Annotated in this window: 53 protein-coding genes and 1 pseudogene (1 of these 54 cut by a window edge); 27 read left to right on the forward strand and 27 right to left on the reverse strand. The window is 71.3% G+C overall.

Features of this window, described 5'->3' with window-relative positions; all coding sequences use genetic code 11:
• From OG580_RS24795 to OG580_RS24820, 6 genes are all read left to right on the forward strand, one after another.
• Positions 1–666, forward strand: partial view of a F0F1 ATP synthase subunit delta gene (locus tag OG580_RS24795; protein WP_267045868.1) — the 3' portion only. The gene continues 150 nt to the left of window position 1, outside the view; only the last 666 of its 816 coding nucleotides appear in the window; its start codon lies beyond the left edge, outside the window; the stop codon is at positions 664–666.
• Between the two features lie 142 nt (positions 667–808).
• Entirely contained in the window at positions 809–2,407 is a 1,599-nt protein-coding gene (gene atpA, locus OG580_RS24800; protein ID WP_267045869.1) for a F0F1 ATP synthase subunit alpha, read from the forward strand.
• A gap of 20 nt (positions 2,408–2,427) precedes the next feature.
• Complete coding sequence (locus OG580_RS24805; protein ID WP_267045870.1) at positions 2,428–3,345, forward strand: F0F1 ATP synthase subunit gamma; 918 nt, start codon at positions 2,428–2,430, stop codon at positions 3,343–3,345.
• Positions 3,345–4,787, forward strand: a complete 1,443-nt coding sequence (gene atpD, locus OG580_RS24810) for a F0F1 ATP synthase subunit beta (protein WP_267045871.1) — start codon at positions 3,345–3,347, stop codon at positions 4,785–4,787. Before OG580_RS24805 ends, atpD begins: the two co-directional genes overlap by 1 nt.
• Positions 4,788–4,898: 111 nt before the next feature.
• On the forward strand, positions 4,899–5,273 hold the full coding sequence (locus tag OG580_RS24815) for a F0F1 ATP synthase subunit epsilon (RefSeq protein WP_024761909.1): 375 nt from the start codon (positions 4,899–4,901) through the stop codon (positions 5,271–5,273).
• A 145-nt stretch (positions 5,274–5,418) separates the two neighbouring features.
• Positions 5,419–5,865 carry a DUF2550 domain-containing protein gene (locus OG580_RS24820; RefSeq protein ID WP_267045872.1) on the forward strand — a complete coding sequence of 149 codons (447 nt, stop codon included), beginning with the start codon at positions 5,419–5,421 and terminating at the stop codon, positions 5,863–5,865.
• 58 nt (positions 5,866–5,923) lie between these two features.
• Here OG580_RS24820 and OG580_RS24825 read toward each other — a convergent pair whose 3' ends face one another.
• The 3 genes from OG580_RS24825 to OG580_RS24835 all read right to left on the reverse strand — a co-directional run bounded on the left by OG580_RS24825 (position 5,924) and on the right by OG580_RS24835 (position 9,739).
• The gene (locus OG580_RS24825; protein WP_267048113.1) at positions 5,924–7,681 is read right to left on the reverse strand and encodes a glycoside hydrolase family 18 chitinase; all 1,758 of its coding nucleotides are present in this window, start codon (positions 7,679–7,681) and stop codon (positions 5,924–5,926) included.
• 211 nt (positions 7,682–7,892) lie between these two features.
• A complete protein-coding gene (locus OG580_RS24830; protein ID WP_267045873.1) occupies positions 7,893–8,546 on the reverse strand; it encodes a response regulator transcription factor in 654 nt (217 codons plus the stop codon).
• Positions 8,543–9,739 carry a sensor histidine kinase gene (locus tag OG580_RS24835; protein WP_267045874.1) on the reverse strand — a complete coding sequence of 399 codons (1,197 nt, stop codon included), beginning with the start codon at positions 9,737–9,739 and terminating at the stop codon, positions 8,543–8,545. Before OG580_RS24835 ends, OG580_RS24830 begins: the two co-directional genes overlap by 4 nt.
• 152 nt (positions 9,740–9,891) lie before the next feature.
• Between OG580_RS24835 and OG580_RS24840 the strand changes: the two genes are divergently transcribed.
• Positions 9,892–10,560 (forward strand): hypothetical protein, encoded by a 669-nt coding sequence (locus OG580_RS24840; protein ID WP_267045875.1) that lies wholly within the window; start codon positions 9,892–9,894, stop codon positions 10,558–10,560.
• Here OG580_RS24840 and OG580_RS24845 read toward each other — a convergent pair.
• Genes OG580_RS24845 through OG580_RS24860 form a run of 4 tightly spaced genes read right to left on the reverse strand, consistent with a single transcriptional unit; the run spans position 10,557 to position 13,989 of the window.
• Entirely contained in the window at positions 10,557–11,129 is a 573-nt protein-coding gene (locus OG580_RS24845; protein ID WP_267045876.1) for a cob(I)yrinic acid a,c-diamide adenosyltransferase, read from the reverse strand. The genes OG580_RS24840 and OG580_RS24845 overlap by 4 nt on opposite strands.
• A 24-nt stretch (positions 11,130–11,153) precedes the next feature.
• Positions 11,154–12,302 (reverse strand): cysteine desulfurase family protein, encoded by a 1,149-nt coding sequence (locus OG580_RS24850; protein ID WP_267045877.1) that lies wholly within the window; start codon positions 12,300–12,302, stop codon positions 11,154–11,156.
• Positions 12,303–12,316: 14 nt separating this feature from the next.
• Positions 12,317–13,081, reverse strand: coding sequence for a hypothetical protein (locus OG580_RS24855; protein ID WP_267045878.1), 765 nt, complete (start codon positions 13,079–13,081; stop codon positions 12,317–12,319).
• A complete protein-coding gene (locus OG580_RS24860; RefSeq protein WP_267045879.1) occupies positions 13,078–13,989 on the reverse strand; it encodes a DMT family transporter in 912 nt (303 codons plus the stop codon). Before OG580_RS24860 ends, OG580_RS24855 begins: the two co-directional genes overlap by 4 nt.
• A 235-nt stretch (positions 13,990–14,224) precedes the next feature.
• On the opposite strand from OG580_RS24860, the gene OG580_RS24865 reads away from it, so the two are divergent.
• The 3 genes from OG580_RS24865 to OG580_RS24875 all read left to right on the forward strand — a co-directional run bounded on the left by OG580_RS24865 (position 14,225) and on the right by OG580_RS24875 (position 18,460).
• Positions 14,225–15,073, forward strand: coding sequence for a 3-hydroxyacyl-CoA dehydrogenase family protein (locus OG580_RS24865; protein ID WP_267045880.1), 849 nt, complete (start codon positions 14,225–14,227; stop codon positions 15,071–15,073).
• 127 nt (positions 15,074–15,200) lie between these two features.
• On the forward strand, positions 15,201–15,524 hold the full coding sequence (locus OG580_RS24870; protein WP_024761898.1) for an STAS domain-containing protein: 324 nt from the start codon (positions 15,201–15,203) through the stop codon (positions 15,522–15,524).
• Positions 15,525–15,739: 215 nt separating this feature from the next.
• A complete protein-coding gene (locus tag OG580_RS24875) occupies positions 15,740–18,460 on the forward strand; it encodes an ATP-binding protein (protein WP_267045881.1) in 2,721 nt (906 codons plus the stop codon).
• A gap of 89 nt (positions 18,461–18,549) precedes the next feature.
• Here OG580_RS24875 and nucS read toward each other — a convergent pair whose 3' ends face one another.
• Positions 18,550–19,221 carry an endonuclease NucS gene (gene nucS / locus OG580_RS24880; RefSeq protein WP_267045882.1) on the reverse strand — a complete coding sequence of 224 codons (672 nt, stop codon included), beginning with the start codon at positions 19,219–19,221 and terminating at the stop codon, positions 18,550–18,552.
• 228 nt (positions 19,222–19,449) lie between these two features.
• On the opposite strand from nucS, the gene OG580_RS24885 reads away from it, so the two are divergent.
• A complete protein-coding gene (locus OG580_RS24885; protein ID WP_267045883.1) occupies positions 19,450–19,842 on the forward strand; it encodes an SCO5389 family protein in 393 nt (130 codons plus the stop codon).
• 106 nt (positions 19,843–19,948) lie between these two features.
• Here the strand turns inward: OG580_RS24885 and OG580_RS24890 are convergent, their stop codons facing one another.
• Positions 19,949–20,983: an LLM class flavin-dependent oxidoreductase gene (locus OG580_RS24890; RefSeq protein WP_267045884.1), complete on the reverse strand. Its 1,035-nt coding sequence runs from the start codon at positions 20,981–20,983 to the stop codon at positions 19,949–19,951.
• Positions 20,984–21,181: 198 nt separating this feature from the next.
• On the opposite strand from OG580_RS24890, the gene OG580_RS24895 reads away from it, so the two are divergent.
• The gene (locus OG580_RS24895; protein WP_267045885.1) at positions 21,182–21,514 is read left to right on the forward strand and encodes an ATP/GTP-binding protein; all 333 of its coding nucleotides are present in this window, start codon (positions 21,182–21,184) and stop codon (positions 21,512–21,514) included.
• A gap of 45 nt (positions 21,515–21,559) precedes the next feature.
• On the opposite strand, the gene OG580_RS24900 is transcribed toward OG580_RS24895, so the two are convergent.
• The 7 genes from OG580_RS24900 to mce all read right to left on the reverse strand — a co-directional run bounded on the left by OG580_RS24900 (position 21,560) and on the right by mce (position 31,979).
• Positions 21,560–22,393, reverse strand: coding sequence for an ABC transporter permease (locus OG580_RS24900; RefSeq protein WP_267045886.1), 834 nt, complete (start codon positions 22,391–22,393; stop codon positions 21,560–21,562).
• Positions 22,390–23,598, reverse strand: coding sequence for an ABC transporter ATP-binding protein (locus tag OG580_RS24905; protein WP_267045887.1), 1,209 nt, complete (start codon positions 23,596–23,598; stop codon positions 22,390–22,392). Before OG580_RS24905 ends, OG580_RS24900 begins: the two co-directional genes overlap by 4 nt.
• A 236-nt stretch (positions 23,599–23,834) precedes the next feature.
• Positions 23,835–24,614, reverse strand: coding sequence for an ABC transporter permease (locus tag OG580_RS24910; protein ID WP_267045888.1), 780 nt, complete (start codon positions 24,612–24,614; stop codon positions 23,835–23,837).
• Positions 24,615–24,616: 2 nt separating this feature from the next.
• Positions 24,617–25,585, reverse strand: coding sequence for an ABC transporter ATP-binding protein (locus OG580_RS24915; protein WP_267045889.1), 969 nt, complete (start codon positions 25,583–25,585; stop codon positions 24,617–24,619).
• Between the two features lie 145 nt (positions 25,586–25,730).
• Complete coding sequence (locus OG580_RS24920) at positions 25,731–26,666, reverse strand: cellulose-binding protein (protein ID WP_267045890.1); 936 nt, start codon at positions 26,664–26,666, stop codon at positions 25,731–25,733.
• A gap of 114 nt (positions 26,667–26,780) precedes the next feature.
• On the reverse strand, positions 26,781–31,325 hold the full coding sequence (scy, locus tag OG580_RS24925) for a polarized growth protein Scy (protein WP_267045891.1): 4,545 nt from the start codon (positions 31,323–31,325) through the stop codon (positions 26,781–26,783).
• 201 nt (positions 31,326–31,526) lie between these two features.
• Positions 31,527–31,979 carry a methylmalonyl-CoA epimerase gene (gene mce / locus OG580_RS24930; RefSeq protein WP_267045892.1) on the reverse strand — a complete coding sequence of 151 codons (453 nt, stop codon included), beginning with the start codon at positions 31,977–31,979 and terminating at the stop codon, positions 31,527–31,529.
• Between the two features lie 137 nt (positions 31,980–32,116).
• Here mce and OG580_RS24935 point away from each other — a divergent pair, with 137 nt between their 5' ends.
• Positions 32,117–33,319 carry an acetyl-CoA C-acetyltransferase gene (locus OG580_RS24935; protein WP_267045893.1) on the forward strand — a complete coding sequence of 401 codons (1,203 nt, stop codon included), beginning with the start codon at positions 32,117–32,119 and terminating at the stop codon, positions 33,317–33,319.
• A gap of 60 nt (positions 33,320–33,379) precedes the next feature.
• Positions 33,380–34,336, forward strand: a complete 957-nt coding sequence (meaB, locus tag OG580_RS24940) for a methylmalonyl Co-A mutase-associated GTPase MeaB (protein WP_267045894.1) — start codon at positions 33,380–33,382, stop codon at positions 34,334–34,336.
• A gap of 66 nt (positions 34,337–34,402) precedes the next feature.
• Here the strand turns inward: meaB and OG580_RS24945 are convergent, their stop codons facing one another.
• From OG580_RS24945 to OG580_RS24960, 4 genes are all read right to left on the reverse strand, one after another.
• A complete protein-coding gene (locus tag OG580_RS24945; RefSeq protein ID WP_267045895.1) occupies positions 34,403–34,879 on the reverse strand; it encodes a MarR family winged helix-turn-helix transcriptional regulator in 477 nt (158 codons plus the stop codon).
• 153 nt (positions 34,880–35,032) lie between these two features.
• Complete coding sequence (locus tag OG580_RS24950; protein WP_267045896.1) at positions 35,033–35,818, reverse strand: AIM24 family protein; 786 nt, start codon at positions 35,816–35,818, stop codon at positions 35,033–35,035.
• On the reverse strand, positions 35,815–36,465 hold the full coding sequence (locus OG580_RS24955; protein WP_267045897.1) for an AIM24 family protein: 651 nt from the start codon (positions 36,463–36,465) through the stop codon (positions 35,815–35,817). Before OG580_RS24955 ends, OG580_RS24950 begins: the two co-directional genes overlap by 4 nt.
• The gene (locus OG580_RS24960; protein WP_267045898.1) at positions 36,465–37,103 is read right to left on the reverse strand and encodes an AIM24 family protein; all 639 of its coding nucleotides are present in this window, start codon (positions 37,101–37,103) and stop codon (positions 36,465–36,467) included. The genes OG580_RS24955 and OG580_RS24960 overlap by 1 nt, the downstream gene beginning before the upstream one ends.
• Before the next feature lie 107 nt (positions 37,104–37,210).
• Here OG580_RS24960 and OG580_RS24965 point away from each other — a divergent pair, with 107 nt between their 5' ends.
• Positions 37,211–37,558 carry a DUF3817 domain-containing protein gene (locus OG580_RS24965; RefSeq protein WP_267045899.1) on the forward strand — a complete coding sequence of 116 codons (348 nt, stop codon included), beginning with the start codon at positions 37,211–37,213 and terminating at the stop codon, positions 37,556–37,558.
• A gap of 182 nt (positions 37,559–37,740) precedes the next feature.
• Here the strand turns inward: OG580_RS24965 and OG580_RS24970 are convergent, their stop codons facing one another.
• Positions 37,741–39,126 (reverse strand): recombinase family protein, encoded by a 1,386-nt coding sequence (locus OG580_RS24970; RefSeq protein WP_267045900.1) that lies wholly within the window; start codon positions 39,124–39,126, stop codon positions 37,741–37,743.
• Positions 39,127–39,158: 32 nt separating this feature from the next.
• On the opposite strand from OG580_RS24970, the pseudogene OG580_RS24975 reads away from it, so the two are divergent.
• Positions 39,159–39,311 (forward strand): annotated as a pseudogene (locus OG580_RS24975) (thiamine-binding protein); the annotation flags it as partial.
• A 9-nt stretch (positions 39,312–39,320) separates the two neighbouring features.
• Here OG580_RS24975 and OG580_RS24980 read toward each other — a convergent pair.
• Both OG580_RS24980 and OG580_RS24985 read right to left on the reverse strand, forming a co-directional pair.
• Complete coding sequence (locus OG580_RS24980) at positions 39,321–39,671, reverse strand: hypothetical protein (protein ID WP_267045901.1); 351 nt, start codon at positions 39,669–39,671, stop codon at positions 39,321–39,323.
• 82 nt (positions 39,672–39,753) lie between these two features.
• Positions 39,754–40,482, reverse strand: coding sequence for a GntR family transcriptional regulator (locus OG580_RS24985; RefSeq protein ID WP_267045902.1), 729 nt, complete (start codon positions 40,480–40,482; stop codon positions 39,754–39,756).
• 88 nt (positions 40,483–40,570) lie between these two features.
• Between OG580_RS24985 and OG580_RS24990 the strand changes: the two genes are divergently transcribed.
• From OG580_RS24990 to OG580_RS25020, 7 genes are all read left to right on the forward strand, one after another.
• Positions 40,571–41,383, forward strand: a complete 813-nt coding sequence (locus OG580_RS24990) for a bifunctional 2-polyprenyl-6-hydroxyphenol methylase/3-demethylubiquinol 3-O-methyltransferase UbiG (protein ID WP_267045903.1) — start codon at positions 40,571–40,573, stop codon at positions 41,381–41,383.
• Positions 41,384–41,535: 152 nt separating this feature from the next.
• Positions 41,536–42,072: a hypothetical protein gene (locus OG580_RS24995; protein ID WP_267045904.1), complete on the forward strand. Its 537-nt coding sequence runs from the start codon at positions 41,536–41,538 to the stop codon at positions 42,070–42,072.
• Positions 42,073–42,234: 162 nt separating this feature from the next.
• Positions 42,235–42,972 carry a hypothetical protein gene (locus tag OG580_RS25000; protein ID WP_267045905.1) on the forward strand — a complete coding sequence of 246 codons (738 nt, stop codon included), beginning with the start codon at positions 42,235–42,237 and terminating at the stop codon, positions 42,970–42,972.
• Between the two features lie 8 nt (positions 42,973–42,980).
• Positions 42,981–43,664 (forward strand): DUF4166 domain-containing protein, encoded by a 684-nt coding sequence (locus OG580_RS25005; RefSeq protein WP_267048114.1) that lies wholly within the window; start codon positions 42,981–42,983, stop codon positions 43,662–43,664.
• A gap of 11 nt (positions 43,665–43,675) precedes the next feature.
• Complete coding sequence (locus tag OG580_RS25010; RefSeq protein ID WP_267048115.1) at positions 43,676–44,359, forward strand: TetR/AcrR family transcriptional regulator; 684 nt, start codon at positions 43,676–43,678, stop codon at positions 44,357–44,359.
• A 90-nt stretch (positions 44,360–44,449) separates the two neighbouring features.
• The gene (locus tag OG580_RS25015; RefSeq protein WP_267045906.1) at positions 44,450–46,264 is read left to right on the forward strand and encodes a cellulose synthase catalytic subunit; all 1,815 of its coding nucleotides are present in this window, start codon (positions 44,450–44,452) and stop codon (positions 46,262–46,264) included.
• 3 nt (positions 46,265–46,267) lie between these two features.
• Complete coding sequence (locus OG580_RS25020) at positions 46,268–48,229, forward strand: kelch motif-containing protein (protein ID WP_267045907.1); 1,962 nt, start codon at positions 46,268–46,270, stop codon at positions 48,227–48,229.
• Positions 48,230–48,268: 39 nt separating this feature from the next.
• Here the strand turns inward: OG580_RS25020 and OG580_RS25025 are convergent, their stop codons facing one another.
• Both OG580_RS25025 and OG580_RS25030 read right to left on the reverse strand, forming a co-directional pair.
• Positions 48,269–49,285, reverse strand: coding sequence for a glycoside hydrolase family 6 protein (locus tag OG580_RS25025; RefSeq protein ID WP_267048116.1), 1,017 nt, complete (start codon positions 49,283–49,285; stop codon positions 48,269–48,271).
• A 91-nt stretch (positions 49,286–49,376) separates the two neighbouring features.
• Positions 49,377–50,369: a DUF5937 family protein gene (locus OG580_RS25030; protein WP_267045908.1), complete on the reverse strand. Its 993-nt coding sequence runs from the start codon at positions 50,367–50,369 to the stop codon at positions 49,377–49,379.
• Between the two features lie 80 nt (positions 50,370–50,449).
• Here OG580_RS25030 and OG580_RS25035 point away from each other — a divergent pair, with 80 nt between their 5' ends.
• The 4 genes from OG580_RS25035 (at position 50,450) to OG580_RS25050 (ending at position 54,598) form a co-directional block, all read left to right on the forward strand.
• Positions 50,450–51,928 carry an MFS transporter gene (locus tag OG580_RS25035; protein ID WP_267045909.1) on the forward strand — a complete coding sequence of 493 codons (1,479 nt, stop codon included), beginning with the start codon at positions 50,450–50,452 and terminating at the stop codon, positions 51,926–51,928.
• Between the two features lie 9 nt (positions 51,929–51,937).
• Positions 51,938–52,447 carry a MarR family winged helix-turn-helix transcriptional regulator gene (locus tag OG580_RS25040; RefSeq protein WP_267045910.1) on the forward strand — a complete coding sequence of 170 codons (510 nt, stop codon included), beginning with the start codon at positions 51,938–51,940 and terminating at the stop codon, positions 52,445–52,447.
• A 43-nt stretch (positions 52,448–52,490) separates the two neighbouring features.
• Positions 52,491–52,823, forward strand: coding sequence for a DUF3817 domain-containing protein (locus OG580_RS25045; RefSeq protein WP_267045911.1), 333 nt, complete (start codon positions 52,491–52,493; stop codon positions 52,821–52,823).
• A gap of 74 nt (positions 52,824–52,897) precedes the next feature.
• The gene (locus tag OG580_RS25050) at positions 52,898–54,598 is read left to right on the forward strand and encodes a methylmalonyl-CoA mutase (protein WP_267045912.1); all 1,701 of its coding nucleotides are present in this window, start codon (positions 52,898–52,900) and stop codon (positions 54,596–54,598) included.
• Between the two features lie 92 nt (positions 54,599–54,690).
• Here OG580_RS25050 and OG580_RS25055 read toward each other — a convergent pair whose 3' ends face one another.
• Both OG580_RS25055 and OG580_RS25060 read right to left on the reverse strand, forming a co-directional pair.
• Positions 54,691–55,179: a PPOX class F420-dependent oxidoreductase gene (locus OG580_RS25055; RefSeq protein ID WP_323182604.1), complete on the reverse strand. Its 489-nt coding sequence runs from the start codon at positions 55,177–55,179 to the stop codon at positions 54,691–54,693.
• A 60-nt stretch (positions 55,180–55,239) separates the two neighbouring features.
• Positions 55,240–55,872 carry a TetR/AcrR family transcriptional regulator gene (locus tag OG580_RS25060; protein ID WP_267045913.1) on the reverse strand — a complete coding sequence of 211 codons (633 nt, stop codon included), beginning with the start codon at positions 55,870–55,872 and terminating at the stop codon, positions 55,240–55,242.
• Positions 55,873–56,152: the final 280 nt, after the last annotated feature.

Consider the following 56,152-nt stretch of genomic DNA (forward strand, 5'->3'; position numbering starts at 1 on the left):
CTGACCGACCCCTCGCAGTCGGGTGAGGCCAAGGCCGAGCTCGCGCAGCGACTCCTGAGCGGTCAGGTGGGCGGCGAGACCGTCGACCTGGTCTCGGGCATGGTGCGCAACCGCTGGTCGCGTTCGCGCGACCTGGTCGACGTGGCCGAGGAGCTGGCGAACATCGCCGACCTCACCGCGGCGCAGAAGGCGGGCGCGCTCGACGACGTCGAAGACGAGCTGTTCCGGTTCGGCCGGATCGTGTCCTCCAACCCCGAGCTCCGCTCGGCGCTGACGGACAAGGCCGCCACGGCCACCGCCAAGGGTGAGCTGCTCCGCAGCCTGCTCGGCGGCAAGGCCCACGCGACCACCGAGCGTCTGGTCGTCCGTCTGGTGACCCAGCCCCGGGGACGTAGCCTGGAAGCGGGACTCGAGTCCCTCTCCAAGCTCGCCGCGGCGCGCCGGAACCGGATGGTCGCCGTCGTCACCTCGGCGGTGCCGCTGTCCGACCAGCAGAAGCAGCGCCTCGGTGCTGTTCTGGCCAAGCTGTACGGCCGGGAGATGCACCTGAACCTGGACGTGGACCCGGCGGTCCTCGGCGGGATCACGGTGCAGGTCGGCGACGAGGTCATCAACGGGTCGATCGCGGAGCGTCTCGACGAGGCGACCCGTCGACTGGCCGGCTGACAGCACCAGCCACACAGCAACAAGCATCACAGCATCACCAGCGGCCCGGTTGGGCCGTGCAGAGATTGCAGAAGATTCCTGGGGGTCGGCCCCCAGACCCCTTAAGAAACTTCGGGCCCAACAAGGAGAGCAGGGAACCCAGATGGCGGAGCTCACGATCCGGCCGGAGGAGATCCGGGACGCACTGGAGAACTTTGTCCAGTCGTACCAGCCGGACGCGGCCTCGCGCGAGGAGGTCGGCACGGTCAGCCTGGCCGGTGACGGTATCGCGAAGGTCGAGGGTCTTCCCTCGGCCATGGCGAACGAGCTGCTGAAGTTCGAGGACGGGACCCTCGGTCTCGCGCTGAACCTCGAAGAGCGCGAGATCGGTGCGATCGTCCTCGGCGAGTTCAGCGGCATCGAGGAGGGGCAGTCGGTGCAGCGCACCGGCGAGGTCCTCTCCGTCGGCGTCGGTGAGGGATACCTGGGTCGCGTCGTCGACCCGCTCGGCAACCCGATCGACGGTCTCGGCGAGATCGCGACCGAGGGCCGCCGCGCCCTCGAGCTGCAGGCCCCGGGCGTTATGGCCCGTAAGTCGGTGCACGAGCCGATGGAGACCGGCTACAAGGCCGTCGACGCCATGACGCCGGTCGGCCGCGGCCAGCGTCAGCTGATCATCGGCGACCGTCAGACCGGCAAGACCGCGCTGTGTGTCGACACGATCATCAACCAGCGCGACAACTGGCGCTCGGGCGACGTGAACAAGCAGGTTCGCTGCATCTACGTCGCCGTCGGCCAGAAGGGCTCGACCATCGCGTCCGTTCGCGGCGCCCTGGAAGAGGCCGGCGCGCTCGAGTACACGACGATCGTCGCCGCCCCGGCGTCCGACCCGGCCGGCTTCAAGTACCTGGCGCCGTACACCGGTTCCGCCATCGGTCAGCACTGGATGTACCAGGGCAAGCACGTCCTGATCGTCTTCGATGACCTGTCGAAGCAGGCCGACGCCTACCGCGCCGTGTCGCTGCTGCTGCGCCGCCCGCCGGGCCGTGAGGCCTACCCGGGTGACGTCTTCTACCTGCACTCGCGTCTGCTCGAGCGCTGCGCGAAGCTCTCGGACGAGCTCGGTGCCGGTTCGATGACCGGTCTTCCGATCGTCGAGACCAAGGCGAACGACGTGTCGGCGTTCATCCCGACCAACGTCATCTCCATCACCGACGGCCAGTGCTTCCTGGAGTCCGACCTGTTCAACGCCGGCCAGCGCCCGGCCCTGAACGTCGGTATCTCGGTCTCGCGTGTCGGTGGCTCCGCCCAGCACAAGGCGATGAAGCAGATCTCCGGTCGCCTCCGTGTGGACCTCGCCCAGTTCCGTGAGCTGGAGGCGTTCGCCGCCTTCGGTTCGGACCTGGACGCGGCCTCCAAGGCGCAGCTGGAGCGTGGACAGCGCATGGTCGAGCTGCTCAAGCAGGCTCAGTACCAGCCGATGCCCACCGAGAACCAGGTCGTCTCCGTCTGGGCCGGCACCACCGGCAAGATGGACGACGTCCCGGTCGCCGACATCCGTCGCTTCGAGGCCGAGCTCCTGGCGTACCTGCGCCAGAACCACTCGGGTCTCATGACCTCCATCCGTGAGGGCGGCAAGATGTCGGACGACACCCTGCAGTCCGTCGGTGACGCCATCGCGCAGTTCAAGACGCAGTTCGAGACCTCTGACGGCAAGCTGCTGGGCGAGGACGCTCCTGCCGCCGTCAACGTCTCGAAGTGACGACGGAAGGGACCTGACTCATGGGAGCGCAGCTCCGGGTCTACAAGCGTCGCATCAAATCCGTCACCGCGACGAAGAAGATCACCAAGGCGATGGAGATGATCGCCGCCTCGCGTGTCGTCAAGGCGCAGCGCAAGGTGCAGGCGTCGACTCCGTACGCGACCGAGCTGACCCGCGCGGTCACGGCGGTGGCCACGGGTGCCAATGACAGGCACCCGCTGACCACCGAGGCGGAGAACCCGATCCGTGCCGCGGTCCTGCTCCTCTCGAGCGACCGCGGTCTGGCCGGCGCCTTCAACTCCAACGCCATCAAGGCGGCGGAGAAGCTGACGGCGAAGCTGGAGGGCGAGGGCCGCGAGGTCACCGTCTACGTCGTCGGCCGTCGTGGCATCGCGCACTACAACTTCCGTGAGCGGAAGCTGGCCGGAACGTGGACCGGGTTCACGGACCAGCCGTCGTACGGCGACGCCAAGACGATCGCGGCACCGCTGATCGAGGCGATCGAGAAGGACACGGCGGAAGGCGGCGTGGACGAGCTCCACATCGTCTACACCGAGTTCGTCTCGATGATGACGCAGACCGCGGTCGAGGCCCGGCTGCTGCCCCTCAGCCTCGACGAGGTGGCGAAGGAGGCCGGCGAGTCGGACACCCTCCGCCCGCTGTACGACTTCGAGCCGTCGGCGGAGGACGTCCTCGACGCCCTGCTGCCCCGGTACGTCGAGAGCCGTATCTACAACGCGCTGCTCCAGTCGGCTGCCTCCAAGCACGCCGCCACGCGCCGCGCGATGAAGTCGGCGACCGATAACGCGGGAGACTTGATCAACAACCTCTCCCGACTTGCCAACGCGGCCCGCCAGGCCGAAATCACCCAGGAAATCAGCGAGATCGTCGGTGGCACCGCAGCCCTGGCCGACGCGACCGCGGGGAGTGACAAGTAATGACGACCACTGTTGAGACGGCCGCCGCCACGGGCCGCGTCGCCCGGGTCATCGGCCCGGTCGTCGACGTGGAGTTCCCCGTCGACGCGATGCCGGCGATCTACAACGCGCTGCACGTCGAGGTCATGGACCCGACCGAGGAGGGCGCGACCAAGACGCTGACCCTCGAGGTCGCCCAGCACCTCGGTGACGGCGTCGTCCGCGCCATCTCCATGCAGCCCACCGACGGCCTGGTCCGCCAGGCCCCGGTGACCGACACCGGCACGGGCATCACCGTTCCCGTCGGTGACGTCACCAAGGGCCGCGTGTTCAACACGCTGGGTCAGGTGCTGAACGCGGACGAGTCCACCGTGGCCGACGCGCCGCGCTGGACGATCCACCGCAAGGCCCCGGCCTTCGACCAGCTCGAGTCCAAGACCGAGATGTTCGAGACCGGCCTGAAGGTCGTCGACCTTCTCACCCCGTACGTCAAGGGTGGAAAGATCGGTCTGTTCGGTGGTGCCGGTGTCGGCAAGACCGTTCTGATCCAGGAAATGATCGTCCGTGTGGCCAAGCTGCACGACGGTGTTTCGGTCTTCGCGGGCGTCGGCGAGCGCACCCGTGAGGGCAACGACCTCATGGTCGAGATGGAGGAGGCCGGCGTTCTCGACAAGACCGCGCTGGTCTTCGGCCAGATGGACGAGCCCCCGGGCACCCGTCTGCGCGTGGCCCTCGCCGGTCTGACCATGGCGGAGTACTTCCGCGATGTGCAGAAGCAGGACGTGCTGTTCTTCATCGACAACATCTTCCGCTTCACCCAGGCCGGTTCCGAGGTGTCGACCCTGCTCGGCCGTATGCCCTCCGCCGTGGGTTACCAGCCGAACCTGGCCGACGAGATGGGTCTCCTCCAGGAGCGCATCACCTCGACCCGTGGTCACTCGATCACCTCGATGCAGGCGATCTACGTCCCCGCGGACGACCTGACCGACCCGGCTCCGGCCACCACCTTCGCCCACCTCGACGCGACGACGGTTCTCTCCCGTCCGATCTCCGAGAAGGGCATCTACCCGGCCGTGGACCCGCTGGACTCCACGTCCCGGATCCTGGACCCGCGCTACATCGCGCAGGACCACTACGACGCCGCCACGCGCGTCAAGGGAATCCTGCAGAAGTACAAGGACCTCCAGGACATCATCGCGATTCTCGGTATCGACGAGCTGAGCGAGGAGGACAAGCTCGTTGTCCACCGCGCCCGCCGTGTCGAGCGATTCCTGTCCCAGAACACCCACGCGGCGAAGCAGTTCACCGGTGTGGACGGTTCGGACGTTCCGCTCGACGAGTCGATCGCCGCGTTCAACGCGATCTGCGACGGTGAGTACGACCACTTCCCCGAGCAGGCCTTCTTCATGTGTGGTGGCATCGAGGACCTCAAGAACAACGCCAAGGAACTCGGCGTCTCCTGAGCCCCGTGCTGCCTGAGGGGGGCGGGATCCGTCCTGCCCCCCTCGCCACGCCCATTAGAATTGACCCCAACACCCGGCACGACCGCCGGGTGGTGACCCGAGGAGCCACCCTTGGCTGCTGAGCTGCACGTCGAGCTGGTCGCCGCGGACCGGAGTGTCTGGTCCGGCGAGGCCACCCTGGTCATCGCGCGTACCACCTCCGGCGACATCGGCGTCATGCCCGGCCACCAGCCGCTGCTCGGTGTGCTGGAGTCGGGCCCGGTGACCATCCGTACCAGCGAGGGCGCGACTGTCGTCGCCGCCGTCCACGGCGGATTCATCTCCTTCGCCGACGACAAGCTGTCTCTGCTCGCGGAGATCTGCGAGCTGGCGGACGAGATCGACGCCCAGCGCGCCGAGCGCGCGCTGGAGCGTGCGAAGTCGGATTCCGACGCCGCCGCCGAGCGGCGCGCCGATGTCCGGCTGCGCGCGGTAGCGGTCCGCTGACGGTCCGCGCCGAGTAGTAGTGCCCTCAGCCGCGGCACGGCTGGAATTATCCAGACCGTGCCGCGGCTGAGGCGATGCAGATGCAGGTTGTATTCGGTTCGGCCGGCTGTGCCGGCTACGGGACGCAGCGAGGAGGTCGGTGAAGATGTTCCTCGCTCTGCTCGTGTGCGGCCTGGTCGTCGCACTGGTGGTGATCGGGCTCTTCGTCTTCGGCTTGCGCCGGAGGCTGATCCAGCGCGCCGGCGGCACCTTCGACTGTTCCCTGCGCTGGGACATTCCCGACGAGCCGGATCCGACCGGCAAGGGCTGGGTGTACGGCGTCGCCCGTTACAGCGGTGACGAGATCGCCTGGTTCCGTGTCTTCTCGTACGCGCCCCGCCCGCGCCGTGTCCTGGAGCGTTCGGTGATCGTGGCCCAGGAGCGCCGGATGCCGGAGGGCGAAGAGGAGCTCGCGCTGCTCTCCGACGCGGTGATCCAGGCCTGTACGTATGACGGGGTCCGCCTGGAGCTCGCGATGAGCGAGGACGCGCGGACCGGCTTCATGGCCTGGCTGGAGGCGGCGCCTCCCGGCCAGAGGGTGAATGTCGCTTAGAACGTGAAGAAGCGGGGGTCGGCGTGCTGCGCCGGCCCCCGCTTCGTCGTGCCGCGTGCTAGTTCAGCCCGGTGTTGATGGCGCCGACGAGCTCGCCGTTGCCGGTGTCACCGCTGAACTCCCAGAAGAACGCGCCACCCAGGCCCTGGTTCTTCGCCCAGCTCATCTTGGACGTGACCGTGGCCGGAGTGTCGTAGCTCCACCAGTTGGTGCCGCAGTGGGCGTACGCCGTGCCCGCGACGGTGCCGTTGGCGGGGCAGGAGTTCTTGAGGACCTTGTAGTCCTCGATGCCCTGCTCGTACGTGCCCGCCGCCGGGCCCGTCGCCGTGCCGCCCGGGGCGGACTGGGTGACGCCGGTCCAGCCGCGGCCGTAGAAGCCGATGCCGAGGAGGAGCTTGGAGGCGGGGACGCCCTTCGCCTTGAACTTGGCGATTGCCTCGGCGGAGTTGAAGCCCGCCTGCGGGATGCCGGCGTAGGAGGTGAGCGGGGAGTGCGGGGCCGTCGGGCCCTTCGCCGCCCAGGCGCCGAAGAAGTCGTACGTCATGACGTTGAACCAGTTCATGTACTGCGCGGCGCCCGCGTAGTCGGCGGCGTCGATCTTGCCGCCGGCGGAGGCGTCGGCCGTGACGGCCGCGGTGACCAGGTTGTTGGCACCGAACTTGGCGCGCATGGCCTGCATCATGTTCTTGAAGGAGGCCGCACCGCTGGTGTCGCAGGAGAGACCGCAGGCGTTCGGGTACTCCCAGTCCAGGTCGATGCCGTCGAAGACGTCGGCCCAGCGCGGGTCCTCGACCAGGTCGTAGCAGGACTGGGCGAAGGCGGTCGGGTTCTGCACGGCCTGGCCGAAGCCGCCGGACCAGGTCCAGCCGCCGAAGGACCAGAGGATCTTGATGTTCGGGTAGGCCTTCTTCAGCTTGCGGAGCTGGTTGAAGTTGCCGCGCAGCGGCTGGTCCCAGGTGTCGGCGACGCCGTCGACGGACTGGTCGGCGGTGTAGGCCTTGTCGTAGTCGGCGTAGGCGTCACCGATGGTGCACTTGCCGCCCGTGACGTTGCCGAAGGCGTAGTTGATGTGGGTGATCTTGGACGCGGAGCCCGAGGTCACGATGTTCTTCACGTGGTAGTTGCGCCCGTAGACGCCCCAGTTGGTGAAGTAGCCCATCTTCACGACGTTGGGCGGCGGGGTGCCGTCTCCGCCGGTGGTGCGGACGGGGACGGGGCCGGCGGCGGGGCCGGTCTGGTCGATGGTGTCGCGGGCGACGACCGTGTAGCTGTAGTCGGTGCCGGCGGTCAGGCCCTGGTCGGTGTAGGTGAGGCCGGTGACCGTGGTGACCTTGGTGCCGTCCCGCAGGACGTCGTAGTTCTTGATGCCCTTGTCGTCGGTGGCCGCGGTCCAGGTGAGCTTCACCGAGGTGTCGGTGATGTTCGAGGCGACCGGGGTGCCGGGGGCGGTGGGCGGGGTGTCGCCCGGCTGGGAGGTGCCGTCACAGGCGGCGCCGTTGATCTTACAGCCGGTGGGCGCGCCCGGTCCGGAGCCGTTGTAGCCGAAGGAGACGGAGGCGCCGGGGGCGAGGGTTCCGTTCCAGCCGACGTTCTTGGCGGTCCAGTGGGTGCCGGAGCTGGTGACGGTGGCGTCCCAGGCGGAGGTGACGGCGGTGCCGGCGGGGTAGTCCCACTCGACGGTCCAGGAGCTGATGGTGGTGGTGCCGGTGTTCTTGACGGTCCAGTTGGCGCCGAAACCGGTGCCCCAGTCGGACGTCTTGGTGTAGGTCGCCGTGGCGGAGGTGGCGGCTTCCGCGGGTGTGGCGAGGCCGACCATGGCGGCCAGCGGCAGGATCAGGGCGGTCAGACCGGCGGCGGCCCGGTGTCTGAACCCTGTTCTGCGCGTCGGTGCTTGAGTGCTCAACGGTGCTCCTCAAGTTGCGGACGGACAAAGGTGGGGGTGGTCCGTGAAGATGCGCGCGCCCCGCGAGCGTAGGAAGGTCTGGACCAATCGTCAAGAGGTCCAGACCAACGTCGCCGTTCTTCGGTTAGACGCCCAACTCCTGTGCCAGTACCGCCGCTTGGACCCTGCTGCGCAGCCCCAGCTTCCCCAGGACCTTGCTGACGTGCGTCTTCACCGTCGCCTCCGCCATGTCGAGCCGTACCGCGATCTCCGCGTTCGACAGTCCGCCGCCCAGCGTCGACAGCACCTCCCGCTCCCGGGGTGTCAGGGCGTCGAGCACCGCCGGGTCCGTCCCCGCGTCCGTACGCGCCGGCCTGCCCGTCGCGGCGAACTCGGCGATCAGCCGCCGGGTCACCGCCGGGGCGATCAGTCCCTCGCCGCGCCCCACGGTCCGTACCGCCTCGATCAGCTCCCGCGCCTCCGCGTTCTTCAGCAGGAAGCCCGCCGCGCCCGCCCGCAGCGCCCCGAACACGTACGCGTCCAGATCGAAGGTCGTCAGGACGAGGACGTCCGCGAGCCCCTCCGCGACGACGATCCCGGTCGCCGTCACCCCGTCCATCCGGGGCATCTGCACGTCCATCAGGACCAGGTCCGGGCGCAGCTCGCGCGCCAGCTCCACCGCCCGCTCCCCGTCCGCCGCCTCCCCGACCACCTCGATGTCCGGGGCGCTGCCCAGGATCAGGACCAGCCCGGCCCGTACCGCGCTCTGGTCCTCGGCGACCACCACCCGCACCGTCATGCCCGCTCCTCGTCGCTCGCGTCCACGGGCAGCTCCGCCCGGACCCGCCACCGTTTCCGTCCCTCGTCGTCCGTGACCGGACCCGCCTCGAAGACCCCGTCGAGCAGTGCCACCCGCTCCCGCATCCCCACGAGACCGGCCCCCGAACCGGGCGCGGTCGGCCCGGGCCGCTCCCCGTACGGACTCGTCACCCGCACCCACAGCGCCCCCGGGTCCTGGCCCAGGGTCACCCGCACCTCCCCGGGCGCCGCGTGCTTGAGCGCGTTCGTCAGGGACTCCTGGACGATCCGGTACGCGGCCAGCTCCACCGGCGCCGGGAGCCCCGCGCCGCTCTCCCGGGTGTCGTCGAGGGCGAGCACCAGACCGCTGGGCTCCGCGTTCGCCGCGGCCTGGGCCACCAGCGCGTCCAGCCCGGCGAGCGTGGGAGCGGCGGCAGGCTCCGTGTCCCCGCTGCCCTCCCGCAGCAGCCCGATGAGGCGCCGCATCTCCGCGAGCCCCGCCACGCTGTTCTCCCGGATCACGGTCAGCGCCTGCCGGGTGGTGGCCGGCTCGTCGAGCGAGAGCGCGGCCGTGGAGTGGATCGCGATCGCCGAGAGGTGGTTCGCCACCATGTCGTGCAGCTCGCGCGCCATCCGCGACCGCTCGGCCACCACCGCCTGCGCCCGGTCCATCTCGGCGAGCAGCGCGGTCTGTTCGGCGCGCAGCCGGGCGGCGTCGGCCGCCTCCCGGTGGTTGCGGACGACCGCGCCCGTGATCGCCGGGAGGAAGGAGATCATGCCGGTGATCACGCCCACGAGGAGCGCGACCGCGTTCTGCCACCAGACGAGGAAGACCACCGTGGCCGTGACGGTGATCAGACCCATGGTGTACGGGATGCGCCGGGCCTGGGCGGGCGTGCCGTACACCACCGCCGCGTAGACCACGTCCGTGAACATCAGGACCGTGGCGAGATTGCCGTTGGTGAACTGGTCGCCGACGATCGCCAGGGTGGCGACGATCAGGGCGGTCCGGGGAGCGGCCCGGCGCAGGGCCTCCATCGCGGCCATCACGGTCAGCGGGATCAGCGTCGCCCAGCGCGGCCCGATGACGTGGTCCCCGGTCACGAAGAGTCCGAACGACCACAGGATCAGGCCGCCGACCAGCCCGGTGGCGGCGATGTACAGGTCGATGCGGTGCGGGCGGGGAAGCGTCACGTACCCATCCAACACGCCCCCGTCCGGGGGGACCTCCTCGTCCGGGCCGATCCGTCCCTCCGTCGAAGGATGTAGACGGACTTCCTCACCGGCGACGACGAAGCGCGTCCGATCGCACGGGACGCTGAGAGGGAACCGAAAGGGGAACCGTCGTGATCGTCGCGCTGATCGTGATCTGCGAGGTCGGCTTCTGGGTCCTGCTGGCCGCCGGCCTCGCCACCCGCTATCTCCTGAAGATGCCCCGGGCGGGCATGGCGCTGCTGCTGTGCGAGCCGCTCCTGGAGGTCCTGCTCCTGGTCGTCACCGCGATCGACCTCAAGAACGGGGCCGAACCGAGCTGGCGGCACGGTCTCGCCGCCGTGTACATCGGCTACACCGTCGGCCACGGCCACCGCACCGTGAAATGGCTCGACGGCCACGCCGCCCACCGCCTCGGCGGTGGCCCGCCGCCGCGGAAGCCGCCGCAGTACGGCATGGCGCGCGCCCGGCACGAGGGCCGGGTCTGGCTCGGCTCGGTGGTCGCCGCGTCCGTCGCCTCCGTCCTGCTGCTCCTGGCGATCGGGTACGTCGGCGGCGACGGGAACACCGAGTCGCTGCGGAGCTGGATCTTCTTCGCCTGGCGGGCGGCGGGCATCCACGGCCTGATCGCGCTCACGTACGCGATCTGGCCGAAGAAGGCCCCGCAAGCCGATTCAGCGGTCGCCGCCCGGGACCCACAGCACGTCCCCGACCTCCTTGTTCGCGGTCCGCGCAAGGATGCTGCATCCCCCGGGGGACAACCCCCGGACCCCCGGCAAGGGCATGCCCGGCGTCCGGTCTAGCGCTCTCCGCCGGGTACCCAGAGCACGTCTCCGACCTCCTTGTTGGCCACCCTGGCCAGGATGAACAGGAGGTCGGAGAGCCGGTTGAGGTACGTGGCGGTCAGGGCGTTCATCGACTCGCCGTGCACCTCGAGGGCCGCCCACGTGGAGCGCTCCGCCCGCCGGACCACCGTGCACGCCTGGTGCAGCAGCGCCGCACCGGGCGTGCCGCCCGGCAGGATGAAGGAGCGCAGCTTCTCCAGCTCCTCAAGGAAGCGGTCGCAGTCGGCCTCCAGCTTGTCGACGTACGACTGCTCGACACGCAGCGGCGGGTACTTCGGGTCCTCCACGACCGGCGTGCACAGGTCCGCGCCCACATCGAACAGGTCGTTCTGGACGCGGACGAGGACCTTCACGACCTCCTCGTCCAGCTGCCCGAGGGCGACGGCCGTGCCGATGACGGCGTTGGCCTCGTTGGCGTCGGCGTAGGCCGAGATCCGCAGATCCGTCTTGGCGGTCCGGCTCATGTCACCGAGGGCGGTGGTGCCCTGGTCGCCGGTACGGGTGTAGATGCGCGTCAGATTGACCATGGGGGCCAGCCTATGCCTTGGCGATCAGGCCGCCCCGACCGCCGGGCGCGAGACCCCGGCCGCCAGTGCGCGGGCAGCGTGGACGACGTCCTCCTCGGTGGTGAAGCGGCCGAAGCCCACCCGGATGCTGCCCCGGATCCGCTCCGGCGTGAGACCGGTCGCCGTGAGGACGTGCGAGGGCTCCTGCGCCGCACTGTTGCAGGCCGAACCCGTCGACACCGCGATGTCCGTGACCTCCAGGAGCAGCTGCTGGGCATCGGTGCCCTCGAAGGACAGGTTCACCGCGTGCGGCAGGAACCCCGGTCCCGTGCCGCTGTTCAGCGCGTACGGGACCAGCTCGGCGAGCGTGGACAGGAACCGCTCCCGCAGTCCGGCCAGCCGGACCGCCTCCTCCTCCCGGCCCGTCGTGAGCACGCCGACGGCCGCGCCCAGACCGATGACGGCGGCGGTGTTGACCGTGCCCGCGCGCAGTCCGCGCTCCTGGCCGCCGCCGTGCAGCAGGGGTGCCAGCGGGGCGCGGTCCGACAGACGGTTGGAGACGTACAGGACGCCGACGCCCTTCGGGCCGTAGATCTTGTGTCCCGAGAAGGTGAGGAGGTCGACGCCGAGCGCTCGGACGTCGACCGGGAGGGAGCCCACGCCCTGCGTCGCGTCGCAGTGCAGCGGCACGCCGACGGCCCGCGTGACCGCGCCGATCTCCGCCACCGGCTGGATCGTGGAGGTCTCGTTGTTCGCCAGCATCACCGAGACCAGCGCGGTGTCCGGCCGGAGCGCCGTCGCCACCTGGCGCGGGGAGACCCTGCCCTCGGTGTCGACGGGCAGCACGGTCACGTCGTGCCCGGCGGCCCGCAGGGCACGGCAGCTGTCGAGGACGGACTTGTGTTCCACGGCCGTGGTCACCACGTGGCGCCGTTCGCCGGGTGTGACGACCCCCTTGATCGCGAGGTTGTTGCCCTCCGTCGCGCCCGAGGTGAAGTAGATCTCGCTGCGCGCCGCCCCGATCAGCCGGGCGACGGCTCCGCGCGCCCGCTCGACCTCGCGGAAGGCGCGGATGCCGGCCGCGTGCGGGCTGGACGGGTTGGCGTAGCAGTGGGTGGCGGCGAAGGTCATCGCCTCGACGACCGCCGGGTCGGTCGGTGTGGTCGCCTGGTGGTCGAGATAGATCGTGGCCATGCCTGTACTCCCTGTCAGAAGTCGTCGGCGGTGTAGGGCAGGGCGATCGGATCGGCGCAGGCCGCGTCGGCGAAGACCAGCACGATCTCCTCGGCGGGGTCCGCCTGGGTGCGGAGGTAGATCTCGGCGCCCTTGGTGACCTTGTCCCGGTCGGCGAGGGAGCTGACGTCGACGACATGGCGGCGGGCGCAGTCGGGGAAGGCGGCCCGCAGCCGGGCGAAGTAGCGCGCGAAGTACTCGGCGACGAGGAGCGGGCAGCGCGGTACGACGTGGTCGTCCCTGACGACCCCGGCGAGCACCTTCTCGTACTGACGGGAGCGGAAGACGATCTCGTCCCCGTCCAGGGAGAACAGCGGGTGCTCGGCCGGGTCGCGCAGCCGCCGCTTCATGGCGCGCGCGGCGCGATTGCGCAGCGTGCGTTCGCGCGTGACGGTGAAGGAGGTCCCGGCTTCGGCGGCCGCGGCGGTGAGCGGGGTGAGGTCGGTCTCCGCGGGGCCGGCGGCCGGCAGCGTACACACGTCGTCGGAACAGGACATCCCGAGGTCGTTGACGATGACGTCGTACACCACCTTGTTGCCCCGGTGGAGGCGGCGGGCGGCGGCGCCGGTCTCCTGGGCCAGGGCGAAGGAGCTCAGCGAGAACTCCCCGATGCCGGCGGTCGCCTCGAAGTAGCCGCCCGCGACGAGGACCGCCGAGCGGACGGCGGGGTCGACGGTCTCCAGGAGGGGCGCGACCCTCGGCGGGAGGGTGTGGGTCCGGGGGGTGGTCAGGGTGTTCACGTGTGCACTCCGTTCTTCCGGGAAGGGGATCGATCGGATGGTGCGGGGGGCTCGTCGGGTGCCGTCGGCCGGCGGGCGGTGCCGACGGCCGCGGTCACCACGCAGAGCACGGCGGCCCATTGGGCGGGTGAGAGCCGTTCGCCGAGGAGGGCCAGGCCCACCAGGGCCGCGATGACCGGCTCCACCGTGGACAGCACGGCGAAGACCCGGGGCGGCAGCCGGCGCAGCGCGGCGAACTCCAGCGAGAAGGGGACGACGGTCGTCAGGACCGCCACCGCCAGTGCGGCCCCGAGTACCCCGGGTTCGAGCAGGACCCCGGGGGAGGGCAGGCCGAGGGCGGGAGCGGTGGGCAGCGCGAGGACGGCGGCCACGGTCAGGCCGAGCGCCAGGCCGGAGCCGCCGGGGACCGCGCGGCCCACCCGGGCGCCGAGGAGGATGTAGCCGGTCAGCGCCGCGCCGGTGAGCAGGCTCGCGGCGAGGCCGACCGGATCGTCCATGCCCCGCGTACCGCCGAGCACGAGCAGGCCGACGGCCGCGACCGCCACCCAGAGCCGGTCGAGCGCGCGCCGCGAGGTGACCGCCGCGAGCAGGAGCGGTCCGCTGAACTCCAGCGTCACGACGACGCCGAGGGGCAGCCGGGAGGTCGCTTCGTAGAAGGCGAACTGCATGACGGCGAAGACGGCCCCGTAGGGGAGCAGCAGTCGCCAGTGGACGCGAAGGAGCCGTGGCGCTGGCCGGGACAGGAGGCAGAGCAGGGCGGCGGCGATGAGGAGGCGCAGCAGGGTCGCGCCGGTCGGGCCGGTCTCCTCGAAGAGCCGCTTCGCGAAGGCGGAGCCGAACTGCAGGCTGACCATGCCGGTCAGGAGCAGCAGGGGCGCGGGGGCGGCTCCCAGGGCGTACGGACGCATGACGGCACCTCCTCTCCGGGTCTCGGCTCGGTGCCTCGATCGGCGGGCGAATGCCGGAGACTCTATACCCCCTAGGGGTATCTGGCGACCGGAATGGGACGCGGAAGGGGTGTCGTGAGTGTGACGTCCGTCAAAGAGGGCGTGACGCGCGTTACTTAGCGGTCACATGGCGCCCCGCGACCGCTAATCTCCGCCGGAGAGCCAGAAGTGAACAGGCGTTAAGGGGTGGAACATCGTGGCCAGGAAGCTCGCCGTCATCGGGGCCGGACTCATGGGGTCCGGCATCGCGCAGGTCTCGGCACAGGCAGGCTGGGACGTCGTCCTGCGTGACGTCACCGACGCCGCCCTGACCCGCGGCACCGACGGAATCAAGGCGTCGTACGACCGGTTCGTCGCCAAGGGCAAGCTGAGCGCCGCCGACGCCGAGGCCGCACTCGGCCGGATCACCGCCACGACCGAGCTCGAGGCCGTCGCCGACGCCGACATCATCGTCGAGGCCGTCTTCGAGAACCTCGACGTCAAGCACGAGATCTTCCGCTCGCTCGACAAGGTCGCCAAGGACGGCGCCGTCCTCGCCTCCAACACCTCCGCGATCCCGATCACCAAGATCGCCGCGGTGACCGAGCGCCCCGAGGCCGTCGTCGGCACCCACTTCTTCTCGCCGGTCCCGATGATGCAGCTCTGCGAGCTCGTCCGCGGCTACAAGACGAGCGACGCCACCCTCGCCACCGCCCGGGAGTTCGCCGAGTCGGTCGGCAAGACCTGCATCGTCGTCAACCGTGACGTGGCCGGCTTCGTCACCACCCGGCTCATCGCCGCCCTCGTCGTCGAGGCCGCCAAGCTCCACGAGTCGGGCGTCGCCACCGCCGAGGACATCGACATCGCCTGCAAGCTCGGCTTCGGCCACGCCATGGGCCCGCTCGCCACCGCCGACCTCACCGGCATCGACATCCTGGTGAACGCGGCCAACAACATCTACACCGAGTCCCAGGACGAGAAGTTCGCGCCCCCGGAGCTGATGCGCCGGATGGTGGACGCGGGTGACATCGGGCGCAAGAGCGGGCAGGGCTTCTACAAGCACTGAGCCCGGCCCACCACCCCGCCCTCACTCCGTGGGGTGAATTTAGGTACCGGTTCGCTGACAGGGCGCAACGCTTCTGCCGGTGCGGCAGTCAGTTGTTGCGAAGACGGAGCACTCTCGGGGAGCGCATATGCACATCAGGGGCGACCACGTCGAGCTGGTCGTCGGGGGCCGCCTCGACGTCCGCAGCGCTGCGGACGCCCGTACGGTCCTGCACTCTGCCGTCGACGACGGTGTCGGCGACCTCGTGCTCGACCTGACCGGCCTCGACTCCTGGGACGCGACCGGACTCGGCGTGATCATGGGTGCCCACCGGCGGGCCGGGCGCTGCGGCCGGCGCCTCGTCCTGCGCGGGGTGCCACCCCAGATGCAGCGGCTGCTCGTGGCCACCCGGCTCCACCGCATCCTCGCCATCGAGGGCGGTCTCGCCGCGGAGTCGCTGCCCCGGGTGTGAGCCGACGGGCGGAAGTGACAGGCGGGACACGGCTCTGTGAAGCCGCTGTGTGAACCAGGCGTCACGCTCAATCCTCACAAGACCGTGACGTCTTGGTCTCGCGGGCACCCCGGCTGTTCCCGACCGCCTGACCACGGTCTAGGGTTCGCTCGCCCGCACAATGACGGACCCACCCGGCGGGCACCCTGACACAGCGCTTCTTGGGGGCTTGCACCATGGACCCGATCAACCCTGGGTCGGAGGAGTACGGTCACGACACCGAGGGCGAGGACGCCCGCCCCGCACTCGGCGCGGCCCTGCCCGAGCGCTCACCCGCGTCCCCCGCCCGCGCCCGCGTCGTCCGCCTCGTCTCCGGCGAGCTGCTCCTCACCGTCAACCCCGTCGACGGCAGCGAGATCGAGCCCTGCCCGCCCGGCCAGGAGCCCGGGGCCCCCCGCCGACGCACCCCCGAGGAGCGCGCCGAGGCCGCCCGCGCCGCCGCACCCTCCGTACCCCCCGGGCCCGCCGCCCCCGAGCTGCCCCTCCTCGAACGCCAGGACCAGCGCGAGCGGCTCGCCGAGATCCTCGCCCGCGGCCGCTCCGCCCGCCTGACCGGCCCCGCCGGCTCCGGCCGCACCGCCCTCCTCGACGCGGTCGCCGCCGACTGCGCGGAGCTCGCCCCCGACGGCGTCGTCCGCCTCTCCGGCCACCACCGGACCCCCGCCGAACTCCTCCACGAGCTCTTCACCGCCGTCCGGTACGCCCCGAACCACCGGCCCGACCGGACCACGCTCCCCGACCGGCTCCGCGACATCGGCGCCGTCGTCGTCGTCGACGACCTGGAGTTCGGCGGCGCCGCCCTCGACGAGCTCCTCGCCGCCGCCCCCGAGTGCGCCTTCCTCCTCGCCGCCGCCCCCGACGCGCCCGCCGCCTCGGCCGACGCCCACGTCGAGGAGGTCGCCCTCGCCGGCCTCGGCCGCGGCGCCGCCCTCACGCTTCTGGAGAGCGCCGTCGGCCGCACCCTCACCGACGAGGAGGCCAACTGGGCCGGCGACCTGTGGTTCGAGTCCGAGGGCCTCCCGCTGCGCTTCGTCCAGGCCGGGGCGCTGCTCCGCCAGCGCGACCGGCTGCGCGTCACCCCGGCGGAGTTCGACGCCTTCGGCGCCCTCGAGGAGGCCTTCGGACCGGCCGACCCGGCGGCGGCCGCAGCCGTCGCCGCCGCGGCCTTCGACGGGATCGACGACCCCGACATCGAACTGCGCGAGATACCCCTGCCCAGCCTCGGCGAGGGCGCCGCGCCCGCGGCCCTCCTCGCCTCCCGCCTCAGCCGCTCCGCCCAGACGGCCCTGCGCTTCGCCGTCGCCCTCGGCGGCGAACTCCCGCACCAGGCCCACCTGCCGGCCCTCGTCGGCGACACCCACGCCGACGCCGCCCTCGGTGAACTCCTCGCCTCCGGCCTGCTCTCCCCGGTCGGCAGCCGCTACCGGCTCGCCACCGGCGTCCTCACCCAGCTCCTCGCCCACGGGTACGGACACGACGCCGCCGACCGCGTCCACAGCGCGGGCCGGCACTATGCCTGGTGGGCCGGCCACCCCTCCGTCACCCCCGACCGCGCCGCCGCCGAGTCCGACGCCCTGCTCGCCGCCCTGGCCGCCCTCGTCCCGAGCGCCGGCACGGGGGCCGGGTCCGACGCCGAAGGCGACGCGGAGCGCCGGGCCACCGCCGTCCTCCTCGCCCGCACCGCCGCACCCGCCTTCGCCGCGGGACTGCACTGGGGCGCCTGGGAACGCGCCCTGCGCGCCGGTCAGGAGGCCGCCCGGCTCACCGGGGACGTCGCCGAGGAGGCGTACTTCCATCACGAGCTCGGCGTCCTCGCGATCTGCGCCGGAAACCTGGAGCGGGCCCGCGCCGAGCTGGAGGCCTCCATCGGCATGAGGGGGGTGCTCGCCGACAAGCGCGGCACCGTCGCCGGACGCCGGGCGCTCGCGCTCGTCGCCGACCTCTCGGGGGACCACGACACCCCGGTCGCCGCCCGCGCCGAGGAGCCCGTCTCCCCGCCGAGGGGGACACCCGCCCTGAGGCGCCGTCCGGACCGCCCCGCGTCCCCGGAGCCGCTCACGGCCCCGCTGCCCGGCGGCCCGGCACAGGCCGTGGCTCTCACGGCTCCCACGGCTTCCGCGGCTCCCGCGTTCCCCGCGTTCCCCGACTTCGCCGACGAGGGCCCGACGCTCATCACGCGCCCCGACACCGTCCGGGACGGCGGCCGCCCGGGCCTCGCGGGGGGCATCCTCACCGGCGCCCGCCGCAACCTCGCCGCCGTCGGCGCGGGCGCGCTCCTGGTGGTCGTCCTCGGCACCGTCGTCACCCTCGGCGCGACCTCCGGCAGCGGCGACGACCCCGCCACCAACCGCGTCACCTCCGACAGCACGGCGACCGAGGGCGGCACCGGCGACGGCCTCGACGGCGACGAGCCGCCGGCCGAGGGCGAGGCGGGGGAGGGCGGCGAGTCGGGCGAGCCCACGCACTCCGGCTCCCCGAGCGCCTCCGGCTCCGACGGCACCTCGCCGTCGGCCTCGTCGACGGACTCGCCGACGAGCCCCGGCGCCTCCGGCTCCCCGAGTGCGTCGGGCTCGTCCTCGGCCCCGTCCTCCTCGGCGCCGTCTCCTTCGGGCAGCCCGACGGGCACCACGGCTCCCGCCACGACCCAGCCGCCGGCGAGCCCGTCGACCACTACGCGCCCGCCGCGCCCGTCGACCACGCCTCCGACGACCACGACGCCGCCGCCCCCGACCACCACCCCGCCGACCACCCCGCCCCAGACGACCACGCCGCCTCCGACGACGACCAGCCCTCCGGCGACGGGGGAGAACTCCCCCAGCAACTCCGCCTCGGCGACCCTCGGCGGCGGCCCCTCCGTCTCCGACAGCCCCGCCGCCTCGGAGACGACGACCGTCTGACCCGCGTACGGAGACGGGGACGGCCCCGGGCGCGCTCACCGCACCCGGGGCCGTCCCCGTACTCGTACCGCTTCGTACCGACCGCCGGACTAGAAGAGCCGGAGCTTGTCGTCCTCGATGCCGCGCATGGCGTTGTAGTCGAGGACCACACAGCCGATCCCGCGGTCCGTCGCGAGCACCTTCGCCTGCGGCTTGATCTCCTGCGCCGCGAAGACGCCCCGCACGGGCGCCAGGTGCGGGTCGCGGTTGAGCAGCTCCAGGTAGCGGGTCAGCTGCTCGACGCCGTCGATCTCACCGCGCCGCTTGATCTCCACCGCGACCGTCGCGCCGTCCGCGTCGCGGCACAGGATGTCCACCGGGCCGATCGCGGTCGGGTACTCGCGGCGGATCAGGGTGTACCCCTCGCCGAGGGTCTCGATGCGGTCGGCGAGCAGTTCCTGGAGATGGGCCTCCACGCCGTCCTTGATGAGACCGGGGTCCACACCGAGCTCGTGCGAGGAGTCGTGGAGGATTTCCTCCATCGTGATGATCAGTTTCTCGCCCGCTTTGTTGATCACGGTCCAGACGCCTGCCTCCCCGTCGACGCCCTCCTTCAGGGTGCACGGCGGGGACATCCAGTTGAGCGGTTTGTACGCCCGGTCGTCCGCGTGGATGGAGACGCTCCCGTCTGCCTTGATCAAGATCAGACGGGGTGCGGAGGGCAGGTGGGCCGTGAGTCGACCCGCGTAGTCCACGGAGCAACGGGCAATGACGAGACGCATGGTCCGCAACGCTACAAGACGGGCGCTCTTCCGCGCGATTCGGGCATCATCCCTAGCCGAACACCCGTCGGTTATCAGCCTGTTGTGTTCCCAATCTTCTGGTGCGACCAGGTCTGCGCGCTTACCGTGGAAGCTGGAGGTCGTCGTCCGTGCACGCTGCGTGGCGCACGGCCCGGCCTTCGTCCCTGCCCGCAAGACCCCGTCCGCGGGGTCGCGAGAGGAGAACCCATGTCGCTCGACGTCTCACCGGCACTGTTGGAACAGGCCGAGCGAGGCGAGGTCGACGAAGCCGACTTCGTCGACTGCGTCCGGACCTCCCTGCCCTACGCATGGGAGATGATCAGTTCTCTGGTGGCTCAGCTGAAGGTCGACGGCGGAGAATTCGCCGACAACCAGACGCCGCCGCCGAATGAGCAGGCACGTGGTCAGCTGCTGCGCGCGCTTGCGAGCGATGCCATTCGTGGCGCCCTGCAGCGGCACTTCGGGGTGCGTCTCGCCTTCCAGAACTGCCACCGGGTGGCGGTCTTCCCGCTGGACCCGTCGGTGGACGAGCGGCTTGCTCGCTTCACGTCCGTACGGGGGCAGCTGCTCAATCAGTCGCCGGAAATGCGCGACTGCTGAGACATGGTGCTGCCGCTCCGCATCGCGGGAGACGTGGTCGATGCGTGCCGACACGCGTCGACCACGAAGAGATGCCGGAGCGGCAGCACCCGCTCTCCGCTGGGCCTCAGACCAGCAGCGGGAGGACCTCCGCGCCGAGCCGCCGGACGTTCTCCTCGGTCGCCGCGAGGTCGCCCGAGCCCTCCGCGAGCAGGGCGAAGCGCGTGATGCCCGTACGCTCCGCGGTCGCCGCGAGCCGGTCCGCCGCCAGCCGGGGGGTGCCCACCGGGTGCAGGCTGCACAGCAGCTCCGTGTACGCCACCGGGTCCCGCATCACCCGATGCCGGCCGTCGACCGTCACATGCGCGTCGAGGCCCTGTTTCAGCCAGCCCGGCATCGCCTTCACCAGCACCTCGGCCGCGTCCGCGCCCCGGTCCGCGAGCTGGGCCACCCCCGCCGACACGTGCCCCGCCCCGATCCGCGCGATCTCGTCCGGGTTCCGTCCGGCCTCCCGTGCGCAGCGCCTCCAGGCCGCGACCATCTCGGCCTTGTCCTCGTCGCCGCAGTGCATCCCGAGCAGCATCGGAAGCCCGCGCTCCGCGGCGAGCCGCACACTCTTCGGCGAGGTGCAGGCCACCACCACCTCGGGGCCCGCCTCGCCGCCGACCAGCTCGTCGGCACGGGGCACGACCGCCACCTCGCGGAAAGCGAATCGTTCCCCCTCGGCGCCGACGCGGGGCTCGGAGAGCCAGCGCAGCAGCAGGTCGAGCGATTCCGGGAAGCGCCCCTCGTACGCGGCGAGACCCGCGCCGAACACCTCCAGGTCGACCCAGGGACCACCCCGGCCCACCCCCAGCGTGAACCGGCCGCCCGAGGTGAGGTGCAGCAGCGCCGCCTGCTCGCCCAGGGCGACCGGGTGGACCGTCGGCAGCACACTCACCGCCGTGCCCACCCTCAACCGCCGGGTGCGCCCGAGGAGCAGCGCGGCGAGCGTCACGGCCGAGGGGCAGACCCCGTACGGCACGAAGTGGTGCTCGGCGAGCCAGACGGAGTCCAGCCCCGCCTCCTCGGCGACCTCGGCGGTCCGCACCGCCCGGTGCAACGCCTCGCCTTGTCCCTGGCCCGGGAACTGGGCGGCCAGAACGAACGTACCCACGCGCATTGCCTTCTGCCTCCTTGCGGTCGACGCGTATCTCCCCTCGCATCGGCAACAACGTCTGACACGTGCCAAAGGCAACGGCCGTTCATGAAGTTCTTGCGATTTTCGGCTAAGCCGTCACGGACGGGGCCCGGGGCACCGCGTCGCGGCCCGTAGGCTGGATGGAACGGTCCGTGTTCCCAGACCCCGTGAGGTGTGCCCGTGTCCCCGCGCCACAACCGTTCCCGAGGCGGCGAGAAGCCCGAGCAGCAGCAGTCGGGCGAACCCGGCGACCGGTACGGCGGTGCGCAGCGCAGCGAGACCTGGCAGGGCGAGGAGTGGTACGTCCGCCTCGTCGCCGGAGCGAGCTCGCCCGGCAAGCGCTACCGCTGCCCCGGCTGCGACCAGGAGATCCCGGCCGGAGCCCCGCATGTCGTCGCCTGGCCCGAGTACGGGGGAGTGGACGACCGGCGCCACTGGCACAAGGCCTGCTGGAGCGCGAAGGACCGCCGCACCAGCAGGGTGCAGCGGTCCCGTAACGCGCCGAGGTACTAGCCGAGGTACCGGGGGCCTGTCCGGCCTTGATCCGCCGGACAGGCCCTAGACGTCCCGGCTGTTCAGCAGGGCGTAGGCGCCGGCCAGGGCCGCGGCCGTGACCCCCATCAGGATCAGCAGCGGCTCCCAGCCCGCCGGGCCGCTGTCGCCGAGCGGCGGGCGCTCGCTGTAGAGCGCGATCATCTGCGAGGGGATCGCGTAGGTGAAGAGCGCCTCCTGCACCGACCTGAGCGCCTCCGAGAACATGAACAGCGCCGCCACCAGCGGGAGCAGCAGCAGGCCGATCATCACCGTGATCGCGCCGGCCGAGTGCCGGATGAGCGTCCCGAGGGCCAGCGACAGCAGACCGAGCACGGCCAGATAGGCGCCCGCCCCGACCGTCGCCCGCAGCCACTCGGCGGTCGTCGGCTCCCTCGCGTCCAGGATGGCGACCTGCGCCACCGCCACGAGCGCCGCGAACACGGTGGTGACCGTGAAGACCAGCAGGAAGAAGACGATCGCCTTCGCCGTCAGCACCCGGCCCCGGCTCGGGCAGGCGGTCAGGGTCGTACGGATCATGCCCGTGCCGTACTCGGAGGCGATCGTCAGGACGCCCAGCGTGATCACGCAGATCGACGCGGGAAGCATCCCGAAGAAGCCGAAGCCGAGCGCCGACTCCTCGCCCATCGGCGCCTCGGAGGCCGCGGCGATCGCCGCCACCCCCAGGCCGATGGCCAGCAGCAGCAGGACCATGACGCCGAGCGTCCACATCGTCGACCGCACCGAGCGGATCTTCGTCCACTCGGAGGCGAGGGCGTCACCGAGTGTCGCCCTGCGGACCGGGATGGGGGAGACGTAGGAGTGCGGCGCCGGGGCGTGGTGGTGGAGGGGGGCGGTCATCGGGCGTCCTTGGGGGTGTCGCTCGGCTGCGGGGTGCCCGGCTGCGGCGCCGGAGCGGTCGGAGGGGCCTGCGGGGCCGGAGCCGGCGGCGCGAACGGAGCCGCCGGCGGCGCTGCGTACGGGCCGGGCGCGGGGGCCTGCGGTGCGCCGGCGTACGGGTTGTGCCCGGGCGGCGGCGGGGCGTACCAGCCCTGCTGCGGCACCTCGGGGGCCACCGGCTGCTGCGGCGGCAGCCCGTACCCGTGCTGGCCGGGCTGCTGCGGGGCCTGGAGGTGGGCGAGCCGGTCGTCGGTGGAGCGGTAGTCCACCGCGCCCTGCGTCAGCCGCATGTACGCCTCCTCAAGGGAGGCCTGGTGCGGGGAGAGCTCCCAGAGCCGTACGTCCGCGTCGTGCGCGAGGTCGCTGATCCGCGGCAGGGCGAGGCCCGTCACGCGCAGCGCCCCGTCCGGCTCGGACAGCACCTGGCCGCCGGCCTCCATGAGCGCCGCCGTCAGCTTCTCCCGCTGCGCCGGCTCGGTCCCGGGGGTCCGCACCCGGGCGAAGTCGGCGGAGTTCGCCGAGATGAAGTCCGTGACGCTCATGTCCGCGAGCAGCTGACCCCGGCCGATCACGATCAGGTGGTCCGCCGTCAGCGCCATCTCGCTCATGAGGTGGCTGGAGACGAAGACGGTCCGGCCCTCGGCCGCCAGCTTCTTCATCAGGTTGCGGACCCAGAGGATGCCCTCCGGGTCCAGGCCGTTGACCGGCTCGTCGAAGAGCAGCACCTGCGGGTCGCCGAGGAGCGCCGCCGCGATGCCGAGCCGCTGGCCCATGCCGAGGGAGAAGCCCTTGGAGCGGCGCTTGGCCACGTCCTGGAGGCCGACCACGCCGAGGACCTCGTCGACGCGCTGCGCCGGGATGCCGGCGAGCTGCGCGAGCGACAGCAGATGGCTCCGCGCGCTCCGCCCGCCGTGCACGGCCTTGGCGTCGAGGAGCGCGCCGACCTGGCGGGGCGCGTTCGGCAGCTTCCGGAAGGGGTGGCCGCCGATCGTCACATGGCCCGCGGTGGGCTGGTCGAGCCCGAGGATCATGCGCATCGTCGTCGACTTGCCGGACCCGTTGGGCCCCAGGAACCCGGTGACGACACCGGGCCTCACCTGGAAGGAAAGGTTGTACACGGCCGTCTTGGCGCCGTAGCGCTTCGTCAGGCCGACTGCCTCGATCATTCTTCCAGCCCCATCGACAGGTCGTCGCATCCGTGTCGGGGCGTGGCGGCCTTCGGCCGGAGCCCCCCGTATGAATGAGGAGCTTATCCAGCCGTTGACGGTTCCGGCGAAGGGGAAAAGAACCTCCGGGAGATTCCCTGGTCGTCCCCTACGGGGCAGGTCCCTCTCCCCTGGCCTTCCGCCGGACACCCTCCAGGGCTGTCCGGCCTGATCGACAAGACACCGACAAGGCGCCCCTAGGCGTCGCGCCTCTTCAGCACCAGATAGCCGCCCGCGAGCGACGCGACCACCCAGAGCAGCATGATCCCGAGCCCGCCCCACGGTCCGTACGGAGCCTCTTCGGTGTTCATGGCGTCCGGGACGACCTGCATGATCTTCGCGCCGGCCTGGTCGGGGAAGTACGTGGCGACCTCCTTCGCCTTCGGCACCGCCGACAGGATCTGGGAGATCAGGAAGAAGAAGGGCACCAGGATGCCGAGCGAGAGCATCGAGGAGCGCAGCATCGCGGCCACGCCCATGGAGAACAGCGCGATCAGGCACATGTAGAGCCCGGCGCCGATCACCGCCCGCAGCACGTTGTCGTCGCCGATCGAGGCCCGGTGCTCGCCGAGCAGGGCCTGCCCCAGGAAGAAGGAGAGGAAGCTCGTCACGAGGCCCACGAGCAGCGCCAGACCGCCGGCCACCGCGATCTTCGAGAAGAGGAAGGTCGCACGCTGCGGCACGGCGGCGAGCGAGGTGCGGATCATGCCGGAGGAGTACTCCGTGCCCACCACCAGGACGCCGAAGACGACCATCGCCAGCTGGCCGAGGATCATCCCGGAGAAGCTGACGAAGGTCGGGTCGAAGGTGAGCTGCTCGGCCTGGCTCAGATCGTCGAAGGTGGAGTTGAGGAGCGCGCACAGCGCCGCGCTCATCGCCACGGTGACGAGGAGGGCGCTCGCCAGCGTCCAGACCGTCGACGACACCGTCCGGATCTTGGTCCACTCGGACTGCAGGACCGCGGTTGCCGCTGCCATCTTCAGGCTCCCTCGGAGGTCGAGCCCCACTGGGGGCCGGGCGCCGACACGGCGCCGTGGACATCGGTGCCGTGCGCGTGGTACTCCACCGCTCCGGCCGTCATCTGCATGAAGGCCTCTTCGAGCGAGGCGCGCTGGGAGCTCAGCTCGTGCAGGACGAGCTGGTTCGCCGCCGCCAGCTCGCCCAGCTTCTCGGTGGTCGCCGAGTCCACCTCGAGGGTGCCGTTGCCCGCCTCGACCGCGATGAATCCGTTGGTGTGCAGGACGTCCCGCAGCCGCTCCTGCTGCGGCGAACGCAGCCGTACGAAACTCCGCGAATTCTGCTGGATGAAATCTGCCATCGACGTGTCGGCCAGCAGCTTTCCCTGCCCGATCACGATGAGATGGTCGGCCGTCAGCGCCATTTCACTCATCAGATGGCTGGAAACGAAGATCGTCCGACCTTCGGCGGCCAACGCCTTCATCAGATTGCGGATCCAGTGAATTCCCTCGGGGTCCAGACCATTGACGGGTTCGTCGAACATCAGGATCTCGGGATCACCGAGCAGCGCCGAGGCGATACCGAGCCGCTGGCCCATGCCGAGGGAGAAGCCCTTCGACTTCTTCCCCGCGACCTGCGTCAGACCCACCAGGTCGAGCACCTCGCTCACCCGGCTCTGCGGGATCCGGTTGGACTGCGCCAGACACAGCAGGTTGTTGTACGCGGACCGGCCGCCGTTCATCGCCTTGGCGTCGAGCAGCGCGCCGATGTACTTCAGCGGTTCGGCCAGGTCCCGGTAGTGCTTGCCGTCGATCCGGACCGTACCGCTGGTCGGATTGTCCAGATCGAGCATCATCCGCATCGTCGTCGACTTGCCCGCCCCGTTCGGCCCGAGGAAGCCGGTGACGACGCCCGGCCGGACCCGGAAGGAGAGATGGTCGACCGCTGTCTTCGCCCCGTAACGCTTGGTCAGGCCCTCAAGCTCGATCATGCGTACCAACCTAAAGGCGCGCAAAACCCCCCGCCACCGGAGTGACGGGGGGCTGTGGGCGGCGCCGCGAACTCGCTACCGAGACGCCTTGCTACGGACCCCTGGGTGTTACCGGGACCGCTGGTGTTACCGGGACCGCCGGGTGTTACCGGGACTGCTGGGCCGGAACACCGGCCGCGCGCTCGTCGTCGATCGGGGAGCCGGCCGCCGCGACCGCGGCACCCGTCAGGGTCGCCAGCATCTCGCGGACGTTGGTCAGCTGGGCGTTGATCGAGTCACGGCGGTTCGTCAGCGCCGCGAGCTCACGCTCCGACTCGCTGCGGATCCGGTCGGCCTTGGCGTTCGCGTCGGCCACGATGTCCTCGGCCTGGCGCTGCGCGGTCTCCACCGTCTGACGGGCCCGACGCTCCGCGTCCGTACGCAGCTTCTCGGCCTCCAGGCGGAGCTGCTCGGCGCGGTGCTCGATCTCCGCGAGGCGCTTCTCGGCCTTCGCCTGACGCGAGGCCAGGTCCCGCTCCGACTGCTCGCGACGCTTCGCCAGGTTGGTCTCGAAGTCCGCGGCGGCCTGGGCGGCCTTGGCGCGGGTCTCCTCGAAGAGGGCGTCCGCCTCCTCACGCTTCGACTGCGCGTCCTTCTGCGCCTCGGCACGCAGCGAGTTGGCCTCGCCCTGCGCCTTCTCGACGATCCGGACGCCCTCGTCCTCGGCCTTCGACTTCCGCTCGGACGCGAAGGACTCCGCGTCGTTGCGCACCTGCTGGGCGGCCGACTCGGCCAGCTCGCGGTGCTGCTCGGCGGCGCGACGGGCCTCCTCGCGCAGGTCCTTCGCCTCCTCCTCGGCGAGCCGGAGGATCTTCTCGACCCGGGCGCCGAGACCCGCGTACGACGGCTCGGCGTCCGAGACCTGCGCCTGCGCGTTCTGCGTCTCGAGGTGGAGCTCCTCGATGCGCTTCTCCAGAGAGGTGATGCGCGAGAGAGCACTGTCACGGTCGGCGACGAGCTTGGTAATGCGGTCGTCCACCTGACCGCGGTCGTAACCACGCCGCACTAGCTCGAAGCCGAAGGGGGAGGAAGTGTCGCTCATGGGGTTCCTGTCGAATGAGACCGGTGAGGTGTTAGAGGGAATCCTAGGGGCCGAAGCGGCGTGTCATCGAGCGTATGCCCGTTTGATCTGGAGAATGTCCAGCCTTTTGAGTGGCTAGCCGTCCAGGGACTTGCCACCCGAACGAGTGACTCCTGTCGACGCACCCGCCTTGAGCCCGTCCTTCGTGCCTGCCGACGGCGTCTCGAAAGACTCCAACGCCTCCAGGACGTCCTGGACACGGGAGATCTCGGCGTTGATGTTCTCGCGCCGACGCACGAGCACTTCGAGCTCCCGCTTGCCCTCCGCGACGGTCCGCTCGGCCTCCGCCTCCGCCTCGGCCCGGATCCGCTCGGCCTCCGCCTTGATGCCCTCGGCCTCCGCGACGAGCGAGGCCTTCTTCTGCTCGGCCTCCTTGAGGAGCGCCTCGGCCTTCCGCACCGCCGCGATCCGGACCTTGCTCGCCTCCGAACTCGCCTCGGAGACCAGCTCCTTCGCCTTCTCCTCCGCCTCGGTGCGCTGCTCCGTGGCAGCCGTCACCAGCTTGTCGACGCGCTCGCCGGCCGTCTTCATCTGCTCGGCCGTCTCGCGCCGCGCCCGCTCGTGCAGCTCCTCGATCTCGCCCTCGACGCGGCCCCGCAGTTCCTCGGACCGGTCCCTTATGGCCGTCGCGTCGCTGCGTGCCCCGACGAGCAGTTCGTCGGCGTCCGTACGGGCCTTCTCCACCAGCGAGTTGCCGTCGACGGTCGCCTCGGCGACGATCCGCTCGGCCTCCTTGCGGGCCGCGCCGACCATGGTGTCCGCCTGCGTCTCGGCCTCGGTGGTGGCGCGCAGCGCCTCCTCCTGGGCCTTGGCGACGAGCTGGTCCGCCTGCTCGGCCGCGTCCGAACGCTTCCGCGCGCCGGCCTCCCGCGCCTCGTCGAGCGTCCGGTCCGCCTCCTCGCGGGCCTCCGACCGCATCTGCTCGGCCGCCGCCTCGGCGTCCGCCTTCACCTGCGCCGACTCCGCGCGGATCCGCTCGGCGTCCTGCTGCGCGGCGCCCACCGTCGCGGCCGCCTCGGCCTCCGCGTCGGCCTTGTGCCGCTCGGCCTCCGCGACGGTCCGCGCGGCCTGCTCGGCGGCCTCCGCCGCGACCCGCTCGGCGTCGGCCCGCGCGTCCGCCGTGACCGCGTCCGACAGCTCGCCCGCCTCACGGGTGAGTCGCTCGGCCTCGTTCGTCGCCTCGGTGATGAGGGCGTCGGCCTGCTCGGCGGCGTCGCTGCGGCGCTTGTCGGCGGCCTTGCGGGCGTCGTCGAGGACCTGCTCGCCGTCGGCGAGCGCGGCGTTCCGCAGGGCCTGCGCGTGCGCCTCGCCGTCGATCTTGACCTGCTCGGCCTCGGACCGGAGCCGCTGCGCGTCCTGCTCGGTCGTCTCCATGAGCTCGACCGCCTCGGCGGTGAGCCGCTCGGCCTCGTTCGTCGCCTCGGTGATGAGGGCGTCGGCCTGCTCGGCGGCGTCGCTGCGGCGCTTGTCGGCGGCCTTGCGGGCCTCGTCGAGGACCTGCTCGCCGTCGGCGATCGCCGCGTTCCGCAGCGCCTCCGCGTGCGCCTCCCCGTCGGCCTTGACCTGCTCGGCCTCGGTCCGCAGCCGCAGGGCGTCCTGCTCGGTGCTCTCCAGGAGCTCGGCGGCCTCCGTGGTGAGCCGCTCGGCCTCCGCGGTCGCCTCACGGGTGACCCGCTCGGCCTCCGCGATCGCCTCGCCGGTGAGCCGCTCCGCCTCGTTCGTCGCCTCGGTGATGAGGGCGTCGGCCTGCTCGGCGGCGTCGCTGCGGCGCTTGTCGGCGGCCTTGCGGGCCTCGTCGAGGACCTGCTCGGCCTCCGCGCCGATCCGGTCCGCCTCCGTACGCGCCTCGCCGACGACCGTCTCGGCGCGCTCGGCGGCCTCCGAACGGATCCGGTTCGCGTCGTCCCGGGCGTCGGCCCGCGTACGGGCCGCATCCTGCTCCGCCGAGGCGAGCGAGTCCGTCACCTCGGTCCGTACCCGCTGCGCGTAGTCGGCGGTGTCGGCGCGCAGCTTCTCCGCCTCGGCGATCGCGTCCGTGACGGTCCGCTCGGCCAGCGCCTTCGCGGCCTCCGACTCCTCCTGGGCGCGCGCCCGGGTGCGGGAGGCGTCCTCGGAGGCCCGGTCCCGCTCCTCGTAGGCGTCGGCGCGGACCCGGTCCGCCTCCTCCTGCGCCTCGGTCCGCGTCCGCTCGGCCGCGTGCTCGGCGGCGCTGCGCAGTCCGGCGATCTCCTCGTCGGCCTGCTCGCGCAGACCGGCCACCGAGTCCCGTACCTCCTGGGCGGCTCGCGAGGCGGCGGTGACCATCTCGGTCGCCCGCGCGTCCGCCTCCTCGACCAGGCGCTGGGCCTCGGCCTGGGCGTCCTCGCCCCGCTTGCGGGCGGCGGCGAGCAGTTCCTCGGACTGCTCGCGTGCGTGCTCGCGCTCCCGGCCGGCCTCGGAGCGGGCCGACTCCAGTGTCTCCTCGGCCTCCCGGCGGCGCCGGACGGCCTCGTCCTGCGCGGCGGTCAGCGCCTCGGCGGCCTCGGCGGCGACCCGCTCGGCGGCGGCCGCGGCCTCCGCCCGCACCCGGTCGGCGGTCTCCTGCGCCTCCGACCTCAGGCGCTCGGCCTCCTCGGAGGCCTCCGTGCGGAGCCGTACCGCCGAGGTCTCCGCCTCGGTACGCGCGGTGGACGCGTCCGACGCGGCCTCGGCCCGCAGCCGCTCGGCCTCCTGCTCGGCCTGCTCCTGGAGCGTCCGGATGCGCTCGGCGGCCTCGGTGCGCAGCCGCTCCGTCTCGTCGGCGGCCTCGCGCCGCATCAGCTCGCTCTCGGCGCGGGCGTCGGTGAGCTCCTCGCCCGCGGCCGTCACCTTGGCCTCGGCCTCGGCGTGCAGCCGCGTCAGCTCCTCGGCGGCCTCGGCGCGCCGGGCCTCCGCGGCCCGCTCGGCGTCCGCGCGCACCCCGGCGGCGGCCGCGTCGGCCGCGTCCTTGACGGACTCCGCCTGCTCCTCGGCCTCGGCGCGCAGCCGCTCGGCCTCGGCGCGGGTGCGCTCCAGGGTCTCCTCGGCCTGGGCGCGGAGCGTCTGGGCGCGCTCCACGGCCTCCGACTTGACCCGCTCGCTCTCCGTGCCGGCCTTGGCGCGCAGCTCGTCGGCGTCCGTACGGGCCTTGGTGAGGAGCTCCTCGGCGGTGCCGGCCGCCTCCTCGATCTGCTGGAGGGCCTCGCGCCGGGCCTCGCCGCGGATCCGCTCGCCCTCCGCGATGGCCTCGGCGCGCAGCTGCTCGGCCTCGCCGCGCAGCCGGCGGGCCTCCTCCTGGAGCTCGACCGTCTTGGCGCGGTACTCCTTGGTGTCGTCCTTCGCCGAGCCGAGCAGCTCGTCGGCCTGCTCCTCGACCCGGGCCCGCAGCCGGTCCATCTCGGCCTCGGCCTCACGGCGGACCCGCTCGGCCTCCTCGGCGGCCTTGCGGGTGGTCTCGCGGGCCTCCTCGGACGCCTTGGTGAGGATCTCCTCGGCGTTGCGCGCGGCCTTGGCGAGCGCGGCGGCGGAGTCCTCGGCGACAGCCGTACGGGCCTTCTCCGAGGCCTCCGTGACGAGCTTCTCGGCTTCGGCGGTCGCCTCGCGGAGCTTCTCCTCGGCCTCGGCCTTGAGGGCCTCGGCGTCCTTGGTGGCCTCGCCGACGAGCCGGGCGATCTCGGTCTTGGCCGTACGGGTGCGCTGCTCGTTGACGGACTCCGCGGAGGCGAGCTGCCTGGCGGCCGCTTCCTTGGCCTCCGTGAGGGCCTTCTCGGCCTCGGCGCGGGCCACGCGGAGCTTCTCCTCGGCCTCCGCCATGCGCTGCTCGGCGGCGCGGGAGAGCTCGGTGGCCTGCCGGCGGGCCTGGTCCGTCTCGGCGGTGGTCGTCGAGCGGAGCTGCTCGGCGTGGCTGGTGGCCTCCTGCGCCTGGCTGGAGGCGGCGCCCAGGAGCCGCTCGGCGTCCTTGCGGGCGCGCAGCAGGATCGCCTCGGCCTCGGCGCGGGCGGCCTCCGCCTCGGTGCCGACGCGGCGGCTGGTCTCCTCGGCGAGCCGGGTGGCCTCGGCGCGGGCGGTGCTGAGCGACTGCTCGGCCTCCGCGCGGGACTCCTCCATGAGGCGGCGGGCCTGGGACTCCGTACGGGCGCGCAGCTGCTCGGCCCAGGCGACGTTCTCGTTGACGTGCGCCTCGACGGTCTGGCGGCGCTCGCTGAGCTCCTGGTCGAGCTGCTGGCGGCGCTGGACCGCCTCGTTGTGCAGCTCCGCCTGGAGCCGGGCCTGGTGCTCGGCGTGCTCCTGGAGGATGCGCTGTGTCTGGGCGCGGGCCTCGCGCAGCTCGCGCTCGGCGTCCTGCCGGAGCTGCTCGGCCTGCGCCTGCGCGTTGCGCAGCAGCTGTTCGGCCTGGTATCCGATGTCCGCGCTGTCGTACGCGGGCCGGGACGCGATCGTGCGGCGCGCCTCGTGGAGCTTGGCACGCAAGACCTCGACCTGGTAACCGAGGTCCTCGGCGTGCTGGACGGCCTTCTCCCGCTCGGTCTTCAGCCGGTCCATCTCGGCTTCGAACCGGGCGAGATGGTCGTCTTCAGCTCGGTGGCTCTCCTGGCGTTCGTAGCCCCGCACTGCGCGGTCCATCCTTCCCCGAGCTCTCCGAGCAGGGGAGACCCCAACCCTGTCCGCAACTCCAACGAGCACCGCCCTCACTGACGAGGACGGACCCCCGGGGAATCGTGGCAGATCGGACGACCCCGACATCCCGACTTCGGTGCCACGCGGGGCAGCCCCGACCGGCCCCGGCCCGGAGCCGCCCACTCTACCGGGCCAGGAATCCGGAGGTCAGTGCTCCGCTGAGGAGTGGTCAGCGGACGGCTTGGCCGAGGTGACCAGTTCCGTGAGCACCCCGTGGCAGTCCTTGGGGTGGAGGAAGGTGATGCGGGAGCCCATCGAGCCGATCCGCGGCTCGTCGTACAGGACCCGGACGCCCTTCCCGCGGATCGCCTCGGCGTCGCCGTCGACGTCCGCCGTGCCGAAGGCGATGTGGTGCACGCCCTCACCGTTCTTGGCGAGCCACTTGCCCACCGCCGAGTCCTCCCGGATCGACTCCAGGAGCTGGAGGTAGGAGGCCCCGCCGTCCGAGGTCTCGTTGATCTTGAGCATGGCCTCGCGGACGCCCTGCTCCTCGTTGACCTCGGTGTGGAAGACCTCGAAACCGTACGTGGCACGGTAGAACTCGACAGTCTTGTCGAGGTCGAAGCACGCGATCCCGATGTGGTCGATTCTCGTCAGCATGGCCCTAGTGCAGCGGTACGGCGGCGATTACGCAACGTGCGCGCGATCACACCGGCTGGCCGGTGACCGGGAACAGCGCCCCTCAGTACATTGGCGGTAAACCCTCGTTCACCTCTCATCCCAAGGGGCCGTGCCTCATGTCTGGAACGACCGGTACCACCTCAGTGATCGTCGCGGGCGCCCGCACGCCCATGGGTCGCCTGCTCGGCTCGCTCAAGTCCTTCTCGGGCGCGGACCTCGGCGGCTTCGCGATCAAGGCCGCCCTCGACCGTGCGGGCATCGGCGGCGACCAGGTGCAGTACGTGATCATGGGCCAGGTGCTCCAGGCGGGCGCCGGCCAGATCCCCGCCCGTCAGGCCGCCGTCAAGGCCGGCATCCCGATGAACGTCCCGGCGCTCACCATCAACAAGGTGTGTCTCTCCGGCCTCGACGCCATCGCCCTCGCCGATCAGCTCATCCGTGCAGGTGAGTTCGATGTGGTCGTCGCCGGTGGCCAGGAGTCGATGACCAACGCCCCGCACCTGCTGCCGAAGTCCCGCGAGGGCTTCAAGTACGGCGCGATCGAGATGCTCGACGCGATGGCCTACGACGGCCTCACCGACGCCTTCGAGAACATCGCCATGGGCGAGTCCACGGAGAAGCACAACACCCGTCTGGGCATCCAGCGCCCGGAGCAGGACGAGATCGCCGCGCTCTCGCACCAGCGCGCCGCCGCCGCCCAGAAGAACGGCATCTTCGAGGCCGAGATCACCCCGGTCGAGATCCCGCAGCGCAAGGGCGAGCCGGTCGTCTTCTCCAAGGACGAGGGCATCCGCGCCGAGACCACCGCCGAGTCCCTCGGCAAGCTCCGTCCGGCCTTCGCCAAGGACGGCACCATCACCGCCGGCACGTCCTCGCAGATCTCCGACGGCGCCGCCGCCGTCGTCGTGATGAGCAAGGCCAAGGCCGAGGAGCTGGGTCTTGAGTGGATCGCCGAGATCGGCGCCCACGGCAACGTGGCCGGCCCGGACAACTCGCTCCAGTCGCAGCCGTCGAACGCGATCCTGCACGCCCTGAAGAAGGACGGCCTGACCGTCGACGACCTCGACCTGATCGAGATCAACGAGGCCTTCGCCGCGGTCGCCGTCCAGTCAATGAAGGACCTCGGCGTGACCCCCGAGAAGGTGAACGTCAACGGCGGCGCCATCGCGCTGGGCCACCCCATCGGCATGTCCGGCGCCCGTGTGGTGCTGCACCTCGCCCTGGAGCTCAAGCGGCGCGGCGGCGGCATCGGCGCGGCGGCCCTCTGCGGCGGCGGCGGCCAGGGCGACGCCCTGATCGTCCGCGTCGCCGGCAAGTAGGTCACCCGGGCCGGTCCTGGTCCGGTCAGCACACGTCAGCACAGGCAAGGAGCTCTGCAGATGGTGGACGTCCCCGCACTCGTCGCCCAGGCGCGCGAGGGCAAGCCGCGGGCCGTGGCCCGGCTGATCTCGCTCGTGGAGGGGGCGTCCCCGCAGCTGCGCGAGGTGATGGCGACGCTCGCGCCGTTGACGGGCGGCGCCTACGTGGTGGGCCTGACGGGCTCGCCCGGCGTCGGCAAGTCCACGTCGACCTCCGCGCTCGTCTCGGCGTACCGGCGGGCGGGCAAGCGGGTCGGCGTCCTGGCCGTCGACCCGTCCTCCCCGTTCAGCGGCGGCGCGCTGCTCGGCGACCGGGTCCGGATGTCGGAGCACGCCTCCGACCCGGGCGTCTACATCCGCTCCATGGCCACCCGTGGCCACCTGGGCGGTCTCGCCTGGTCCGCCCCGCAGGCCATCCGCGTCCTGGACGCGGCCGGCTGCGAGGTGATCCTCGTGGAGACGGTCGGCGTCGGTCAGTCCGAGGTCGAGATCGCCTCCCAGGCCGACACCTCGGTCGTCCTCCTCGCGCCGGGCATGGGCGACGGGATCCAGGCCGCGAAGGCGGGCATCCTGGAGATCGGCGACCTGTACGTGGTGAACAAGGCCGACCGGGACGGCGCGGACGCCACCGCCCGCGAGCTCAACCACATGCTGGGCCTGGGCGAGGCGCGGTCCGCCGATGACTGGCGGCCGCCGATCGTCAAGACGGTCGCGGCGCGCGGCGAGGGCATCGACGAGGTCGTGGAGGCCCTGGAGAAGCACCGGGCATGGATGGAGGAGCACGGGGTCCTGGCGGAGCGCCGCCGGTCCCGTGCCGCGCGCGAGGTCGAGACCATCGCGGTCACGGCCCTGCGCGAGCGCATCGGCGACCTGCACGGCGACCGGCGCCTGGACGCGCTGGCCGAGCGGATCGTCGCGGGTCTGCTCGACCCGTACGCGGCCTCCGACGAGCTGATCGCGAGCCTGACGGGCAACTGAGCGGTACGTACGTGAACGGGCCTCCCCGCATCGCCGGGGAGGCCCGTTCGCGTACTCATGTGCCGGCTACGGCTTGCCCCGCCGCCCGCGCAGCTGCTCCGCGATCGGCTTCAGCGACTCGTGGAGGTCACCGAGGGCCTCCGCGCCGATCTGGTCGATGAAGTGCCTGCGCACCGACTCGACGTGGTGCGGGGCGACCTTGCGCATGGTCTCCATGCCGTCGTCGGTCAGGACGGCGTACAGCCCGCGCCGGTCGGACTCGCAGTTCTCGCGCCGGACGAGTCCCGCGTTCTCCATCCGGGTGATCTGGTGGGAGAGCCGGCTCTTCGACTGGAGGGTGGCCGTGGCGAGGTCGCTCATGCGCAGCCGCCGCTCCGCCGACTCCGAGAGGTTCACCAGGATCTCGTAGTCGTTCATCGTCAGGCCGAAGGGCTGGAGGTCCTTCTCCAACTGGTACGCCAGCATCCTCTGGACGTCCAGGAAGGTGCGCCAGGCGCACTGCTCGCCGTCGGTGAGCCACGGGGTGGCCGTCTCGGTCTCCATGTATGGATTCTACCTAAGAAGTTGAATACTTGACGAAGTCGGGGAGTGTGACGCCGGGCACCGGGTGGCGGCCATCGTCCGTGGGGCGCGGGGCGCCCCGGTCCTCGACACCGGCGCAGACGTTCGAGGGCGTCACACTCCGCAGACTACCGCTCACAGGCCGAAGCGACGCTGGAGGTCTCCGAGCTGGCCGGGAAGGCGCGGTACCGAGCCGGGCACGCTCTGGCCGGAACCGTGCGCTCCATGCTGACCCGGCACGCCCGCCTGTGCCGGCGGCCCGCCGATCGCCCGCTCCGGCATGAGCAGCTCCGTCGACTGGAGCAGCACCGTGCCCGCACCCACGAACTCGAACTGGTGCTCCTCGCCCGAGGTGCCGCCGAGCCCCGTCAGGGCCCGTACGCCGCCCATCACGCCCGTCATGTAGCCGTGGTCGTAGTGGTGGCAGGGGGAGGGGCAGTCCGCCCAGCCGACCAGGGCCTGCGGGTCCACCCGCATCGGCGGCTCCATGAAGACCACCGGGCCGTTCGACGCGGCCACGAACTTGCCCGTGCCGATCAGCGTCACGAAGCCCGGCACGATCGACTGCTTGAGCGCGAGCGTGGGCTGGTACGCGAGGAGGTTGCCCGAGCGGATCGTCAGGTTGCCCTTGTCCAGGTCGAACGAGTTCACGTCGAAGGCCCGGTCCGCGAGCAGCATCTTTCCGCTGCCCTCGGCCACCACCCAGTCGCTCGCGTGCAGCGGCGAGTGGAAGGACGTGCGGACCAGCCGGTCGAGCCGCCCGTGCCCGATGCCGTTGAACTCGATCCGCCCGTAGTAGGCGATCATCTTGCCCTTCTGCAGGAACCACTGGGAGCCCTGGAGCTCCACGCAGAAGGTGTACGCGTTGACGTTGTCGTCCGACGGAAGTGTCGTCGGGTCGTGGATCACCGGGGTGCTCACAGCTTCTCCTCCGAGGCCTGGACGTACACCGCGCCGCTGCCGCTCAGCTCCAGCTGGAACGCCTCGCCCGAGCCGCGCCCCACCATGTCGCGCCAGCCGAGCGCGGTGGAGAGCTTGTTCCGTACGTCGCCGTGGTGCGCCACGTACGCCTGAGGGTCGACGTGGACCGGGCGGCCCGGGGTGATCGGGAGCTCGATGACCCCGCCGTGCGCCATGACGGCCACCGAGCCGTGGCCCTTGAGCGTGGTGGTGAAGAGGCCCTGGCCGGTCACCTGGCCGCGGACCATGCCCATGACCCCGCCCTGCGAGCCCATGAACATCGTGCCCTGCTCCAGGGTGCCGTCGAAGGCGAGGAGCCGGTCGGCCTCGACGTACAGGGTGTCGCCCGTCAGCGCGATCACCTGGATGTGGTGGCCGCCGTGCCCGAACATCACCGTGCCGTCGCCCTCGACCGTCATCAGCGGCGTCGCCTCGCCGGCCGCACGACGGCCGATCATCGACATCAGGCCGCCCTGACCGCCCGACATGTTCGGCGTGAAAGTGACGTCGCCGCGGTACGCGAGCATCGCGCCGCGCTGGCTGAACATCCGCTGCCCCGGGATGACGGTCGCCTCGACCATCTTCGAGTTGATCTCGCGGAACGGCATCAGACGTCACCCCCGATGGTGTTCCGCTCGCTCGGCTGGACGTACACGAGGCCGTCCCCCTCGAAGCGGATCTGGAAGGCCTCGCCGCCGCCCTCGCCCATGAGGGTGCGGAACGTCACACCGGACTGGAAGTGCTGCTGGAGGTTGCCCTGGTGGGCGATGTACGCGCCGGGGTCGACCTGGAGCGGGTACTGCGGGGTCACCCGCAGCACGACCGCCGGGCCGTCGGACGTGATCGCCGCCTGGCCCGTGCCCTCGACGGTGGTCGTGAAGAGGCCGTTGCCGGTGGCGCCACCGCGCAGCCCCGTGAAGGTGGTGCCGGTGCGCAGCCCCGCGTCGGTGCAGAGCAGGTTGCTCGCCTCGACCCAGAGCTTGTCGCCGTGCAGGGACACGAGGTTGATCTCGGAGGCCCGGTCGGCGAACCAGCAGGTTCCCTGGCCGCGGACCTCCATCACCTCCATCTGCTCACCGGTGAGCCGGCGGGTCACCATGCCACGCAGACCCTCACCGCCGCCGCTCATCTTCTTGAACGCCATCTGGCCGTCGTAGGCGACCATCGAGCCGTTCTTCGCCTTGACGGAGTCGCCGGTCACGGAGACGGCGAGCACTTTGCTGCCTTGGAGTCGGAACGTTGCCACCAGAGGAAGGTACTGGGCCCCCGGCTAAAGAGACAGCAAAGTCGGAGTGCACAATGGTCGGGCCCTTGTGCATCCGTTCACAAGATCGAACGAAGGTGACCCCCTCCGTGGACATCAAGACCGCTTCCTCCCTCCACCGGCTCCGGCTCGTCTCCGCGCCGGAGGCCGTGTCGTTCCTGCTGCTGCTCGTCTGCTCGGTGCTCAAGCGGACGACGGAATTCAACGCGGTGCCGGTCATGGGCGCGGTCCACGGCGTGCTGTTCATCCTGTACGTCCTCTTCTGGCTGGACGCCTGGAACCGCACCAAGTGGAGCTTCGGGACCGCCGCGCTCTACTTCGTTCTCTCGGTGCTGCCGTTCGGCGGCTTCTACGCCGAGCGGAAGCTGAAGGGCGAGGCCGCCGAGGCCGTCGCCGCCTCCCGCGCCGGCACCGCTGGGGACGCGGTGAAGGCGTGATCGTCGCGTTCTCGGTCACCCCGCTGGATGAACCGTAGCGGCGCCTGGATTTCGCCTGAGGGGGTGCACTCCACCCTCGCGGCGCTCTGGCGTGGAGCCCTGGGCGGGTTCGTTGCGAGCAGGGGAGCGGCCCGCCACTGGGAGGGAGTCCGGCGACGGGCCGCAGGCGGTACCAGGTGCCGCTATGACGCCTCCTGCCAGGCGATGTCTTTCAGTGCGTCTTCCGCCGCGCCTTCCGGCTTCGGCCCCCAGGACACCGTCAGGCGGTCGGCCTCTTGTTTCGGGTGGAGCGTCACCCGCAATCCCATGCCCGACAGGAGCCGGGACCGGGCCGACGCGTCGTACGCCTCCCATGCCTCCGCCATGGTCTGCCCGGTGGCCACCTGGACTTCCCGAACGTCAGGGTCGTGGGCGTCTCGAAGGCGGGCGTACGTGTCCTCCAGGTCCTGGGCCAGGCTCTCCAGGGTTCCCAGCATGAGCGGGCCGGCGGTGGCCATGCGTGCGGCCAGTCGCTCTGCCTGCTCCTTCGCTTCGAGCAGTTCGGCGGACAGGTCGTTGCCGCCGTCCAGGCGGACCACGGTCTCTGCGTACGTACCGAAGGCGGCCAGGAACTCCTTCTCCACGCGCCTGTCCAGGGTCTCCGCGTAGATGGTGACGTGACCGGCCTTGCAGCGATAGAGCGGGACACCCTTGTCCGATGTGCCTCCGTTCAGGCGCCCCTTGCAGCGATAGCACTGCGCTATGTCGGAGCACATGGGGGTAGCGCGGCGGGGCGCCCGGTCGGCTCCGGTCGCGAGGTCCAGCATTCGCTCACGGACGGCCATCAGCTCCGCGGCGGCCAGGATCGGGGGCGCGAACTGAATGGGCATGATGCCGTCCGCCTCGCAGACCAACTCCCCCTTGTGGGTGCGCTGTCCACGCAATGTGGGGGACTTGAGGAGTCGCCGCCATTGCGGTTCCGACAGGCCCGTCATGCGCGCCGTGGCGGCCACCGTGGAGCCGTTGACGAGAGCGTTGACTGCGTCGCGGGCCGTCGCGGCCTGGTTGTCGTCGATGGCGAGATAGGCGGCCCCGTCCCTGCGCTCGATTCGGTATCCGAAGGGTGGGCGCCCACTGGACCAGCGGCCCTGACTTCGACGTGTGGAGTGCCCGTCGGTGATGCGGGACGCGATCATGTTGCGCTCCCACTCCGCGAGCGCGGACAGGACCATGGCCGCCATGCGCCCGGTCGGCGTCGTCGTGTCGATCGAGTTGTCTGCGGTTGCCAGGGCCACGCCGTGAGCTTCGGCCCAGGCGACCAGGCGCAGGAACTCACTCACGGATCGCGCGAAGCGGTCGAGCTTCCACGCGACCACAACGGACGGCCTGTCGGCCATGAGTCCGGACATGGCCTTACGGTCCTCCAGCGGCTTGGTTCCGCTGACTCCCGCGTCCAGGTACTCGACGGCGTCCGACGGGTCGTAGCCGTGCGCCTCCAGCCAGCGGTGAGCGGCGGCGCGCTGCGTGTCGAGACTGGCGCTGTCGGCCGACTCGCGACTGAGCCTGAGGTAGATGCCTAACGTCGTCATGTGCTCCAACCTGCTCTTATTACGATGAACGTGAAGAGGTGATAGATGTCGTGAAGCGTGCCGTCGCCGCCGTGGAGGCGTGCGCCCTGCGTGTCTCGGTCGTCCTGAAGGCCGACATCCGTCCTGGTGTGACGGGCGGCCTGACCAAGAAGGTCGAGACGGTGGAGCGGTACCTGGCCGACTGACGCAGACGGTCATGAAGTGGCGTTGCGCTGGGTCGGCGCGGGGCGGATGTTGTCCGCTGCCGTGGTCCACTCGATACCGGACGCAGGCCGGATGTGCGCCAGGCGAACCGGGCGGCCGCTCTCCTGAAGCTCGTGGGTGACGGCGGTGAGGCGGCCCACGCCGCGCGAGGCGACATCGCGGACCAGCGTGTTCAGGAGCGGGTGCTGCTCGTAGCCGTCGGGGCCGACCACATGAAGGGTGTCCTTCCGCCCGGCTTGCTCCTGGTCACGGCTCATGAACCGCTCCCATCCGTCGGCGGCCCGTAAGCGCAGGGCCCGGCTCGGCTCGCCGGGGCGGGGTTCCTCGGGTGGTGTGGGCATGCGGGTACTCCTTCCGGCATGACGAGGCGCACGGTAGGCGTGCCTGCTGCCGGAATCAGACTGGACCGGTGGACCGGTCCAGTCAACCTGCCTGGCCCATCGGGTAGTTGTCCATGCGCTCCCAGGCTCCCCCTGGGGTGACGCCTTCTTCGCAGACCAGGGGCCTTTCTTCGTGGTCGTATGCGGTGTGCAGTACGACGGCCACGGCGCAAGGCCGTTTCACTCGAAGGTGTTCCGCCTCGGCACTCGTTGCCAGGCGGATCGAGGTGATGTCCGTGCCCCGGACCGGTCCGCGCCCCGTGGTCCGGCGAACGTAGTGGGTGGTCCCTTCCGCGATCGGGCCGCCCTGGTGCAGGCGAGGGCACGCGTCGGCGATGTCCGGTGGGAACCACGCCACGGTGTAGGAGTGCGGCCGGTTGTCGTCCATGAGTGCCAACCGGGCCCGGTGCAGTGCTCGTACGCCGCTGTCCAGGCCCAGGGCCTCGGCGATATGGGAGGGCGGTACGAGCAGCTCCGGTGCACCCAGTCGTTTGAACGGCATCCCTCCTTGAGTCCTGCTGGTCCCCGCGCCACGCCCACCCGCCGGCCGCGCTACCGGAGCCTCGACCACGGAGAAGCCTCGACCCTGATGAGGCATCACGAGCCCGTCGGCGCGCAGCGCCTCCATGGCCTTGATCGCGGTTGCGCGTGAAACGCCCCACTGCTCGCAGAGGTCGCGGCTGGACGGCAGGAGCGAGCCGGAACCGAACTCTCCGTCGGCGATGCGGCGCCGCAGGCTCTCCGCGATCTGCTCGTATTTCAAAAGGGGCATGTACGTTCCTTCGTCTGTTGGCCTGACCGGTTGACCGGTCAGGTTAAGGGGCTACCACCTCGTGCCACCAGCGGTCACAATCGCAACCATGCCAACACCCTCCGTAGGTCCCGAGATCATCGCCTTCTACAGCGAGACCATCGACGAGTCCGAGCGGCTGACGGGCAGTGCCGACGGCGTCCTGGAGATGGCCCGCACGCAAGAGTTGCTGCGGAGGTATCTGCCTCCGGCGCCTGCCCGGATCGTCGACATCGGCGGCGGTCCCGGCGCGCACGCCCGGTGGCTCACCAAGGATGGGTACGAGGTCGATCTCATCGATCCTGTGCCGCGCCACGTGGAGGCGGCGGTGGCGGCAGGCTTCCGTGCCGAACTCGGTGACGCGCGGGCGCTGAGCGCGCCCGACGGCACGTACGACGTGGCTCTCGTTCTCGGGCCGCTCTACCACCTGCTGGATCATGGCGACCGCGTCCAAGCCCTGCGCGAGGCCGCTCGCGTTGTCCGCCCGGGCGGCTTCGTCGCCGCTGCGGCCATCGGCCGCTACGCCTCGCTCTTCGAGCACGTCGCCACCACCATGCTCACTGTCGACCGAGTGCGTGACGCCGTGGCCGACATCCTCGTCACGGGCATCCACGCACCGGGCCGGAAGGGATTCACCAGCTCGTACTTCCATACGGGGGAGGGGTTGGCCGCAGAGCTGGGGGAGGCCGGTCTGCGGGACCCGGTGGTGTATGGCATCGAGGGGCCGGTGTGGGCCGCTCTCAAGGCGACCGAGCAGTACAGCAAGGAGAGTCTGGTCGACTCGCCGATGTTCGAGGCGGCACTGACGGCGGCCCGACTCGCGGAGCCGCACCCGGACCTGCTCGCGGCGAGCTCGCACATGCTCGCGGTCGCGCGGGTTTAGGCGTTCCCTGCGGATCTTGCCGATGGCTGTTCTCCGGCATCGACAACTCGGTCAACGCTGCCGGAATACAGCAGCGACGAGGAGCGACCGGGGTGGCATGCTGCGGGCCTGGGGAAGGCCGACGCCGTGAGGCCCGGGGGCAAGAAGTGAAGATGGAACGTACTGCCTGGCAGCACAGTGCGACACGGAGGAGTTTTCGGCGCTACTGGCGTTTCGCCTGGGTGTGGCTCGGGTGCGGCATCGCGGGCACCGTGGGCTGCCCGTGGATCGGGATCGCTGCCGATGGGGCGGGAGTGAAGTGGCTCGGCTCGCTCATGGCCGGCCTGTGGGCGCTCTTCATCGGTGCGTCGATCTTCGGGAGCTGTCTGGTGTTCAATGCGGCCCGAATGCGACATCGGCTGCGTCGGCATCCGTGGAGGCCATACCCGGTCTCGGTTCTGCCTCCCGGTTGGGGAGGCCCGATCGTGCAGCTGCGCCCTGCGGGCTCCGGCGTGGTCTTCGTGCAGTCTGTCGTGGCCCTGAATTACCGCTGGCACCACGTGGCAGACGTCGCCACGCTGTGGTTCTGCGGCGTACCGGGGCAGGGCGGCGTGCTCGCTCGGCCTGGTGGAAAGCCGCTTCTGTGGGGCAGACGGATTCGGGTTTCCTGGATCCGCCGCTGGCGTGAGCGTGCCGTCGGCGAGCGATAGGAGACCCCGAGCCGTTCGGAAAGAAACGTCCCCCGGTCCTGTTCAAGGGCCGGGGGTTTCTTGTCGTCACCTGGTTGAGCGAGTGCTCAAAATCGGCTACCTTCACTCGCGGGGCAGTTTTGAGCGGTTGCTCAAGATGCCGGATGAGCTGGGGGAACACCGATGGGTCTCTACATCGAGACGCGTGTGCGGGTGGACCTGGAGACGCTCTGGGAACGCACGCAGGAGCCCGACCGTCATCAGCGGTGGGACCTGCGGTTCACGGAGATCTCCTACCTGCCGCGCGCCGAGGGCGAGCCGCAGCACTTCCGGTACGCGACGCGCGTCCTGCCCTTCCTGGCCGTCGCCGGCACCGGTGTCTCCGCGGGGGAGCGCCACCGGGCCGGCGGCGACCGGGTCTCCGCCCTCCGGTTCGCCTCGCCGCATCCGCTGTCGCTCCTCGCCGAGGGCAGCGGCTACTGGAGGTACGTCCCCACGCCCGACGGCGTCCGCTTCCTCACCGGCTACGACTACCGGCCGCGCTGGGGCCGCCTCGGCCGCGCCGCCGACCGGCTCGTCTTCCGGCCCCTCATGGGCTGGGCCACGGCCTGGTCCTTCGACCGGCTGCGGCTCTGGTGCGAGCGGGGGATCACCCCGGAGCGCTCCCGCAATCGCTGGCTCCTGGAAACCGCCGCCCGGGTGCTGGCCGTGGCCGTGCCGCTCGCCCTGACCCGACCGCCCCTCGGGCTCGTGTCGCTCGACGCCGTGCCGCTCACCGTCCTCGGGCTCACCGTCCTCGGACTCGCCGCCGCCGTCCTCGTACCGCCGTCGTCGCGTACCCCCGCGGCCCGCCGCTGTCTGCGCACCCCGCCCGCCCGCAGCCGGGAGCCCCGGCTCCTCGCCGCCCTGGAGCAGCCGTGACCCCGACCGTGCCGTCGATCTTCCGCACCGCCATGGGCGACGAGGCCTTCGAGCGGCTGCACCCGGAGCTCCAGCGCCGCTTCTCGGTGGGGCTCGCGAGCGGGGAGCTGTGCGTCGGACGCGGTGTCATGGACCGTGTCTGGCACGGGAGGGCCTTCATGAAGCCGTTCCTCGCCTGCGGTGGCATGCGGAACATCCTGCTGCCGCGCACCGGCCGGAACGTTCCCTTCGTCATCGAGAACGTGCCGTACACCGACTCGTTCGGGCGGGAGACGGTCACCTTCGTGCGCACCTTCGACCTGCCCGACGGGCCCCGGCGCTTCGACGCCACCATGGTCCACAGCCCCGAGCGGGGCTGCGTCCTCGACTACCTCGGCACGCATCAGCACCTCGCCAGCGATCTGCACCTCTCCGCCGAGGCCGACGGCTCGCTCCTCATCGTCTCCGGCGAACACCGCTTCCGCGAGGGCCCGTTGGACGTGCGGGTGCCGGAACTGGTCGGCGGCCGGGCCGAGGTCCGCGAGTCCTTCGACGAGCGCACCGGCCGCTTCCGCATCAACGTCCGCGTGGAGAACAAGTACTTCGGGCCGATCTTCGGGTACGAGGGGTCGTTCGCCGCCGCGTACACGGCCCTAAGCTCCCATGGGGTGCGCGCCGGGCTGCGCCCGGTGCGCGAGGAGGTGCGGGCGTGAGCGGGGACGGCGTGAGCGGGGGCGTGAAGGGCCGGAAGGCGGCGGCGCAGGACGCGCGGAGTCAGGAGACCCGGGACAAGCTGCTCGAAGGCGCCCTGCGCACCCTCGTCGAGCAGGGCATCGCCAAGGCCTCCGCCCGCGCGATCGCGACCACCGCCGGGGTCAACCAGGCCCTGGTCTTCTACCACTTCGGCTCCGTCGACGACCTCCTCGCCGAGGCCTGCCGGCGCGGGGCCGAGCTGCGGGTCGCCCGCCACCGCGAGCGGCTCCGTGCCGTCGGCAGCCTCTCCGAGCTGCTCGCCTTCGGGCGCGAGATGCACCAGGAGGAGCGGGACGCCGGTCATGTCGCCGTCCTCGGTCAGCTGCTCGCCGGGTCCCAGACCCACCCGCGGCTCGCCCCGGCCACCGCCGCCGGGCTCGACCTGTGGATCGCCGAGATCGAACAGGTGCTCGTCCGGGTCCTCGCGGGGACGCCGCTCGCCGAGTTCACCGACCCCGCCGGGCTGGCCCGCGCGGTCGCCGCCTCCTTCGTGGGCCTCGAACTGTACGAGGGCGTCGACCCGGCGGGCGCGGAGGCCGCGCTCACCGCACTGGAGCAGCTCGGTGCCCTGATGGCCGCCGTCGAGGAGCTGAATCCGGTCGCGCGGAGGGCCGTGACGTACACGCTGCGTAGACAGGGTGCTCGCGGTCGGTAAAACCGCCCGCTCGGACGACTCCAGTCGACACGCCGAGGGTTTGCCCCTTTTGTTGGGGTATCGACCCGTTCGACGACAGCTGGAGGCACCGTGCGGCCGGGAGGCTACGACTACGACACCTACAGCCGACTCGCCGGTCCCCTCACGGAACCGGACCCGGCGGTCTACACGGTGCAGTACCGGAGTCTGCTCTCGAAGGAGCCGCACCGAATACGAGCCGTCCTGCTCATGTGCCTCGCGCCGGTCCTGTCCGCCGTGCTCCTCGCCTATCTCGTGTGGCCCAGTCACTGGACCGTCCGCGAGGGCGGTGAACGCTGGCTCGTCCACCTCGACACCGTGATGCTCGTGTCGATCGGCCTCATCTGCTTCTTCATGCTGGTGAACGTCGTGTCGATCGCCCACGCCACCATGGTCGCCCGCGACCCCATCCCCGTACGCGCGGAGCCCGGCACCCGCGTCGCCTTCCTCACCACGTACGTCCCGGGCAAGGAACCGCTCGCCATGGTCCGGGGCACCCTCGAAGGCGCCGTCCGGGTCCGCCACGACGGACCGCTGGACGTCTGGCTCCTCGACGAGGGCGACTCCGCCGACGCCAAGGCGCTCTGCGCCGAGCTCGGCGTGCTCCACTTCACCCGTGCCGGCGTCCCCGAGTGGAACCGCAGGAAGGGCGTCCACAAGGCGCGGACCAAGCACGGCAACTACAACGCCTGGCTCGCGATGCACGGGGACGACTACGACTTCTTCGCCTCCGTCGACACCGACCACGTCCCGCTCCCCAACTTCCTGGAGCGGATGCTCGGGTACTTCCGCGACCCCGACATCGCCTTCGTCGTCGGACCGCAGGTGTACGGCAACTACACCAACATCGTCACCAAGGCCGCGGAGTCGCAGCAGTTCCTCTTCCACGCCCTCATCCAGCGGGCCGGGAACCGCTACCGCGCACCCATGTTCGTCGGCACGAACAACGTCGTCCGGATCTCCGCCCTCAAGCAGATCGGCGGCCTGTACGACTCCATCACCGAGGACATGGCCACCGGCTTCGAACTGCACCGCAGGAAGAACCCGCGCACCGGCCACTTCTGGCGTTCCGTCTACACCCCCGACGTGCTCGCGGTCGGTGAGGGCCCGGCCTCCTGGACCGACTTCTTCACCCAGCAGCTGCGCTGGTCCCGGGGCACGTACGAGACGATCCTCAAGCAGTTCTGGAAGGCGCCTTTCCGCACCCCGCCGGGCCGCTTCCTCAACTACACGCTGATGCTCGTCTACTACCCGATGACGGCCGTCAACTGGTTCGTGGGCATCCTCAGCTGCGTCCTCTACCTCTGGTTCGGCGCCTCCGGCACCCAGGTCTCCACCCAGGTGTGGCTGATGATCTACAGCGACGCCGTCGCCCTCCAGATCGGCCTCTACCTCTGGAACCGGCGCCACAACGTCTCGCCCCACGAACCCGAGGGCTCCGGCGGCCTCGCCGGCATGGGGATGTCCGCGCTCTCCGCGCCCATCTACCTCACGTCCCTCGGCTCGGCGGTCCTCCGCACCCGCGGCCGCTTCGTCGTCACCCCCAAGGGCGGCGAGGCCAGCCCCGACCGCGTCCTCACCTTCCGCATCCACCTCTACTGGGCGGCGATCCTCATCACCTCCCTGGTGGCCTCCGTCCACTTCGGCCACACCCACGCGGCCATGCGCACCTGGGCGTCCCTCGCCCTGCTCGTCACCCTGGCCCCGATCTCCCTCTGGGCGTGGACGACGGTACGGGCACGGCGCGTCCAGCGGGTACGCGACCGTGCCAGGGCCCGCGCCCGCGCCCGCGGCCGTACGGACGCCCGCGAAGGGGTCGGAGTCCTGCCGGCCGCCGTACCGCCGGCCGCGCCCGCGGCGGCCCCGTCGACGACCGGAGGGAACTGAACCATGGCCTACCGGCCGTCCAAGAAGTTCAAGAAGACCCTGTTCGGCAGCGGCGCGGTCGTGGTCCTCGCCGCGCTCAACGCCCCCGCCGCCGTCTCCTTCGCCGAGGAGAAGTACCACGCGTACAAGATCGCCCAGCCCGGCTACAAGAAGGAGTTCGGCTCCTGGGCGGAGGTGAACGTCCCCGACCAGTACCGGATCAACGCCATCCACGCGGCCCTCCTGCACACCGGCAAGGTCCTGCTGATCGCCGGCTCGGGCAACAGCCAGAAGAACTTCGACGCGGGGACCTTCGAGACCATCCTCTGGGACCCCGTGGCGAACACCTTCAAGAAGATCCCCACCCCCGAGGACTTCTTCTGCTCCGGCCACACGCAGCTCCCCGACGGGCGGCTCCTCGTCGCCGGCGGCACCGCCCGCTACGAGGTGCTCGACGGCGGAGTCGAGAAGGCCGGCGGCGGGATGCGGGTCAAGAACGAGAGTCCCGACACGGCGGTCACCCTCAAGAAGGGCACCGTCTTCCGCTCCCCGTCCGGAGTCGAGTACGTCTCCAAGTTCGACGTCACCGTCCCCAAGGCCAAGCGCGAGTTCGAGATCTCGTACTTCAAGAGCGGCCAGATGAAGCCGTGGAAGACGAAGGTCACCGCCGCCGAGGCCCGGGTCTTCGTCGAGGCGAAGAAGGCGGGCCCCCAGGCCCTCACCACCGAGGCCGCGCAGTACGAGGTCGTCGGCCTCAAGGGCGAGGCCGCCGACAACGTCTACGGCCTCGCGCAGAAGCTCACCACCGAGAAGCAGGACTTCCAGGGCATCAAGGGCGCCTACGAGTTCGACCCCCGGGCCGAGAAGTACATCCCGGTGGCCCCCATGAAGGACGCCCGCTGGTACCCCACCCTCGTCACCCTCGACGACGGCAAGGTCCTCGCCGTCTCCGGCCTCAACGACGTCGGCGACGTCGTCCCCGGCGACAACGAGATCTACGACCCCGAGACGAAGAAGTGGGCGAAGGGACCCTTCCGCTACTTCCCCACCTACCCCTCCCTCTTCCTCACCAAGGGCGGCAAGCTCCTCTACACCGGCTCCAACGCCGGCTACGGCCCCGCGGAGAAGGGCCGCGAACCCGGCCTGTGGGACCTGAGGAAGAACTCCTTCACCAAGCTCGGCGGGCTCACCGACCCCGACCAGCTGGAGACCTCCGCCTCCCTGATCCTGCCGCCCGCCCAGGCCCAGAAGGTCATGGTCCTCGGCGGCGGAGGGGTCGGCGAGTCCGCCAAGTCCACCGCCCGCACCTCGATCGTCGACCTCTCCCAGGACAACCCCGTCTTCACCGACGGGCCGGCGCTCCCGCAGGGCACCCGCTACCTCAGCAGCGTCCTGCTCCCCGACGACACCGTCTTCACCACCGGCGGATCCGAGGAGTACCGGGGCCGCAGCGGCAGCGACATCCTCAAGGCGCAGTTCTACGACCCGAAGGCCAACGCCTTCACCGAGGCCGCGGAACCCACCGTCGGCCGCAACTACCACTCCGAGGCGCTGCTGCTCCCCGACGGCCGGGTCGCCACCTTCGGCTCCGACCCGCTCTTCGACGACAAGGACAACACCAAGCTCGGCACCTTCGAGCAGCGCATCGAGGTCTTCACCCCGCCCTACCTCCACAAGGCGGGCACCGACCGGCCCGTCCTCGGGGAGGGCTCACGGGAACTCGACCAGAACGGGCGCGCCACCTTCAAGACCAAGGACGCCGGACGGATCGCCACGGCCCGCCTGATGCGGCCGAGCGCCGTCACCCACACGACGGACGTCGAACAGCGGTCCGTGGAGCTCGGCCTGATGAAGGGACAGGACGGGGTGACGGTCACCGTCGACGTACCGCAGGACCGGACGCTCGTCCCGCCCGGCTGGTACATGCTGTTCGTGACCGACCAGGACGGCATCCCGAGCGAGGCGAAGTGGATCCAGGTGGGGTGAACACCGCTCCCCGGCCCGGCCGGACCGACGGGACGCCCTCTACGCCTTCGCCCTCCGGGCCAGGCCCAGGGCGTAGTCCGGCCACCACGTCCCGGCGGCCGGGCCGCCCCGGCACTGGCCGTCCGAGTCGCCGGGGCGCTTGATCCACAGATACGCGTCGACCAGCTCGTCCCCGGTCCGGTCCGTCGGCGGTACGCCGAGGGCCCGGCCCGGCGGATTGCACCAGGCCTCCGCCCGGTCACCCGGGAGGGGGCCGTCGCCGTTCCGGCTGGTGTCCACCGTGAAGTGGGTGCCGCCGAGCAGCCCCGAGAGCGTCGCGCCGAAGCCCTTCACCGTGTCGTTCGTCTGGAAGTTGGAGACGTTGAGGGAGAAGCCGTCCGCCCGGGCGATCCCCGCCCGGCGCAGCGGCTCCACCAGCTTGCCCGGGTCGTCGATCCACGCCGGATTGCCCGCGTCCAGATAGACCCGGGTACGGGGCTGCCGCTTGAGCCGCACGATCGCCTCCGCGAGCAGCCCGAACCGCTCGTCGTGGTACTGCGCCGGGGTACAGCCGTCCACGATGTGCGGCACCGCGTCCGGCTCCAGGACGACGATCGCGGAGGAGTCCCCGAGCGCGGAGGCGAAGGAGTCGACCCAGTTCCGGTAGGCCTGCGCGTCGTGCGAGCCGCCCGCCGAGTACATCCCGCAGTCGCGGTGCGGGATGTTGTACGCGACGAAGACCGCGGTCCTGCCCTCGGCCGCCGCGCCCCGGACCGCGCGCGTCACCTCCGGTACGGGGTCGTCCCCGGCCGGCCAGCCCGCGACCGGCCGCTCCGCGATCCGCTTCAGGACCTCGGCGTCCTCGGTCCTGCCCTGCGCCTCGTACTCCCTGACCTGCCTCGCCGCGTCGCTCTCCGGGTCGACCCAGAAAGGGGAGCCGGCGGAGGGGGCCGGCGCCTCGCCGGCCGAGGAGGGCGGGCCGACCGGGGTCTTCGGGGGCTCGTCCGCGGAGCATCCGGTCAGGAGCAGCGCGGCGACGAGGGTCAGGGCGGCGGCGGTGACGGTGCGGCGGGACATCCGGCCCCCAGGGTCGGGTACGTCCGGTACGACGGGGCGTACGGGGTACGGGACGGAACGCGGGACAATCGGGGCCATCCTGACATGTCGGTCAGTCGCCTCCGGGCTGCGACACCGCGATCCCCAACGGCGTCCGCTCGTACAGCACCTGGTGGCCGTACCGCCGGGACGTCAGCAGCCCCGCGTCCCGCAGCACCGCCAGGTGCGCGGAGACGGAGGAGGGCGCCCTGCCGAGGCGGTGCGCCAGCGCCGTGGTCCCCATCGGCTCGTCCAGCGCGCACAGGACGTCCGCCCGCACCCGGCCGAACAGCCGCGCCAGCACCTCCGGCGTACGGTCCCGGGCCTCGGCCCACAGCCCGCCGATCCCGCGCGCCGGATAGGCCACCGTCGGCTGCCACGGCGGATCGAAACCGCTCACCACGTCCGGCCAGGTGAAGACCGACGGCATGAGGACGAGCCCCTGGCCGTCCAGCGGGCGGTCGTGCTCACCGGCGTACGCGACCCGGAGCGTGGCGGTCTCGGCGGCCCAGTCGAAGGCCGGGTGCAGCTCGCTCAGGAGCCGTTCGAGCCCGCCCTCCGCGAGGCGGCGCGAGTGGTACGCCACGTCCGCCTCCAGGAGCGCGCGCAGCCGGGGCCAGTCGGGCGCGATCAGCGCCTCCCAGGCCGCCTCCAGGAGGTCGGCGAGCCGTGCCACCCCGTCGGCCGGATCGGCGAGCAGCCGCCGTCCCTCCGTCGTCTCGGCGGCACCCGGGGTCTCGGCGAGGGCCCGCTCGAAGTCGGTCAGGGCGAGGGCCGGGTCGGTCTCCCGTACGGCGCCGATCTCCTCCTCGAAGGTGGCGGCGGGCCCGAGCGGCGGCGGATAGAGGAAGTCCGGACTGTGCCCGCGGCGCGGCATGAGGAGCTGCAGCGGCGCGAGGTCGATCCCGCGCGCGGCCCCCGCGATCCGCCGCAGCCACGGCAGGTGGTACCCCTGCTGCCGGGGCCGCGCGAGGACGCGCACGGCGGAGTGCGTCTCCCAGAGCGGCGAGATCGCGAACCGGATCCGCAAGGGGTCGGCCTCACCGAAGCGCAGGTGGTACGGCACGGGGCCTCCCCCTAGGGCCTAACATTCGTCCGGAGCCGAAAGTCTAGGGCGCAACCGCTCCCCGGCGGCACGCTGCGGTCATGTCCACGCCCGACTCGCTCGACACACCCCTGTCGTCCCCACTCCCGCAGCGCCCCACCGCCCCGTCCGCGAACCTCCTCACCCCTCCCGCGTCCCCGGCGGGCTCCGGCGGCACCCCGGCCGGTCCCGCCGTGGGCGGCCCCCACGGCCCGCACGGCGGTCCGCCGGGCGGCGACCGGCCCGGGTACGGGGCGGTGTTCCGGGTGCGGGAGTTCCGGTTCGTGTTCGTGGCGCATCTCTTCTCGCTCCTCGGGGTCGTCGTCAGTGAGCTCGCGCTCACCGTGCTCGTCTACGACCTCACCCGCTCCCCGCTCCTCTCCTCCCTCACCTTCGCCCTCGGCTTCCTCCCCTACCTCCTCGGCGGCACGCTCCTCGCCGGCCTCGCCGACCGCCTCCCGCCCCGCCGGATCCTCGTCGTCTGCGACCTCGTCTGCGCCGCCTGCGTCGCGATGATGGTCGTCCCCGCCACCCCCGTCGCCGTCCTGCTCGTCCTCCGCTGCGCCATCGCCGTCGTCTCGCCCGTCTTCAACGGCACCCGTATGGCGACCCTCGCCGACATCCTCGGCGAGGGGGACCTCTTCGTCCTCGGCCGCTCCCTGCTGCGGATCGTCTCGCAGAGCGCCCTCCTCGCCGGGTTCGCCGTCGGCGGCGTCCTCCTGACCGTCGTGCCGCCGAGGGGCGCCCTCGCCGTCACGGCCGCCACCTTCCTCGTCTCGGCGCTGCTGCTGCGCCTCGGCACCGTCCGCCGCCCCGCCCGAGCGGCCGCCGGGTCCGGCAGCGGTCTCTCCGGCACCTGGGCCGTGCTGCGGAACCGGCGCGTGCGTGCCCTGATGGTGATGTTCTGGGTGCCGCCGCTCTTCGCCGTCGTACCCGAGGCGCTCGCCGCTCCGTACGCCGACCAGATCGGCGTCTCCACCGCCGCCCTCGGCCTCCTCATGTGCGCGCTGCCGGTCGGCACCATCGCGGGCGAGCTCTTCGCCGGCTCCTTCCTCAGCGCCGCGACCCGCTCCCGGATCGTGCTCCCGCTCGCCGTGATCGGCGTCCTGCCCTACCTCCTGTACGCCCCCGAGCCCGGCGTCGCCCTCGCGGTCGTCGCCCTCGCCCTGGCGGGCGCCACCGGCGCGTACACCCTCGGTCTCGACGCCTGGTTCGTCGCCGCCGTGCCGGAGGAGCAGCGGGGGAGGGCCATGACCCTGATGACGGCGGGCATGATGACCGTCCAGGGGGTCGGCATGGCCCTGGCCGGGGTCGCGGCCGAGTTCGCCCCCGTCCACGCGGTCGTCGCGGGCACGGGCGTCGTCGGCACGCTCTGCGTCATCGCCGCCGCCGTGGAGCTGAAGGCCGCGGGGGCGGCAGGGGTCACCGGGGCGGCAGGGGTCACGGGGACGGCAGGGGTCACAGGGGCTGCGGAGGCGGCCGGGACGCCCAAGGCGCCCGAGGGACGAGACGAGGCTGACCGCCCCGTGGCCCATGGGTAAGGTCGTCGGGTGCCGAAGCCGCTCAGTCTCCCCTTCGACCCCATCGCCCGCGCCGACGAACTCTGGCAGAAGCGCTGGGGCCCGGTCCCCTCGATGGCCGCGATCACCTCGATCATGCGCGCCCACCAGATCCTCCTCGCGGAGGTCGACGCCGTCGTCAAGCCGTACGGGCTGACCTTCGCGCGGTACGAGGCCCTGGTCCTGCTCACCTTCTCCAAGGCGGGCGAGCTGCCGATGTCCAAGATCGGCGAGCGGCTGATGGTCCACCCCACCTCGGTGACGAACACGGTGGACCGGCTCGTGAAGTCCGGTCTCGTCGACAAGCGCCCCAACCCCAACGACGGCCGCGGCACCCTCGCGTCCATCACCGAGAAGGGGCGCGAGGTGGTCGAGGCGGCGACCGGCGACCTGATGGAGATGGAGTTCGGACTCGGCGCGTACGACGCCGAGGAGTGCGCCGAGATCTTCGCGATGCTGCGCCCGCTGCGGGTCAGCGCGCACGATTTCGACGAGAGCTGACCCGCGCGAAGATCGCCCGGAACGTGCCGTTACGCTCGACGGCATGAAATCCAGCGTGCTGACCCGTTACCGCGTCATGGCGTACGTGACCGCCGTCATGCTGCTTGTGCTGTGCACCTGCATGATCTTCAAGTACGGGTTCGACATGGGCGAGGACGTGACCTTCGCGGTCTCCCAGGCCCACGGCGTCCTCTACATCATCTACCTGGTCTTCGCCTTCGACCTGGGCTCCAAGGCCAAGTGGCCGTTCGGCAAGCTCCTGTGGGTGCTCCTCTCCGGGACCATTCCGTTCGCCGCCTTCTTCGTCGAGCGGAAGGTCGTCCGCGAGACGTTGCCGCTGGTCACCGACGGTTCGCCGGTCCCCGCCAAGGCCTGACCCCCACCGCCCCGCGCGCCGCGCGGGGCGGTTGCCCATCGACATTTACTAGGACGTCCTAGTAAATTCGAGCCATGGACGCTGACGCCATCGAGGAAGGCCGCCGTCGCTGGCAGGCCCGTTACGACAAGGCCCGCAAGCGGGACGCCGACTTCACCACGCTCTCCGGGGACGATGTGGAGCCCGTCTACGGGCCCCGGCCCGGCGACGCCTACGAGGGGTTCGAGCGGATCGGCTGGCCGGGGGAGTACCCCTTCACCCGGGGACTCCACGCGACCGGCTACCGGGGCCGGACCTGGACCATCCGCCAGTTCGCCGGCTTCGGCAACGCCGAGCAGACCAACGAGCGGTACAAGATGATCCTGGAGGCCGGCGGTGGCGGCCTCTCCGTCGCCTTCGACATGCCCACCCTCATGGGCCGGGACTCCGACGACCCCCGCGCCCTCGGCGAGGTCGGTCACTGTGGTGTCGCCATCGACTCCGCCGCCGACATGGAGGTCCTCTTCAAGGACATCCCGCTCGGCGACGTCACCACCTCGATGACGATCTCCGGCCCGGCCGTGCCCGTCTTCTGCATGTACCTGGTCGCCGCCGAGCGTCAGGGCGTCGACCCCGCCGTGCTCAACGGCACGCTCCAGACCGACATCTTCAAGGAGTACATCGCGCAGAAGGAGTGGCTCTTCGAGCCCGAGCCCCATCTGCGCCTCATCGGCGACCTCATGGAGCACTGCGCGCAGGGCATCCCCGCGTACAAGCCGCTCTCCGTCTCCGGCTACCACATCCGCGAGGCCGGGGCGACGGCCGCGCAGGAGCTCGCGTACACCCTCGCCGACGGCTTCGGTTACGTGGAGCTGGGCCTCTCGCGCGGCCTGGACGTCGACGTCTTCGCCCCCGGCCTCTCCTTCTTCTTCGACGCCCACCTCGACTTCTTCGAGGAGATCGCCAAGTTCCGCGCCGCCCGCCGGATCTGGGCGCGCTGGATGAAGGAGGTGTACGGCGCCAAGACCGACAAGGCGCAGTGGCTCCGCTTCCACACCCAGACCGCAGGTGTCTCCCTCACCGCCCAGCAGCCGTACAACAACGTCGTCCGTACGGCGGTGGAGGCCCTCTCCGCGGTCCTCGGCGGCACCAACTCCCTCCACACCAACGCCCTCGACGAGACCCTCGCGCTGCCGAGCGCCCAGGCCGCCGAGATCGCGCTCCGCACCCAGCAGGTGCTGATGGAGGAGACCGGCGTGGCCAACGTGGCCGACCCGCTGGGCGGCTCCTGGTACGTCGAGCAGCTCACCGACCGCATCGAGGCCGACGCCGAGAAGATCTTCGACCAGATCAAGGAGCGCGGCCGCCGCGCCCACCCGGACGGGCAGCACCCGATCGGGCCGATCACCTCGGGCATCCTGCGCGGCATCGAGGACGGCTGGTTCACCGGCGAGATCGCCGAGTCCGCCTTCCAGTACCAGCGGTCCCTGGAGAAGGGTGACAAGCGGGTCGTCGGCGTCAACTGCCACCACGGCTCCGTCACCGGCGACCTGGAGATCCTCCGGGTCAGCCACGAGGTCGAGCGGGAGCAGGTCCGGGCCCTCGGCGAGCGCAGGGGGCACCGCGACGACGCCAAGGTCCGCGCCTCGATCGGCGCGATGCTGGCGGCGGCCCGGGACGGCTCGAACATGATCGTCCCGATGCTGGAGGCCGTCCGCGCCGAGGCCACCCTCGGCGAGATCTGCGACGCCCTGCGCGACGAGTGGGGCGTCTACACGGAGCCCCCGGGCTTCTAGGCCGCGTCCGGGAAGTCCCAGGGCCTGTCGTCATGTCCCGCGTGGGCCGCGGCGGCCGGCACCAGGGGCCGTGGTCGGGCCTGCCCGGCGGATCACGGCCGGGTGGGACCCCTGAACGACGACGGGGGCGGTACGGGAGTTCCCGTACCGCCCCCGTCGTGCGACCTGACGTACTTCGCGGCCGTGCCCAGGATCTTCGTCGGGGTGATCCGGACCGCCACCCGGACCTCCTCCGGCGGCAGTTCCAGGTACTCCCGGCCGGCGCCCTCGCCCTCGTAGCTCTCCGCGAGTGCCACGGCCAGCGCGCGGCCGGTGTCCTCGGCGACCGTCGCCGTGCCCCGTATCTCCGCGTAGAGCAGCGGGTCGTGGCGGTCGTGGACGGTGAGGCTGACCCGGGCGTCGGCCCGGATGTTCTTGATCTTGCGGCGGCCGTCCTGGCTGGAGATCAGGAGGTCGTCGCCGTCGCGGCCGACCCACACGACCGAGGTCTGCGGGGAGCCGTCGGGCTGGATCGTGGCCAGCACGGCCGGGTTGACGTCGTCGAGGAGTGCGCGGACGGAGTCCGTGAGGTGAGTCGTCACGACCGCCACGGTAGGCGGCGGCGGGTGGACCGGCCCGTCATTTTCTCCCCGGGGCCATCCTCAGCCGAGGGCCGCCACCGCGCCCAGGCCGCCCACGAGCAGGGCGGAGAGGCGGGTCACCCACTCCTCGTCGACCGGTTCGGCGCTCACCAGGGCGCGGTGCACGACCGCGCCCGCGATCACGTCGAAGATCAGGTCGTCGGTGGCGTCCACGGTGACCGGGTCGCGGTCCGAGGGGAGTTCGCCGCGCTGCTGCGCCCGCCGTCGGCCCGCCAGGACGAGCCGCTTCTGGCGGTCGACGATCGAGGCGCGGATCCGCTCCCGCAGAGGCTCGTCGCGGGTCGACTCGGCGACCACCGCCATCAGGGCCGTCTTGGTCTCCGGGCGTTCGAGGAGGGCCGCGAACTGGAGGACGACGTGCTCGATGTCGGCCTGGAGGGAACCCAGGTCGGGCAGTTCGAGTTCGTCGAAGAGGACGGCGACGGCGTCCACCACGAGCTCGTTCTTGTTGGCCCAGCGGCGGTACAGGGTCGTCTTCGCGACGCCGGCGCGGCCGGCGACGTCCCCCATCGTGAGCTTGGACCAGCCGAGGTCGACCAGGGCGGCACGGGTCGCCTCCAGGATGGCCGCGTCGGCCTCGGTGGAGCGGGGGCGCCCGGTTCGGCTGGTGCGGGGGGTGGTGCTGCTACACATGGACGTCGACCATACCCGCCGGTAGGTATCGCGCCAGAGGCCTGCGATGTGAGGCAGTTCACCGAGCGGATCCCGCTCGCGCCCTCCCCGCCGATCCTTTCCGAGAGTTACGCTACGACCTGTAGCGAAAGGCTCTGAGCGGCCCCAGCGACAACCGACTGCCGGGTGGGGATCCGGCACGGCACCGGGTGGGGACCCGGTGTGAACAGAAGACGAAGAACCGTGTCGTCCGCGCGTCTCGCACACCGGCGGGAGATACGTGGACGGCACGGTTCAGCCA

Source organism: Streptomyces sp. NBC_00094, assembly GCF_026343125.1.
In the GTDB taxonomy this organism is placed as follows: Bacteria; Actinomycetota; Actinomycetes; order Streptomycetales; family Streptomycetaceae; genus Streptomyces.

Coding starts and splice junctions, on each gene's coding strand:
- atpA (WP_267045869.1), top strand. CDS start 809: ATGGCGGAGCTCACGATCCGGCCGGAGGAGATCCGGGACGCACTGGAG.
- OG580_RS24805 (WP_267045870.1), top strand. CDS start 2,428: ATGGGAGCGCAGCTCCGGGTCTACAAGCGTCGCATCAAATCCGTCACC.
- atpD (WP_267045871.1), top strand. CDS start 3,345: ATGACGACCACTGTTGAGACGGCCGCCGCCACGGGCCGCGTCGCCCGG.
- OG580_RS24820 (WP_267045872.1), top strand. CDS start 5,419: ATGTTCCTCGCTCTGCTCGTGTGCGGCCTGGTCGTCGCACTGGTGGTG.
- OG580_RS24825 (WP_267048113.1), bottom strand. CDS start 7,681: ATGGTCGGCCTCGCCACACCCGCGGAAGCCGCCACCTCCGCCACGGCG.
- OG580_RS24830 (WP_267045873.1), bottom strand. CDS start 8,546: ATGACGGTGCGGGTGGTGGTCGCCGAGGACCAGAGCGCGGTACGGGCC.
- OG580_RS24845 (WP_267045876.1), bottom strand. CDS start 11,129: ATGGTCAATCTGACGCGCATCTACACCCGTACCGGCGACCAGGGCACC.
- OG580_RS24850 (WP_267045877.1), bottom strand. CDS start 12,302: ATGGCCACGATCTATCTCGACCACCAGGCGACCACACCGACCGACCCG.
- OG580_RS24860 (WP_267045879.1), bottom strand. CDS start 13,989: ATGCGTCCGTACGCCCTGGGAGCCGCCCCCGCGCCCCTGCTGCTCCTG.
- OG580_RS24870 (WP_024761898.1), top strand. CDS start 15,201: ATGCACATCAGGGGCGACCACGTCGAGCTGGTCGTCGGGGGCCGCCTC.
- OG580_RS24875 (WP_267045881.1), top strand. CDS start 15,740: ATGGACCCGATCAACCCTGGGTCGGAGGAGTACGGTCACGACACCGAG.
- nucS (WP_267045882.1), bottom strand. CDS start 19,221: ATGCGTCTCGTCATTGCCCGTTGCTCCGTGGACTACGCGGGTCGACTC.
- OG580_RS24885 (WP_267045883.1), top strand. CDS start 19,450: ATGTCGCTCGACGTCTCACCGGCACTGTTGGAACAGGCCGAGCGAGGC.
- OG580_RS24890 (WP_267045884.1), bottom strand. CDS start 20,983: ATGCGCGTGGGTACGTTCGTTCTGGCCGCCCAGTTCCCGGGCCAGGGA.
- OG580_RS24900 (WP_267045886.1), bottom strand. CDS start 22,393: ATGACCGCCCCCCTCCACCACCACGCCCCGGCGCCGCACTCCTACGTC.
- OG580_RS24905 (WP_267045887.1), bottom strand. CDS start 23,598: ATGATCGAGGCAGTCGGCCTGACGAAGCGCTACGGCGCCAAGACGGCC.
- OG580_RS24910 (WP_267045888.1), bottom strand. CDS start 24,614: ATGGCAGCGGCAACCGCGGTCCTGCAGTCCGAGTGGACCAAGATCCGG.
- OG580_RS24915 (WP_267045889.1), bottom strand. CDS start 25,585: ATGATCGAGCTTGAGGGCCTGACCAAGCGTTACGGGGCGAAGACAGCG.
- OG580_RS24920 (WP_267045890.1), bottom strand. CDS start 26,666: ATGAGCGACACTTCCTCCCCCTTCGGCTTCGAGCTAGTGCGGCGTGGT.
- scy (WP_267045891.1), bottom strand. CDS start 31,325: ATGGACCGCGCAGTGCGGGGCTACGAACGCCAGGAGAGCCACCGAGCT.
- mce (WP_267045892.1), bottom strand. CDS start 31,979: ATGCTGACGAGAATCGACCACATCGGGATCGCGTGCTTCGACCTCGAC.
- OG580_RS24935 (WP_267045893.1), top strand. CDS start 32,117: ATGTCTGGAACGACCGGTACCACCTCAGTGATCGTCGCGGGCGCCCGC.
- meaB (WP_267045894.1), top strand. CDS start 33,380: ATGGTGGACGTCCCCGCACTCGTCGCCCAGGCGCGCGAGGGCAAGCCG.
- OG580_RS24945 (WP_267045895.1), bottom strand. CDS start 34,879: ATGGAGACCGAGACGGCCACCCCGTGGCTCACCGACGGCGAGCAGTGC.
- OG580_RS24955 (WP_267045897.1), bottom strand. CDS start 36,465: ATGCCGTTCCGCGAGATCAACTCGAAGATGGTCGAGGCGACCGTCATC.
- OG580_RS24970 (WP_267045900.1), bottom strand. CDS start 39,126: ATGACGACGTTAGGCATCTACCTCAGGCTCAGTCGCGAGTCGGCCGAC.
- OG580_RS24980 (WP_267045901.1), bottom strand. CDS start 39,671: ATGCCCACACCACCCGAGGAACCCCGCCCCGGCGAGCCGAGCCGGGCC.
- OG580_RS24985 (WP_267045902.1), bottom strand. CDS start 40,482: ATGCCCCTTTTGAAATACGAGCAGATCGCGGAGAGCCTGCGGCGCCGC.
- OG580_RS24990 (WP_267045903.1), top strand. CDS start 40,571: ATGCCAACACCCTCCGTAGGTCCCGAGATCATCGCCTTCTACAGCGAG.
- OG580_RS24995 (WP_267045904.1), top strand. CDS start 41,536: ATGGAACGTACTGCCTGGCAGCACAGTGCGACACGGAGGAGTTTTCGG.
- OG580_RS25000 (WP_267045905.1), top strand. CDS start 42,235: ATGGGTCTCTACATCGAGACGCGTGTGCGGGTGGACCTGGAGACGCTC.
- OG580_RS25020 (WP_267045907.1), top strand. CDS start 46,268: ATGGCCTACCGGCCGTCCAAGAAGTTCAAGAAGACCCTGTTCGGCAGC.
- OG580_RS25025 (WP_267048116.1), bottom strand. CDS start 49,285: ATGTCCCGCCGCACCGTCACCGCCGCCGCCCTGACCCTCGTCGCCGCG.
- OG580_RS25035 (WP_267045909.1), top strand. CDS start 50,450: ATGTCCACGCCCGACTCGCTCGACACACCCCTGTCGTCCCCACTCCCG.
- OG580_RS25045 (WP_267045911.1), top strand. CDS start 52,491: ATGAAATCCAGCGTGCTGACCCGTTACCGCGTCATGGCGTACGTGACC.
- OG580_RS25050 (WP_267045912.1), top strand. CDS start 52,898: ATGGACGCTGACGCCATCGAGGAAGGCCGCCGTCGCTGGCAGGCCCGT.
- OG580_RS25060 (WP_267045913.1), bottom strand. CDS start 55,872: ATGTGTAGCAGCACCACCCCCCGCACCAGCCGAACCGGGCGCCCCCGC.